Annotated in this window: 46 protein-coding genes and 1 pseudogene; 24 read left to right on the top strand and 23 right to left on the bottom strand. The window is 64.3% G+C overall.

Annotated features, from left to right (window positions below; all coding sequences use genetic code 11):
• A pseudogene (locus tag ATE71_RS18215) lies at positions 1 to 231 on the bottom strand (phosphotransferase family protein); the annotation flags it as partial.
• A gap of 96 nt (positions 232 to 327) precedes the next feature.
• Here ATE71_RS18215 and ATE71_RS18210 point away from each other — a divergent pair.
• Positions 328 to 1,149 (top strand): energy transducer TonB, encoded by an 822-nt coding sequence (locus ATE71_RS18210; protein ID WP_152998839.1) that lies wholly within the window; start codon positions 328 to 330, stop codon positions 1,147 to 1,149.
• 48 nt (positions 1,150 to 1,197) lie between these two features.
• Here the strand turns inward: ATE71_RS18210 and ATE71_RS18205 are convergent, their stop codons facing one another.
• From ATE71_RS18205 to ATE71_RS18145, 14 genes are all read right to left on the bottom strand, one after another.
• Entirely contained in the window at positions 1,198 to 2,190 is a 993-nt protein-coding gene (locus ATE71_RS18205) for a cupin-like domain-containing protein (protein WP_160328063.1), read from the bottom strand.
• A gap of 85 nt (positions 2,191 to 2,275) precedes the next feature.
• Entirely contained in the window at positions 2,276 to 3,091 is an 816-nt protein-coding gene (locus tag ATE71_RS18200) for an energy transducer TonB (RefSeq protein WP_082665295.1), read from the bottom strand.
• The gene (locus ATE71_RS23110; protein WP_201022983.1) at positions 3,088 to 3,360 is read right to left on the bottom strand and encodes a hypothetical protein; all 273 of its coding nucleotides are present in this window, start codon (positions 3,358 to 3,360) and stop codon (positions 3,088 to 3,090) included. The genes ATE71_RS18200 and ATE71_RS23110 overlap by 4 nt, the downstream gene beginning before the upstream one ends.
• A 42-nt stretch (positions 3,361 to 3,402) precedes the next feature.
• Positions 3,403 to 4,428: a serine hydrolase domain-containing protein gene (locus ATE71_RS18195; protein WP_201022982.1), complete on the bottom strand. Its 1,026-nt coding sequence runs from the start codon at positions 4,426 to 4,428 to the stop codon at positions 3,403 to 3,405.
• 91 nt (positions 4,429 to 4,519) lie between these two features.
• Positions 4,520 to 5,875, bottom strand: a complete 1,356-nt coding sequence (locus tag ATE71_RS18190) for a DUF389 domain-containing protein (RefSeq protein WP_058804759.1) — start codon at positions 5,873 to 5,875, stop codon at positions 4,520 to 4,522.
• A 12-nt stretch (positions 5,876 to 5,887) separates the two neighbouring features.
• Entirely contained in the window at positions 5,888 to 6,817 is a 930-nt protein-coding gene (locus tag ATE71_RS18185; RefSeq protein ID WP_058804758.1) for an electron transfer flavoprotein subunit alpha/FixB family protein, read from the bottom strand.
• A complete protein-coding gene (locus tag ATE71_RS18180; RefSeq protein WP_058804757.1) occupies positions 6,814 to 7,563 on the bottom strand; it encodes an electron transfer flavoprotein subunit beta/FixA family protein in 750 nt (249 codons plus the stop codon). Before ATE71_RS18180 ends, ATE71_RS18185 begins: the two co-directional genes overlap by 4 nt.
• A 272-nt stretch (positions 7,564 to 7,835) precedes the next feature.
• Positions 7,836 to 9,044, bottom strand: coding sequence for an ADP-forming succinate--CoA ligase subunit beta (gene sucC, locus ATE71_RS18175; protein WP_058804756.1), 1,209 nt, complete (start codon positions 9,042 to 9,044; stop codon positions 7,836 to 7,838).
• 127 nt (positions 9,045 to 9,171) lie between these two features.
• Positions 9,172 to 9,477, bottom strand: a complete 306-nt coding sequence (locus ATE71_RS18170) for a hypothetical protein (protein WP_058804755.1) — start codon at positions 9,475 to 9,477, stop codon at positions 9,172 to 9,174.
• A 4-nt stretch (positions 9,478 to 9,481) separates the two neighbouring features.
• Positions 9,482 to 10,627, bottom strand: coding sequence for a class A beta-lactamase (gene bla / locus ATE71_RS18165; protein ID WP_058804754.1), 1,146 nt, complete (start codon positions 10,625 to 10,627; stop codon positions 9,482 to 9,484).
• Between the two features lie 120 nt (positions 10,628 to 10,747).
• Complete coding sequence (gene msrA, locus ATE71_RS18160) at positions 10,748 to 11,440, bottom strand: peptide-methionine (S)-S-oxide reductase MsrA (protein ID WP_058804753.1); 693 nt, start codon at positions 11,438 to 11,440, stop codon at positions 10,748 to 10,750.
• Positions 11,441 to 11,769: 329 nt separating this feature from the next.
• Complete coding sequence (locus ATE71_RS18155; RefSeq protein WP_058804752.1) at positions 11,770 to 12,981, bottom strand: pyridoxal phosphate-dependent aminotransferase; 1,212 nt, start codon at positions 12,979 to 12,981, stop codon at positions 11,770 to 11,772.
• Positions 12,982 to 13,108: 127 nt separating this feature from the next.
• On the bottom strand, positions 13,109 to 14,941 hold the full coding sequence (gene pabB, locus ATE71_RS18150; protein WP_235588067.1) for an aminodeoxychorismate synthase component I: 1,833 nt from the start codon (positions 14,939 to 14,941) through the stop codon (positions 13,109 to 13,111).
• 51 nt (positions 14,942 to 14,992) lie between these two features.
• The gene (locus ATE71_RS18145) at positions 14,993 to 15,526 is read right to left on the bottom strand and encodes a hypothetical protein (RefSeq protein WP_058804750.1); all 534 of its coding nucleotides are present in this window, start codon (positions 15,524 to 15,526) and stop codon (positions 14,993 to 14,995) included.
• Positions 15,527 to 15,663: 137 nt separating this feature from the next.
• Between ATE71_RS18145 and ATE71_RS18140 the strand changes: the two genes are divergently transcribed.
• From ATE71_RS18140 to ATE71_RS18100, 9 genes are all read left to right on the top strand, one after another.
• Positions 15,664 to 17,331, top strand: a complete 1,668-nt coding sequence (locus ATE71_RS18140) for a long-chain-fatty-acid--CoA ligase (RefSeq protein ID WP_058804749.1) — start codon at positions 15,664 to 15,666, stop codon at positions 17,329 to 17,331.
• Between the two features lie 250 nt (positions 17,332 to 17,581).
• The gene (locus tag ATE71_RS18135) at positions 17,582 to 18,016 is read left to right on the top strand and encodes a MerC domain-containing protein (RefSeq protein WP_082665294.1); all 435 of its coding nucleotides are present in this window, start codon (positions 17,582 to 17,584) and stop codon (positions 18,014 to 18,016) included.
• 103 nt (positions 18,017 to 18,119) lie between these two features.
• Complete coding sequence (locus tag ATE71_RS18130; protein WP_037557254.1) at positions 18,120 to 18,584, top strand: Fur family transcriptional regulator; 465 nt, start codon at positions 18,120 to 18,122, stop codon at positions 18,582 to 18,584.
• A gap of 34 nt (positions 18,585 to 18,618) precedes the next feature.
• A complete protein-coding gene (locus ATE71_RS18125) occupies positions 18,619 to 19,455 on the top strand; it encodes a hypothetical protein (protein WP_082665293.1) in 837 nt (278 codons plus the stop codon).
• Between the two features lie 71 nt (positions 19,456 to 19,526).
• Positions 19,527 to 21,050, top strand: coding sequence for a fumarate hydratase (locus tag ATE71_RS18120; protein ID WP_058804747.1), 1,524 nt, complete (start codon positions 19,527 to 19,529; stop codon positions 21,048 to 21,050).
• A 91-nt stretch (positions 21,051 to 21,141) separates the two neighbouring features.
• The gene (locus ATE71_RS18115; protein ID WP_058804746.1) at positions 21,142 to 21,393 is read left to right on the top strand and encodes a type II toxin-antitoxin system HicA family toxin; all 252 of its coding nucleotides are present in this window, start codon (positions 21,142 to 21,144) and stop codon (positions 21,391 to 21,393) included.
• Entirely contained in the window at positions 21,390 to 21,620 is a 231-nt protein-coding gene (locus tag ATE71_RS18110) for a type II toxin-antitoxin system HicB family antitoxin (RefSeq protein ID WP_058804745.1), read from the top strand. The genes ATE71_RS18115 and ATE71_RS18110 overlap by 4 nt, the downstream gene beginning before the upstream one ends.
• 83 nt (positions 21,621 to 21,703) lie before the next feature.
• The gene (locus ATE71_RS18105) at positions 21,704 to 23,239 is read left to right on the top strand and encodes a M20/M25/M40 family metallo-hydrolase (protein ID WP_058804744.1); all 1,536 of its coding nucleotides are present in this window, start codon (positions 21,704 to 21,706) and stop codon (positions 23,237 to 23,239) included.
• Positions 23,236 to 23,691 carry a VOC family protein gene (locus ATE71_RS18100; protein ID WP_058804743.1) on the top strand — a complete coding sequence of 152 codons (456 nt, stop codon included), beginning with the start codon at positions 23,236 to 23,238 and terminating at the stop codon, positions 23,689 to 23,691. Before ATE71_RS18105 ends, ATE71_RS18100 begins: the two co-directional genes overlap by 4 nt.
• Here ATE71_RS18100 and ATE71_RS18095 read toward each other — a convergent pair.
• Positions 23,688 to 24,884 (bottom strand): YdiY family protein, encoded by a 1,197-nt coding sequence (locus ATE71_RS18095; protein ID WP_235588066.1) that lies wholly within the window; start codon positions 24,882 to 24,884, stop codon positions 23,688 to 23,690. The two genes, ATE71_RS18100 and ATE71_RS18095, sit on opposite strands and share 4 nt — an antisense overlap.
• Positions 24,885 to 25,016: 132 nt before the next feature.
• On the opposite strand from ATE71_RS18095, the gene ATE71_RS18090 reads away from it, so the two are divergent.
• Positions 25,017 to 25,292, top strand: a complete 276-nt coding sequence (locus tag ATE71_RS18090) for a hypothetical protein (RefSeq protein WP_058804742.1) — start codon at positions 25,017 to 25,019, stop codon at positions 25,290 to 25,292.
• 57 nt (positions 25,293 to 25,349) lie between these two features.
• Here ATE71_RS18090 and ATE71_RS18085 read toward each other — a convergent pair whose 3' ends face one another.
• From ATE71_RS18085 to crtY, 6 genes are read right to left on the bottom strand one after another with little or no spacing between them, the layout of a single operon-like run.
• Positions 25,350 to 25,868 carry an AAA family ATPase gene (locus ATE71_RS18085; protein ID WP_058804765.1) on the bottom strand — a complete coding sequence of 173 codons (519 nt, stop codon included), beginning with the start codon at positions 25,866 to 25,868 and terminating at the stop codon, positions 25,350 to 25,352.
• Positions 25,865 to 26,434, bottom strand: coding sequence for a nicotinamide riboside transporter PnuC (gene pnuC, locus ATE71_RS18080; RefSeq protein WP_058804741.1), 570 nt, complete (start codon positions 26,432 to 26,434; stop codon positions 25,865 to 25,867). Before pnuC ends, ATE71_RS18085 begins: the two co-directional genes overlap by 4 nt.
• Complete coding sequence (locus tag ATE71_RS18075; RefSeq protein ID WP_058804740.1) at positions 26,431 to 27,405, bottom strand: phytoene/squalene synthase family protein; 975 nt, start codon at positions 27,403 to 27,405, stop codon at positions 26,431 to 26,433. Before ATE71_RS18075 ends, pnuC begins: the two co-directional genes overlap by 4 nt.
• Positions 27,405 to 27,986, bottom strand: coding sequence for a TIGR00730 family Rossman fold protein (locus ATE71_RS18070; protein ID WP_058804739.1), 582 nt, complete (start codon positions 27,984 to 27,986; stop codon positions 27,405 to 27,407). Before ATE71_RS18070 ends, ATE71_RS18075 begins: the two co-directional genes overlap by 1 nt.
• Positions 27,986 to 29,461 carry a phytoene desaturase gene (locus tag ATE71_RS18065; protein ID WP_058804738.1) on the bottom strand — a complete coding sequence of 492 codons (1,476 nt, stop codon included), beginning with the start codon at positions 29,459 to 29,461 and terminating at the stop codon, positions 27,986 to 27,988. Before ATE71_RS18065 ends, ATE71_RS18070 begins: the two co-directional genes overlap by 1 nt.
• Positions 29,458 to 30,615 carry a lycopene beta-cyclase CrtY gene (gene crtY, locus ATE71_RS18060; protein ID WP_058804737.1) on the bottom strand — a complete coding sequence of 386 codons (1,158 nt, stop codon included), beginning with the start codon at positions 30,613 to 30,615 and terminating at the stop codon, positions 29,458 to 29,460. The genes ATE71_RS18065 and crtY overlap by 4 nt, the downstream gene beginning before the upstream one ends.
• A gap of 74 nt (positions 30,616 to 30,689) precedes the next feature.
• On the opposite strand from crtY, the gene ATE71_RS18055 reads away from it, so the two are divergent.
• The 3 genes from ATE71_RS18055 to ATE71_RS18045 all read left to right on the top strand — a co-directional run bounded on the left by ATE71_RS18055 (position 30,690) and on the right by ATE71_RS18045 (position 32,489).
• Positions 30,690 to 31,442 carry a sterol desaturase family protein gene (locus ATE71_RS18055; protein WP_058804736.1) on the top strand — a complete coding sequence of 251 codons (753 nt, stop codon included), beginning with the start codon at positions 30,690 to 30,692 and terminating at the stop codon, positions 31,440 to 31,442.
• Complete coding sequence (locus ATE71_RS18050) at positions 31,411 to 31,821, top strand: DUF2141 domain-containing protein (protein WP_058804735.1); 411 nt, start codon at positions 31,411 to 31,413, stop codon at positions 31,819 to 31,821. The genes ATE71_RS18055 and ATE71_RS18050 overlap by 32 nt, the downstream gene beginning before the upstream one ends.
• Positions 31,822 to 32,090: 269 nt before the next feature.
• A complete protein-coding gene (locus tag ATE71_RS18045) occupies positions 32,091 to 32,489 on the top strand; it encodes an Ohr family peroxiredoxin (RefSeq protein ID WP_058804734.1) in 399 nt (132 codons plus the stop codon).
• Positions 32,490 to 32,537: 48 nt separating this feature from the next.
• On the opposite strand, the gene ATE71_RS18040 is transcribed toward ATE71_RS18045, so the two are convergent.
• Positions 32,538 to 33,233, bottom strand: a complete 696-nt coding sequence (locus ATE71_RS18040; RefSeq protein ID WP_152998840.1) for a 2OG-Fe(II) oxygenase — start codon at positions 33,231 to 33,233, stop codon at positions 32,538 to 32,540.
• Positions 33,234 to 33,398: 165 nt separating this feature from the next.
• Here ATE71_RS18040 and ATE71_RS18035 point away from each other — a divergent pair, with 165 nt between their 5' ends.
• The 10 genes from ATE71_RS18035 to ATE71_RS17990 all read left to right on the top strand — a co-directional run bounded on the left by ATE71_RS18035 (position 33,399) and on the right by ATE71_RS17990 (position 48,406).
• Complete coding sequence (locus tag ATE71_RS18035; RefSeq protein ID WP_058804733.1) at positions 33,399 to 35,054, top strand: M20/M25/M40 family metallo-hydrolase; 1,656 nt, start codon at positions 33,399 to 33,401, stop codon at positions 35,052 to 35,054.
• A gap of 421 nt (positions 35,055 to 35,475) precedes the next feature.
• On the top strand, positions 35,476 to 37,818 hold the full coding sequence (gene clpA, locus ATE71_RS18030) for an ATP-dependent Clp protease ATP-binding subunit ClpA (protein ID WP_058804732.1): 2,343 nt from the start codon (positions 35,476 to 35,478) through the stop codon (positions 37,816 to 37,818).
• A gap of 63 nt (positions 37,819 to 37,881) precedes the next feature.
• Positions 37,882 to 38,721, top strand: a complete 840-nt coding sequence (map, locus tag ATE71_RS18025) for a type I methionyl aminopeptidase (RefSeq protein ID WP_058804731.1) — start codon at positions 37,882 to 37,884, stop codon at positions 38,719 to 38,721.
• A gap of 209 nt (positions 38,722 to 38,930) precedes the next feature.
• Positions 38,931 to 41,117, top strand: coding sequence for a PQQ-dependent dehydrogenase, methanol/ethanol family (locus tag ATE71_RS18020; protein WP_058804730.1), 2,187 nt, complete (start codon positions 38,931 to 38,933; stop codon positions 41,115 to 41,117).
• Positions 41,118 to 41,409: 292 nt separating this feature from the next.
• On the top strand, positions 41,410 to 41,748 hold the full coding sequence (locus tag ATE71_RS18015; RefSeq protein WP_011540464.1) for a P-II family nitrogen regulator: 339 nt from the start codon (positions 41,410 to 41,412) through the stop codon (positions 41,746 to 41,748).
• 71 nt (positions 41,749 to 41,819) lie between these two features.
• Positions 41,820 to 43,232 carry a type I glutamate--ammonia ligase gene (glnA, locus tag ATE71_RS18010; protein WP_058804729.1) on the top strand — a complete coding sequence of 471 codons (1,413 nt, stop codon included), beginning with the start codon at positions 41,820 to 41,822 and terminating at the stop codon, positions 43,230 to 43,232.
• A 153-nt stretch (positions 43,233 to 43,385) separates the two neighbouring features.
• Positions 43,386 to 43,904, top strand: coding sequence for a hypothetical protein (locus tag ATE71_RS18005; protein WP_152998838.1), 519 nt, complete (start codon positions 43,386 to 43,388; stop codon positions 43,902 to 43,904).
• A 94-nt stretch (positions 43,905 to 43,998) separates the two neighbouring features.
• Entirely contained in the window at positions 43,999 to 45,483 is a 1,485-nt protein-coding gene (locus ATE71_RS18000; RefSeq protein ID WP_058804727.1) for a PQQ-dependent sugar dehydrogenase, read from the top strand.
• 84 nt (positions 45,484 to 45,567) lie between these two features.
• Positions 45,568 to 46,878 carry a M20/M25/M40 family metallo-hydrolase gene (locus ATE71_RS17995; RefSeq protein WP_058804726.1) on the top strand — a complete coding sequence of 437 codons (1,311 nt, stop codon included), beginning with the start codon at positions 45,568 to 45,570 and terminating at the stop codon, positions 46,876 to 46,878.
• A 94-nt stretch (positions 46,879 to 46,972) separates the two neighbouring features.
• Positions 46,973 to 48,406, top strand: coding sequence for an aldehyde dehydrogenase family protein (locus tag ATE71_RS17990; RefSeq protein WP_058804725.1), 1,434 nt, complete (start codon positions 46,973 to 46,975; stop codon positions 48,404 to 48,406).
• Positions 48,407 to 48,584 lie beyond the last annotated feature (178 nt).

Raw genomic sequence — 48,584 nt, 5'->3', positions numbered from 1 at the left:
CGCCGCCTCGTCGCCATGGCCGAACGGTCGATCCGCCATATAAGCCGCCGACGGCGCGCGCCGCAGAACATAACCCGCAACCGCACCACCAGCACCCTCACCCCCCAGGCCCCAGTCGAACGACCAGCTCTCCATGTTCGCACCGCCAGACAAACGAACCAGGTTCGACAAAGAACCGGGGCCGGCAACGCGGGTCATGAAGGCGGACAGCGTTTCAGAAAGATCGGTCATTACTTAATGATGTAAGTATTTTTACGCCCTGCAAGGAGGATTTGATAAGAAAGGGTATTTCTTGCTCCTTCCCCAAGGGATTGGTAGCGTTGGTTGATGATGCGCATTCCCTGCAATTGCCTTGCGATCAGCGCCATCGTTCTACCCGCCGAAGGTCTGGCTGCGCCAGCGACGTGGGAACCCCATGGATCGTGGCAACTTAACCAGCAGCGCGAGCAATGCACCTTGCTTCGCCGATTCCAGTCAGGCGACCGATACATGGTCCTACAGATCAAGCCTGATATCTTTTCCGTACATTTCGACATGATTCTCGCGGGACCCGCCGTGCCCGCGCAGCTTACAGAAGGCGCCGCCAACCTGCTGCTGCCCGGTCACACCCTGCCGCTGAAAATTGATGTGAATACCGGAACTGCAGCCGGATCACAGGACCATCTGCTACGCTGGAATCTCGACGATCGCCTCGAAGGACCGATGCCAAGCGATCAGCCGCTTCGCCTCGATGCCGCCGATGGCTTCACCGTCACATTGCCGATACCTGGCGCCGAAAAAGCACTGAACGCGCTTCGAAACTGTCAGGACGAGGTTGCTTCTATCCAAGGCATCGAGGCCGGAGCTTATCGCGAGCAGACACGGCCACCCGTACCCGCCAATAATCCTGGCTATTGGGCGACCGACGCTGACTATCCTCCGACGGCAAGGCGAGAGCGCATGGAAGGTATCGTCGGATTTCGCATGACGGTGGCGCCGGACGGATCGGTCAGCGACTGCCAGATTACCTCATCGTCGGGCTTCGACATGCTCGACAAACGAACCTGCCTGCTCTTGAAGCAGCGGGCCCAGTTCAAGCCCGCGCTCGGCGCGAATGGGCAGCCGACCGTCAGCTATTACTCCAACCGGGTTCGCTGGGCTATTCCCTGATACGAGATCTGAGACGATGTCGGTCTGGCCGCTCTCGGATTAGGGCCATTATATCACCCCATAAGACACATAATCCTCGACATGCGCATTGGGCCGGCGAAAGCTGGTGAAACTCACGCTGGCCGACAGGTCGAGCGCTTCGACCTGATGCCACCAGCCGACAGGCAAGAAAATCGCCTCGCCGGGGCCGATGACCGTTTCGAGGACCGGCGGCATCGCGGCGTCGCCCTCGCCGGCGGGCAGCGCTTCATTGCCCCAATCGGAGAAACAATGGCGACTGTTCTTCATCCGCGCGAACGCCCATGGCGGCGCCATCCGCACCCGCTTTCGCCCGACCACCTGCACGAGCAGGTTGTTGGTGAGATCATGATGCCAGGGCGTGAGCGTGCCTCTGGGGCCCAGCCAGAAAAAGCCGTCGTGCGTCCGCGTCCCGTCAAGGAGGTCGATCGGCACCATATCGTCCCACAAGGGGGCGAGCGCCGCGGCGTTGGTGCCGCTGTTATAGGCGGTGAGGTAAATGTCGTTGCTTGCCTCGTCCTTGCGAAGCCAGTCGATCAGTTCAGCGAAGCGCACGAGACGGCGATGGTCGTCCTTTGCAAGCTCATAATCGGGATCGCGTTCCCGCTCGACCTGCGCCTCGACAATCGAGTCGCCTGCAACTCGTGCGAAATGGTCGAGCGACCAGCGCGCCAGCGCGGGCCAATGGTCGATGAGTCCGGCGATCTTTGCCGGCCGGTTTGCCTCATAATAATGGCGATAGAAATGATCGGGATCGGGTTGGTTGAGCATATCGAGGGCGAAGCCGCCATCGGCTTCGAGCGCGAGCCGCCGCTGGTTGGCGAACAGCCAATCCTGCTTGGCCATGCGCGCCGCCTGCCGCCGCAGCATCGCCACCATCGGATCCTTCGCGAGCCGGTCGACCTCATATTTCGCCGCCGCCGCCGAAACGCCCGCACCGGTCAGCCGCGCGTGGAGCGCGGCATCCTCTTCGCCGAGCGCCAGCCCCTCGGCGAGCAGCGCGCGCTTGTCGGGTTGGGACATCGACAATCTCCTGAACGGCTTCGCGCAGACTAGCGCACCAAAGTCCCGAGCCTCAAGCGCAAGTCGATGACAGGACGATGACGCGTCAGCGCGGCAGCTGCCACATGGTCCGGTTGATATAGAAACTCGGCACGTTCTGCCCCGCCGCATCGCGCGCGGGTTTAAACGACGCGCGCTTCAACAGGAGTACACACGTCCGGGTGTCGAGTATGGCATGACCAGAACTCTCGATGGGGCGGCAACCGGTCACCTTACCCGTCGCATCAACCCTCAACAGGAAGGTGACATTGCCTTCCCGGCGATTGGCAACGTCGTCGCGAGTGATGTCATCGTTGGTCACCCACCGACCGAACTGCCCAACAGGTTGCGGCGTCGTGAGAAGAGCGCGAAACTGACTGGCGTCGACGCCCCAATTCTTCATCAGATCGTCTTCGCACGCCTCCAGTGCTCGGACGGCTTCTACCGTTTTCGGAAGGCTGGCTGTGATCTCGAATCGCTTCGGACTGGTTAAGCCAATGCGATCGCTCTTCTGCAGCGCAGCGAATAGGCGTCCCTCTTCGTCATGCCATCGGATCTCATTCTCCCCCCAGGCCTTGAAACGCCGAGGAGGCTCCGCCCCAAGCGCCACATCGACCGAGCGGGCGGCGCCCAAAGTGTGGACAGTCGGTCCCAAAAGCGCCCAGCGATAGCCGTCGAAGGCCCAATTGCGCTCAATCTCGATGCGGTGGCCGGGTGCGGCGGCACCCAGATGGCGGATCAACCGGCAGCTCGCCTTGCCATAGTCGACTTCCCAGCCGCCTTGCGGGTCTGCTTCGACAGCCAGTGCATCGTCGGGAACGACCGAGGCCGACAGCATCGCCGCGAGCAGGCTCGCCTTCACCCGAATGGAATTTCGCTTCATCGCTCAATTGTTAAAGGAGAAACCCCTGTGCGCAAGGGCATCAGCGTACGAATTGAATCTCCGGGCGGCCCCTTGTACCCCGGGCCATACACCGCCGCACGGAAATCGCGGTGGAGCGTGCCGTCATAAGGCATCGTCTGGACGAAAAAGACTGCGGTCAGCCGATTGGCGGGATCGACCCAGAACAGGGTCGAGGCGGCACCGTCCCAGAAAAATTCGCCAACCGCGCCGCGATTTTCTTGCGGGGTCTGCGGCGGCGATTTGCGCACGGCGAAGTCGAAACCGAAGCCGACAGCCCCCTTGCCAGGCAGTCAGGCGCGGTCCTGTATCGCGGGATCGAGCTGGTCGGTCGCCATCAGCCGCACGGTCGAGGGTTTCAGGATGCGCGCACCGCCCAATTCCCCCTCGTTCAGCAACATGCGCGCGAAGCGCTGATAATCATCAAGGGTCGACGCGAGACCGAAACCGCCCGGGGTCAACGCATGGTCCTCGAAATTGAGCTTGCGCGCGGTGGCGGTGTCCTGCTGGACAAGCTTGCCGTCGGTTTTGATATTCATCGCCGCAAAGCGGGGCAATTTTGCATCGGGCTGGCGCCACGCAGTGTCGGCCATCCCCAGCGGTTCGAAAATATGCGTGCGAACATAGTCGGCGAAGCGCTCGCCCGACAATGTCTCGACCAGCGCCGCCTGCACATCGACGGCGATGCTATATTCCCACTGCGCCCCCGGTTGATAGAGAAGGGGCACGCCGGCAAGCCGCTTGCTCGCCTCGGCGAGCGGGATCGTCAGCGCGAGCGGGTTGGCCGCGACATAGGCGTCGTGCGCCGGCGTCGGCCCGGCGCCATAGGCGAATCCGGCGGTGTGCCGCAGGATATCGCGCACGCTGATTGGGCGCTCGGCAGCCACATAATGCGGCTGCCCCTCCGCATCCTTGCCCGCATAGACACGCATATTCGCATATTCGGGTAGATATTTCGCCAGCGGATCGTCGAGCCCGAACTTGCCCCGCTCCCAAAGCTGCATCAGCGCGACGCCGGTGACGGGCTTGGTCATGGAATAGATCTGGACGATCGTGTCGCGCGCCATCGGCCGCCCGCCGACGCGGTCCGCCATGCCTGCCGCGCCGTAATAGACCTCGCGTCCATCCTGCCAAATCAACGCCGACGTACCCGCGGCGCGACCATCGGCGATCATCGCCTTCAGCGCCGCGTCGATCCGTGCCTTGTCGATTTTTACCACTTCGGGGGTCGCCGTCTGCGCGGATAGCCTTAGCGGCGCCACCGCCACCGATCCCGCGCACGCCATCATCACCGCCAGTGCCAGTCGTTTGCCGCGCATATCGCCTCCCCCTGCCCGCCGTTTCTCGCCGATCGCCACCCATCCCATGCGATCGGGCGCCGCAGGTCAACCCGAATAGGTCTGCGGAAGGCTATTCGGCCGGGGAGGCTTCTGCAGCCGGCGCTTCCGCAACGGTCAGCGCGCCGTTCTGGATCAGCCATTGCGGATAGTTCGCCTGCACCGACGCCATGATGCGGTCGATCGCCGCGGCGACCTGTTCGCCTTCGGCCTCGCGGTCGCGCTGGACAACGACGCGGCGCGCTTGCGCGTCGACCAGCACCTGCTCGCGCGGCACCAATTCGCCAACAGTCAGCCCCGCGATGATATCGCGGCTGTCGCCTTCGCGCTGTTCGAGCGTCGTAAGGCGGCGATTGAGCTGCTCCTCGACCTGCGCCGCAGCGTTGGTTTGTTGTCGGAGCTGGACGATGTTGACCCGCACCGACCGCTTGAGCTTGCGTTGCACCTGCCGCGCCAGATCGGGATTGAGCTGCGCGGCATATTGGTCAACCAGCACGACGCCGTCGACCGAAACATCCTCGCCGTCCATCCGCACGTTAAGGCTGTCGACGCGGTCGCTGGGGTCGAGCAACCGGTCGAGTTCGGTTTGCACGGCGTTGCGCGCACCGATCTCGCGGACGATGCCGTTGAGCGAGAGCGCGAGCGGGATCGACAATATGCCCAGCGTCACAACGATCCCCGCGACCTGCATCATCGTATGCTGCGCGGTCAGCGACGGCCCGAAGCGATTGACGCGCGCGACGATCGTCGCGGCGAAAGCGATGGCGAGCGTATTGGTGAGGAAGAGCAGCGCCGAACCGAGCGCAAAATCGAAGCGACCGGTCGCGAGGCCAAAACCGATCGTCGAGAGTGGGGGAACGAGAGCAGTCGCGATCGCGACGCCGACCATCACCCCTGACAGCTTGCGCATGATCGCATAGACGCCGGCAATCCCGCCGACGACCGCGACGCCGAGGTCGAGCAATGTCGGCTGGGTCCGTGCGCGAAGTTCGGGCGTGACGTCGTTGATTGGCGACAGCCAGATGATCAGCATCGCGACGATCACCGCGACCGCCATGCCCGCCGCCATCGTGATCAGCGAGCGTTTGATGAGATTGCTTTCGAGCGTGGCGAGGCCGAAGCCGACACCCATGATCGGGCCGAGAAGCGGCGACACGAGCATCGCGCCGATGACGACCGCCGCCGAACCCTGCAGCAGGCCCAGCGTGGCGATCGCCGCCGACAGCGTGATCAGCAGCAGGAATTTCTGGTTGAGCCGCGCATCGCGCGCAACGCTAGCTAGGACGAGGGCGCGGCCGTGGACATCGTCGTCGCCAATGCCGTTGTCGTCGTCAACCTCGCGCCCGGCACCCGGGCGCGCGGACCGGCGACCACCGGCGTTGAACGGTGCGTCGCCCAATCCGGGCACCCCGGGATGATTGCCGGCCATATGGACGGACGTTTAGATCTTGCCCGTCAGTTCGGGCACGGCGCTGAACAAGTCGGCGACGAGACCGAAGTCGGCGACCTGGAAGATCGGGGCGTCCTCGTCCTTGTTGATCGCAACGATCGTCTTCGAATCCTTCATGCCCGCGAGATGCTGGATCGCGCCCGAGATGCCGATTGCGAAATAGACTTCGGGAGCGACGATCTTACCGGTCTGGCCGACCTGATAGTCGTTGGGGACATAGCCCGCATCGACTGCGGCGCGCGATGCACCCAGCGCCGCGCCAAGCTTGTCGGCCAAGGGCACGATGACCTCTTCGTACTTCTCGCTCGAACCCAACGCACGGCCGCCCGAGACGATGATCTTTGCCGAGGTCAGTTCGGGACGATCCTGCTTGGCGATTTCGGCGCCCACGAAGCTCGATATACCGGCGTCGCCGCCGGCCGAGACGGCTTCCACAGTGCCCGAACCACCTGAAGTGGCAGCCTTTTCAAAGGCGGTGCCGCGGACCGTAAGAACGAGCTTGGCGTCCGACGATTCGACGGTCGCGATCGCGTTGCCGGCGTAGATCGGACGCGTGAAGGTCTTCGGACCTTCGACCGACAGGATTTCCGAAATCTGCATCACGTCGAGCAGCGCGGCAACGCGCGGCGCGATATTCTTGCCGGTTGTCGTGGCGGGCGCGACAAACGCGTCGTGCGACTCCATCAGCTCGGCAACGAGCGGCGCGACATTTTCGGGCAGGTTATGACCGAAAGCAACGTTGTCGGCGACATGCACCTTGCCGACACCGGCGATTTCCGACGCCGCCTTGGCAACGCCCTCGACGCCTTCACCGGCGACGAGCAGATGGACTTCGCCGAGCTTCGACGCGGCGGTCACCGCGGCGAGCGTGGCATCCTTGACGGCGCTGCCGTCATGTTCGACCCAAACGAGCGTTTTCATGAATGCACTCCCATCGCCTTCAGCTTGGCAACCAGTTCATCGACATCGGCGACCTTGATTCCGGCCGAGCGGACGGGCGGTTCGGACACCTTCACCGTCTTGACGCGCGGCGCGGTGTCGACGCCATAGTCGGCGGGCGTCTTGGTATCGAGTGGCTTCGACTTCGCCTTCATGATGTTCGGCAACGAGGCGTAGCGCGGCTCGTTGAGGCGAAGGTCGGTGGTGACGATCGCCGGAAGCTTCAGCTTTACCGTTTCGAGACCGCCGTCGACTTCGCGCGTGACGTTCACGCTGTCGCCCTCGACGTTCACCGCGCTGGCGAAGGTGCCCTGCGCCCAGCCGGTCAGCGCGGCAAGCATCTGGCCGGTCTGGTTGTTGTCGTCGTCGATCGCCTGCTTGCCGAGGATGACAAGGCCGGGCTGTTCACCGTCGGCAATCGCCTTCAGGATCTTTGCGACCGCGAGCGGCTCGACGGCATCGTCGGTCTGCACGAGGATCGCGCGGTCGGCGCCCATCGCGAGCGCGGTGCGCAGCGTTTCCTGCGCCTTTGCCGGGCCGACGCTGACGGCGACGATCTCGGTCGCGACGCCTTTTTCCTTGAGGCGGATCGCTTCTTCGACCGCGATCTCGTCGAACGGGTTCATCGACATTTTCACATTGGCGAGGTCAACGCCGGTGCCGTCGGCCTTCACCCGCGGCTTGACGTTGTAATCGAGCACCCGCTTCACGGGGACGAGGATTTTCATGGGCTCAAAGCTCCTCTCAGCAAATTGTGCACTGCGCCATAATTGGCGTTTACGTAAACGTCAACCAGCAGTCCCCGATTACCTTCTCCCTTGAAGGGCGAAGGATAGGGAGCCTTATCGCCGCAGGCGATTAGGCGGACTTGGATGAGGGGGAGCGAAGCGAAGCTTCGCGCTAGCCTTAGGCTCGCATACCCCGCACCCAGCTTCGACTGGCGAGCAAGCTCGCAAGTCTCCGCAACCCTCTCCCTTAGGGAAGAGGGTCTAATCTGTTATCACGCCGCCTTGGCGACCTCCGCGACGATTTTCTTTGCCGCGTCGCCAAGATCGTTCGCCGCCACGATCGGCAGGCCCGAATTGGCGAGGATGTCCTTGCCCTGCTGGACGTTGGTGCCTTCGAGGCGAACGACGAGCGGGACCGAGAGATTCACTTCCTTCGCCGCCGCAACGATACCGTCGGCGATGATGTCGCACTTCATGATGCCGCCGAAGATGTTGACGAGGATGCCCTCGACCGCCGGGTCCTTGAGGATGATCTTGAACGCCGCGGTGACCTTTTCCTTCGAAGCGCCGCCGCCGACATCGAGGAAGTTCGCCGGGAAGGCGCCGTTCAGCTTGATGATGTCCATCGTCGCCATCGCGAGGCCCGCGCCGTTGACCATGCAGCCGATATTGCCGTCGAGCTTGATATAGGCGAGATCATATTCCGACGCTTCTACCTCGGCCGGGTCTTCCTCGGTCAGGTCGCGAAGTTCGGCGATATCCTTGTGGCGGAACATCGCATTGCCGTCGAAGCCGAGCTTCGCGTCGAGCACCAGCAGTTCGTCCCCATTCGCGCCCTCGCAGACCGCAAGCGGATTGATCTCGATCTGCTCGGCATCGGTGGCGAGGAACGCGTTGTAGAGGCCGGAAAGAACCTTCGCCGCCTGCTTGGCAAGATCGCCTTCGAGTTCGAGCGCCGCGGCAACGCTGCGGCCGTGGTGCGGCATCAACCCGGTGGCGGGATCGATGACGATCGTGTGGATCTTCTCGGGCGTGTTGTGCGCGACGGTCTCGATGTCCATCCCGCCTTCGGTCGAGGCGACCACCGCGATGCGGCTGGTGGCGCGGTCGACGAGAAGTGCGAGATAATATTCCTTTTTGATGTCGGCGCCGTCGGTGATGTAAAGGCGGTTGACCTGCTTGCCGGCTTCGCCCGTCTGGATCGTCACCAGCGTGTTGCCGAGCATGTCCTTGGCGTGCGCCTCGACTTCTTCGAGGCTCTTGGCAAGGCGGACGCCGCCCTTCGCATCGGGGCCGAGTTCCTTGAACTTGCCCTTGCCGCGGCCGCCAGCGTGGATCTGCGACTTCACGACATATAACGGCCCGGGAAGCTGCTTCGCCGCGGCGACGGCTTCCTCGACGCTCATCGCGGCGATGCCCTTGGGCACCGCGACGCCAAATTTCGCGAGCAGTTCTTTCGCCTGATATTCGTGGATGTTCATGAGGTCTGCCGGGCCTTTCGACTCTGGAGCGGGGAGATATCGGCGCCGCCTAAGCACAAGTTGAGCGGCAAGGCTACCCCTGCCGCACCCAGAAATAGTTGGACCGTCGAAAGCGGAAGCCCCGCCGTCAGCGCAACGCGCAGAGCGCCGCCGAGCTTGTCGAGACGGTCAGGATTTCAGGATCCTTGAGCGCGCGGACCTTGCGCAGGAACTGCGCGAGCGACAGGTCGGCGATCTGCCCGTCCTTCAGGCTGCCGAGCGCCGACAGTCGGCGAAGCTGGAGCAGCGACAGCCGATCGACCATCCGTTCGGCCATGCAGGCAGACATTGCTTTCGACAGGCCTGCATTGTTGAGCCCGGTGCGCAGCCGTGTCTCGGGCGTCGCGCAGCCGGCGAGCGACAGCAGCAGCAACAGCAGGACCAAAGGCTTCATAGCGCTATTTCCCGTGAAATTCGGCGACCGCGCCCGACACCGCCTGCATCAGAGCCATGCGCGACGGGATGCTCGACGTCGTAGTACCCAGCATAACAACAATCGCATAGCGCGTGCCGTCGGGTGCGGTCGCGATGCCGATGTCGTTGTAGCCCGCGGTCATCCCATTGAGGTCCTGCCCGGTCCCGGTCTTGTGCACGAATTTCCAGCCGGCGGGCAGGCCCGCCTTCAGCCGTTTCGGCCCGCTCCGCGTCCGGCTCATGACACCGAGCAGATAGTCGGTCGATTCGGGCGACAACAGGGTGCCGCGCGCGAGACGCGTCAACGCGCTCGCGATGGCCGCAGGGCTGGCGCCGTCGACAGGATTGGCGAGATAATTGTCCATGGCGGCGCGGCGCGTCGCCGGGGCGAGCGTTGAACGCGCAGCTTGGAAATTCCGCCCGATCGAATAGCTTTGCTGCCAGGTCAGCCCCGCAGTGCCGCTCTGCAACAGCCGCTCGCCCGGGCCGAAGCGGATCGCCCCCAAATCCATCTTCGAAATGAACGCGCGAACGGCGCCGGGACCGCCCACGGTGCGCAGCAGGCTGTCGTTCGCGGTATTGTCGCTGTGGGTGATCGCGGTTTCGATCAGTTCGCGTACGGTCATCGTCACTGACCCTTCCGAACGCACGCGGGCGGCGATCGGCTGGTGGAATAGCGTCAAATCTTCAGGGCCAATCCGCACCGGCTGGTCCATGCGCAGCCGACCCTGATCGACCGCGTCCAGCACCGCCAGCGCGACCCAAAGCTTCGACACGCTCTGCTGGGGGAATAATTCGTCGCCGCGCTGCGACAGGGTCCATTCGCCATCGATGCGTTGCACCGCAATGCCCGTCTTGCCCGGAAAGGCCCGCCAGAGGCTGTAAAGACGGTCGTTGAGGCCGTCCGGCGCGCGGCGAAAGCCGGGGTCGATGGTGCCGCGCGGCGCAGGCATGGCCGAGCGCACGGGTTGGCCGATCGGCACCGTTACCGAACCAGCCGGGCCGCGCGCCGCCGCGGGTTGCTGTGCACGCGGTTGCGGCACGATCGCGGCGCTGCTGACGCAGCCGGCAAGCACCGCCGCACTCATCGTCACGGCGAGAAGCGCCCTGCCCGAATACTCAAACTTCATTCAAACCCCGCACTCACGACTTTTATATTACCCCACCCCGTCCGTCTCGCAGGCACCCGCGAGCGACCAGCGATTTGCGACGAATGATTCTTCTGCCGCGACCAGTGGCGGATCATCGTGTCAGGGAGCGGGGGTCGCGCGTACCATGGTGGGAAAAAGCCGCTTCAGCGCCGCAAGCTTCGGCGCATCCCAGCGCAAGATATAGCCGTTACGCGGATGGCGGAGCATGAAATCCTGATGATTCGCCTCGGCGCGATAGAAACGCTTGTAGCTTTCGATCGGCACGACGACGGGTTTGGCGAAATATTGACCCCGGCCGATCTGCGCCACATAGGCAGCGGCGACGCGCCGCTGGTTCGCGTCCATCGGTACGATCGCAGCGCGATATTGCGAGCCAACATCGGGGCCTTGACGGTTCTTAAGCGTGGGATCGGCCACCACCGAAAAAAGAATGCGAAGCAAGCTGCCGTAGCTGACCTGACTCGGGTCGTAGACGATACGCACCGCCTCGGCATGGCCCGAGGTCCCGTCGTGGGTCAGATCGTAGCGTGCAGTCGCCGCACTGCCGCCATGATAGCCCGATTCGACCGAGATGACGCCTTTGACGTTCGAAAACACCCCTTCGACGCCCCAGAAACAGCCGCCGGCCAGCACCGCCGTCGCACGCTTGGCCTTGACGGCGGGATCGACCGCCGCAGCGGGCAGTTTGACCACGCTTTCGGCCTGCGCGGGCACGCATTGCGCAACAATTGCGCCCACCGCCAGCGCTGCGACGATGCGGAGGGGAAGCAGACGTCGCGGCGGCAGGGTCATGCCGGGATCGGCAACACCGGCTGGTTGAGCACGATGTAGGTCGCGCCAATCGCGAAGCCGGCGAGCATGGTCAAAAACCAGTCGGAGCGGAGCATGGAGAGCATAGGGGCCTCGTATCATATTATCTTGTTCGCGGCCGGAGCCGCCCTGGTTACACCGGCAATATGACGCGCCCCTTGCCATTCGTCGGTGATGGCGGTCACTCTAGACTGGATGACTTACCATCGTGTGAACCGGGCGCTTAACCGGCGTTCAGGTTCAGATAGGCCGCTCCGCCGGCATTACAAGACCGATCGGTATAAAATTCCTATGCAGCAGAAAAGGCGTGCTTAACTCAGCGCGGCGCAGGCCTGCTGGATCCGAACGCACGCTTCCTTGAGCACCGCTTCAGACGTGGCATAGGAAACGCGGAACGCCGGCGACAGGCCGAAGGCGCCGCCATGCACCGCGGCAACGCGCGCCGAATCGAGGAAATAGTCGATGAGCGCCTCGTCGCTGTCGATCAGCTTGCCGTCGGGCGTCTTCTTGCCGATGCAGCCCGACGCGTCGGGATAGACGTAGAAGGCCCCGTCGGGGACCGGGCAATTGAGGCCCGGTGCGTCGTTGAGCATCGCGACGACCATGTCGCGGCGCTTCCTGAACGCCGCGTTGCGGTCGTCGAGGAACTGCTGCGGCCCGCCGAGCGCTGCCGCCGCGGCGGCCTGCGCGATCGAGCAGGGGTTCGAAGTCGACTGTGACTGCAGTTTGCCCATCGCCTTGATGATCCACGCGGGTCCGCCGGCATAACCGATGCGCCAGCCGGTCATCGCATAGGCCTTTGAGCAGCCATTCACCGTCAAGATACGGTCAGCGAGGTCGGGACAGCGCTGCGCAAAGGTAGTAAAGGCGAAATCGGCGTACCAGACATGCTCGTACATATCGTCGGTCATCACCATGACATGGCCGTGGCGGCGAATGACTTCGCCGAGCGCGTCGAGTTCCTCACCCGAATAGGCGGCGCCCGACGGGTTCGACGGCGAGTTGAGCATCACCCAGCGCGTCTTCTTCGTGATCGCCGCCTCGAGCTGCTCCGGCGTGATCTTGTAATTCTGCGCCGCGGTGCCCTGGACGATCACCGGCATGCCGCCCGCGAAGGCGACGATGTCGGGATAGCTGACCCAATAGGGCGCGGGGATGATCACCTCGTCGCCCGGGTCGACGGTCGCGACCAGCGCGTTGAATAAGGTGTGCTTGCCGCCAACGTTGACCGAAATCTGGTCGAGCCCGAAATCCAGCCCGTTGTCGCGGCGGAACTTGCCGCGGATCGCGTCCTTCAACGCCACCGTGCCGTCGACCAGCGTATATTTGGTCTGCCCATTCCGGATCGCCTCGATCGCCGCTTCCTTGACAAAATCTGGGGTGTCGAAATCGGGCTCGCCGGCGCTGAGGCCGATCACGTCGACACCCGACGCTTTCAACGCCGACACGCGTGCGGTCATCGCGAGCGTCGCCGAGGGCTGGATGCGGTTGAGGGCGGCGGACACATGGGGCTTCAGCGACATGACGATATCTTCCGTGGCTTGCGCGGTCGGGCTGCAAAGGGACAGGAAATTGCGCGGGGCCGCGCCTAAAGCCTCCGTCCCCAATTCGCAAGCACGCTGCTTGATAATTTACCTATGCGGCGGCAGATCAGCCTATCGAGGATGCCATTTCGCCTGCAAGGCGCGCTGGCACGAGGCCGCGCAAACTGTTGCCGATAAAAAAGCCATTTTCGAGGTCGGCGAGGCGCAGATGCGATTCGACCGCCCGACCCTTTTCGATCAGTTCGGCGCGCAGCACGCCAGGAAGCAATCCCACCACAAGCGGCGGCGTCAGCAACTGTCCGTCGCGCTCGACGAAGATATTGCTCCAGCTACCCTCGGTCACAAACCCACGCTCATCGACGAAAACGACTTCGGCCGCACCGCTCGCGCGACGCGCCGCGTCATAGGCGTCGCGCAGGCTGGTCTTGTGTGCCAGGCGAAAATCGCCCGCCGCCATCGGCGCGGGGCATATCGCGACCGGCACCGGCAGTTCGGCGAGACGCGGCAGCGGTGACACTTCGACCGCGAGCGCGCCCGACCGCGCCAGCCGCATCCGCACCCGCGCCGCGCTGCGCAACCGGAAGGTCGCCGATTGCAGACTGTTGCGCGCGCCATGCCGGTCGAAGGAGAAGCCGAGTGCTTCGGCGCTCGCCTTCATCCGCGCCAGATGCCCCTCGAGCCGCTGGACGCCTTCGACGGGATCGAAGAACATCGTTTCGATCAGATCGAAACTCGCCCCCGCTGCTGCCACAAATTCCCCCTTTGCCAGACATTCCCGCCATTCCTCAACCGGTTCGCTGTCGGCGACGATCCCGGAGCCCAATCCGAGCGTGGCGCACATCGCGCCGTTCCGCAAGTCACCGAAGGGCGGAAATAGCAAAGTCCGGATCGCAACATTGAAGGCCGCATTGCCCCCGGGCTCGATAAAACCGATCGAGCCAGTGTACAGGCCGCGCGGTCCGTCTTCGAGTTCGTCGATGATCTCCATCGCACGGACTTTGGGGGCGCCGGTGATCGATCCGCACGGAAAAGCGGCGCGCAGCACGTCGATCGCGCCTCTGCCTTCCGGCAGGCGCACGGTGACATCGGACACGAGCTGATGGATCGTCGGAAAACTCTCGACACGAAACAGGTCTGGCACCGCGACCGAGCCCGGCACGGCAACGCGCGACAGGTCGTTGCGGATCAGATCGACGATCATCAGATTTTCGGCGCGCTGCTTCGGCTCTTCGGCCAGCTCGCGCGCCGCGCGCCGGTCGGCCTCCGGGTCGGCGCGCCGCTTTGCCGTGCCCTTCATCGGGCGCGCCATCACCTCACCCCCGCGCAGCGCGAAGAACAGCTCGGGCGAATGCGAAACGATCGCCTGGCGGCCCGTCCATATCACCCCGCCATAGCCCGCACGCGCGGTCTGCCGCAGCCGCGCATGGATGGCGAGCGGGTTGCCGAGCACGGGCACGTCGGCACGGAAGGTCAAATTGGCCTGATAGATGTCGCCGGCGCGAATATAGTCGAGCACGGCCTCGACCGCCGCCAGATAATCGGCGCGCCGCACGCGCGGCGTCACCGCGCCGATCCACGCCGCCGCGGGGTCTGGCAGCAGCGCCGGAACCAGGCCGGGATCGATCCGCTCGACCGCGTCGAACAGCCCGAACCAGCCGAGCGGCCTATCGTCCACCGCGTCATCGGCGACCGCATTATCGGCGGGCCCACGCCAGGCTGGCGCCAGCCCCTTGCCTGCTTCATAGGCGAGGTAACCCGCAGCATGGAGCCCGCGCGCGCCTGCCGCCTCCAGCGACTCGAACAACGCGGGTATGTCGCCCGCCGTTTTCGCGACGAGTGTTCCGACGGGGTCGCGGAACAAGCGCGCAGGCGCCGCACCGTCCGCGCGCGCGTCGTCGAGAAACACGAAGGGCGCCGCGCCTTCGCCGATCGGCGGCATGCTTAACATCCGCGCCCGTCCGCGCGACCAGCCAGACCGCCGTGCTGCCGCTTAGCGCTCGCGGCGAACACGAATGGAGGGACGCCCCTCTAGGCTGAGGAAATAGGTTCCGAGCGACGCCGTCTTGATCAATATCTTCTGCCCAGGACGCGGCGCGAGCGGCATGCGGTTGTTGTCGATCTGGACCCAGACCGACCCATCGGCCATTTCGATGCGATAGCCGCCGTTGGGCGTATTCGACGCCGAGGCGACCGTCGTCTCGACGCTCTTGACCTTATCTTCGTCATCCCCGCCAAAAATGCCTAGGTCGGGCAGGTCGAACCCGAACAGGCCGCGCCGCGTCTTCTTGACCGTTTCCTTGTCGGCAAAGGTAATTTCGCGCTGGGTATCAGCCGCCTGCAATTCGCCGACTTCGCGATCGAAACAGGCGAGGCGCGCGGCGGCATCGCTTATCTCGCGGCAATCGTATAGCTGTTGGATTTGCGCCGGACGCGGCATCGGCGCCTTTTCTTTTGCGGCCACCGGCACGGCGGCGCCTGCAAGAAGAACGAGCGCCACAGCGAAGCGCGATGACAATTGCAACATGGCAGAACCCCTTGGGCGATGACGATGGCCCTGACTAGCGGCGGCGGCGACGCGCCGCAAGCGAGCGCGGTTGCAAATCACCGCTTACTGACCCTAGTGTAAGGAACCCCCTCTGTGCACAAGGACATCCGCCCGCAATGGATAGCCGCTTTTCCTGGTCGACCGACTATCGCCACCCCACCGCTTGGGATCAGCGCTTTCCTCCGCTCTCGCTTCCCGACATGCTTGCCGCCAGTGTCGCGCGGCGCGGCGATGCGCCGATGCTCGATTTCATGGGCCGCCAGTTCGGTTACGCCGAAGTCGCGCGCGGCGTCGCACGCGTCGCCCGCGGGCTCCAGCAGCGCGGGATCGGCAAGGGCAGCCGCGTCGGTCTGTTCCTGCCCAATGTACCGCATTATGTCGCCGCATATTATGGTGCGCTCGCCATCGGCGCGACGGTGGTCAATTTCTCGCCGCTCTATACGGTCGCCGAGCTCGAGGCGCAGGTCGAGGATTCGGGCACCGACATCCTGTTCACAATCAGCGCTGCGGCGCTGCTGCCCACTGCGCTGAAAGTGCTCGACGGGTCGAGCCTCGGTCGGCTCGTCGTTGGCTCGGTCGCCGGCGGCCTGCCGGCGGCGAAATCGGTCCTCTATCGCCTGTTCAAACGCGACGAAGTCGCAGCCTTGCCGGATGACGAGCGCGTGATCCGCTTCTCGGCACTCACCGACAACGACGGCCGGCCCAATCCGGCCACGATCGACGCTGAAAGGGATATCGCGCTGATCCAATATACCGGCGGCACCACCGGGACGCCGAAAGGCGCCAAGCTGACCCACCAGAACCTCACGGCCAATGCGCGGCAGGTGAATGCGATCGATCCAGACCATGATGCCGAGGATCGAATCCTTGGCGTGCTGCCCTTCTTCCACGTTTTCGCGAACACCTGTGTGCTCAACCGCACGATCCTTAACGGCGGTACGATCACGATGCTGCCGCGCTTCGACGCCAAGCAGGCGCTCGAGGCGATCACGCGCACGAAGACCACCGCACTCCCCGGCGTGCCGACCATGTATCAGGCGTTGCTCGACCATCCCGATCTTGCGAAGACCGACTTCTCCAGCCTGCGCGTCTGCATCTCGGGCGGCGCCCCCATGCCCGCTGAACTGCGCGAGAAATTCGTCACCGCAACCGGCGCGTCGCTCGTCGAAGGCTATGGCCTCACCGAAAGTTCAGGCGTCGTCGCGACCAATCCCTATGAAGGCCCGGTGCGCCCCGGCACGATCGGCCAGCCGATCCCCGCGACGCATATCCGGCTGCTCGACAAGGAAGACCCGTCGAAGGATGCGTCCGACGGCGAGCCGGGCGAACTCGCGGTCAAGGGGCCGCAGATCATGCAAGGTTACTGGAACCGCCCCGATGCCGACAAGGACAGCTTCACCGACGATGGCTGGCTGCGCACCGGCGACGTCGCGGTGGTCGAGGAGGGGGGCTATATCCGCATCGTCGACCGGCTGAAGGACATGATCGCGGTCGGCGGGTTCAAGGTCTATCCGAGCGTTATCGAAGCGCATCTCTACGAACATCCCGCAGTCAAGGAAGCGATCGTCCTCGGCGTTCCCGACGCCTATCGCGGCGAAACGCCCAAGGCCTTCGTGACGCTCGAGGAGGGCTTCGACGTCAGCGGCGAGACGCTCGCCGCGTGGCTCAACCCCCAGCTCGGCAAACATGAGCGGGTGAATGCGGTCGAGGTGCGGCTGAGCCTCCCCAAGACGATGATCGGCAAGCTCGACCGGAAAGCGTTGCGGGCGGAAGAGGGAGCATAAACGGCTTCCCCCTTGATCGGAAACGATACGAAGCCTTGCTCCTTTGGCGCTAGGTGTAGGGGGTGGGACGCGGCCCACCATTATCGTCGCGGGGCGAAAACGCACCGCTGCGACTAACGAACAAGTTCGTAAGTCTCACCGCCTCACCCATCGAGGGAAGGGAAATTCTTGCCGTCCCCACGATGAGACATTGTAACCTCTGTCATGTTATGCCATATCAATTCCCGCAATTGCTTCAACGGAGAATCGGGTGACCCATGTCGCCAGCCAAGCCCCTGCCCTGACGCGCTTAGGCGCGCTGGTTCGGGCTGCGCGCGATTCGCGTCCGCTGACTTCATTGAGTGGCGACCAACTGGCGATGGGCCTGTCGGGCCTCTGCCTCGTCCACTGCCTTGCCACGACGGTTTTCTTCGCGTCGATCGCGTCGGTCGGCGGTGTCTTCCTCGACAACCACCTGTTCCATGAGATCGGGCTGATCATCGCGATCGGCTTCGCGCTGATCACGCTCGTCTCGGGGGTACTCAGCCACGGCTATATGATGCCCTTCGCGGTCGGCAGCTTTGGGCTCGGCATGATGGCGGGCGCCCTGTCGCGGCCGCACGACGGCAGCGAAGTGATCGCGACAATGATTGGCGTCGCGGTCGTCGCATTGGGCCACGATCTCAACCGCCGCGCGCGCCACTGATCCTCAAGTCGAAACGGATCGGTCTGCAGCTTGCGGGCACCCCATAAAGAGCCTACATTGGGCTTTAGTTAGCGCGGCATTACCCGCGGCCGAGGAAACGCCAATGGGCAAGCATGACCATCCGCACGTTGAGGCCAGCGGCGCCTCGCTCGCCAAGGCAGCGCAAACCGCGCTCGAAGGCGCAGGCGAAGCTTGGACCGACATGCGCGCCGAGATTTTCGACGCGGTCGCCGAAATCGGCAAGCCCGCGAGCGCCTATGAAATCGCCGACATCGTGTCGCAGAAGCGCGGCAAGCGCGTCGCACCGAACAGCGTCTACCGCATCCTCGACCTGTTCGTCGCGAACAACCTCGTCCGCCGCGTCGAGAGCGCGAATGCCTTTGTTGCAAACAGCCATCCCGGCTGCCTCCACGACTGCATCTTCCTGATCTGCGACAGTTGCGGCACCGCGGTGCATGTCGACGACGATAAATTGTCGACCGGCGTGCGCGCCGCGGCGAACGCCACCGGCTTCGCCGCCGAACGCCCGGTGATCGAGGTGCGCGGCAAATGCGCCGAGTGCCAATAAGGTGAGTCGCCGCGCTCCACCGGACGGCTAGAGTATGTTCGGGGGGCTTCAGCATTGGATCGAGACGCAGCACGCGCGCCCGGCCGCACCGACGCGCGCGTGGATCTGGACGCTCGCGCTCGGGATCGCGACCCTGCTCTTCGGCTTTCATTTGACGCAGGTCTTCCCGCAAACGGGGTATGACATCGTGCCGGGCTATGGTGCGCCGGTGCTCGCGTTCGAATTCGCGGGTAGCCAGGCCGATCTCGAAGCGATCTTCGGTTTCTTCACCGACCCCGAACAGGTAAAGCGTCTCGCCGCGATGCGCACCGGCAACGAGCGCGACTATCTCTATATGCTCCTTTACGCTGGCTTTCTGTCAAGCGGTTGTGTCGCGCTGTGGCGCGAGCTTCGCCTGCGCGCGATCCTCGCCGCAACGGTGTTGCCGATCGCAGCTGCGCTGTGCGACGCATGGGAAAACTGGCTGCTCTTCGACATCCAGGCCGCCTTCACGCTCGGCAACTATTCGCCGGCGATGGCGAGCCTGCCCTATCCAGTGGCCGCGAAGTTCCTACTGCTCGCAGCGACCAACGTCATGATCGGCGGGGCGGCGACGCGGCTCGGCCGCTGGTGGGCTTTGTTCGGGATCATCGCCATCCTTGCCGCGATCCCAACGGTGATGGCGATCATCACCCCCGCCGCCTTCGCTTGGGCGCTGATTCCGTCGGCCGCGGGCGGCTGGCTCCTTCTCCTTGCGCTGGCGGCGGCCGGCAGCTGGCAAGCCGCGGCGCGCAAAAGCCCCCTCGTCGATTTCGGCGATATAGCGACCACACCCCCCATCCCCGATACCGCGCCGCCCGCTCGCCGCGTCTTCGGGCGCCGCCGTACCTGACCCCCTTTCCACTCCGGCAATGCAGGTCTAGGGAAGCCCGCGAATCCTTAAAAAAGGGCGAAAGGCTGCACATGAACACCGTGATCATCCGTGAAGACGACCTCATCGAAACGATCGCCGACGCGCTCCAGTACATCAGCTATTTCCATCCGATGGATTATATCCGCGCCTTGGGCGCCGCGTACGAACGCGAAGTGTCACCCGCCGCGAAGGACGCGATGGCGCAGATCCTGTCGAACAGCCGCATGTGCGCCGAAGGACATCGCCCGATCTGCCAGGATACGGGCATCGTCACCATCTTCATCAAATGGGGCATGGACTGCCGCCTCGACAGTCCGCGCAGCCTGCAGCAGGTCGTCGACGAAGGCGTGCGCAAGGCGTATCTCCACCCCGAAAACAAGCTTCGCGCCTCGATCCTTGCCGACCCCGCGTTCAGCCGCGTCAACACCAAGGACAACACGCCGTCGGTGCTCAACGTGGAGATGGTTCCGGGCGCGAAGGTCGTGATCGACGTCGCAGCAAAGGGCGGCGGCAGCGAGAACAAGTCGAAGTTCAAGATGATGAACCCGTCGGATTCGATCGTCGACTGGGTGCTCGAAATGGTGCCGCAGATGGGCGCGGGCTGGTGCCCGCCGGGGATGCTCGGCATCGGGATCGGCGGCACCGCCGAAAAGGCGATGCTGCTCGCCAAACAGTCGCTGATGGACCCGATCGACATGACCGAGCTGCTCGCGCGCGGACCAAGCAATCCGACCGAGGAACTGCGCATCGAGCTCTATGAAAAGGTCAACGCGCTCGGCATCGGCGCGCAGGGGCTGGGCGGGCTCGCCACCGTGCTCGACGTCAAGATCGCCGACTGGCCGACGCATGCCGCATCGAAGCCCGTCGCGATGATCCCCAATTGCGCCGCGACGCGCCACGCCCACGTCACGCTCGACGGCAGCGGCCCCGCGTTTCTCGAACCGCCGGTGCTCGCCGACTATCCCCAGATCGACTGGGCGCCCGACCAGGCCGCGATCCGCGTCGACCTCGACAATCTCACGCCAGAAGTCGTTGCGAGCTGGAAGCAGGGCGACCGCCTGCTGCTCAACGGAAAGATGCTCACCGGCCGCGACGCCGCGCACAAGCGCATCGCCGACATGCTCGCGAAGGGCGAAGAACTGCCCGTCGAGTTCAAGGGCCGCGTGATTTACTACGTCGGCCCGGTCGATCCGGTCGGCGAGGAAATCGTCGGCCCCGCCGGCCCCACGACCGCGACGCGCATGGACAAGTTCATGGACATGATGCTGGGCCAGGGCCTGCTCGCCTGCGTCGGCAAGGCCGAACGCGGCCCCGCCGCGACAGAGGCGATCGCGAAGCACAAGAGCGCCTATCTGATGGCCGTGGGCGGTGCCGCCTATCTCGTCGCGCGCGCGATCAAGGGCAGCCAGGTGGTGGGCTTCGCCGACCTCGGCATGGAAGCGATCTACGAGTTCGAGGTCAGCGATTTCCCGGTGACGGTGGCAGTCGACAGCGAAGGCCAGAACGTCCACGTCAACGCGCCGAAACTGTGGCAGCAGCGGATCAAGGAAGAGGGGTTGCTGGCGGGGGTGTGAAAGCAGCGGCCGCGGACGATTGCAGAAATTTAATTTCGAGCGCCGTAGCCGCGTCATTTACGAGTGATGCTCTTCAAATGGAGCATCGCTCGTGACCAGCATTGCCAAACTCTACACCCGCATCCGCTTGAGCGGCCGCGCCAGTTTCAAGGACTTGTGCCGCATCGCCGAAGCATTCGGCTTCGTCCTGAAGCGCACCAGCGGCAGCCATCACATCTTTCAGCACCCCGATGTGCCGGGCAATCTGAATCTCCAGCCGAGCGGCAAGAACGCCAAGCCCTATCAAATCCGGCAACTGCTTGATATGATCGACAGCAACGGACTGGATATGATCAAGCCATGAACATCCACTATCACATCAACCTGTTCTGGTCGGCCGAAGACAATTGCTGGATCGCCGACGTGCCCGACCTCAAATATTGCAGCGCGCATGGCGCCACGGCCGAAGAGGCCGCGCGCGAGATCGAAATCGCGATGCGGCTTTGGCTGGAAGTCTCCGCCGAACGCGGCGAGACGCCGCCCGAACCGCGCTACCGACCGGCCATATACGCGGTTCGCGACGCCGCCTGACCGGCACGTCGTTCGCGCGACGCTTGCCTTCGCTCCATAATCCGCCAACACTCCCCGCCAACATCACCGCAGGGGGACGAACCATGGACTTCAGGCAAACCGACCGACCGAACCGCCGCGACCTGATTCGCGGCGCTGCCATGCTCGGTGCCGGCGCCGCGGTCATGGCGCCCTTCCCCGCCCTCGCCGCGAGCAGCCAGTCTGCCGCGATCCGCAAGGCCGCCGAAGCCGGCAAGGACGCCTCGATCAAGCGTATCCGCGACTGGATCGCCCTCCCCTCGATCGCCGCCGAAAATCTGAACATGGCCGAGGGCGCGGCCTACATGGCCGAACTCGCGCGCGACGCGGGGTTCAGCAATGTCGAGATCGTCCCCACCGACGGTCATCCCGGCGTCTTCGGCACGATCGACGTCGGCGCGCCGCGCACGCTCGGCATCTATTTCATGTATGACGTCAAACAATTCGACCCCGCCGAATGGTCGTCCCCGCCGCTCGAGGGTAAGATGGTCGACCGCCCGGGGTTCGGGCAGGCGATCATGGGCCGCGGCGCGGTGAACCAGAAGGGGCCCGAGGCCGCCTTCCTCGCCGCGCTCCACGCGATCCGCGCCGCGAAGGCAAAGCTGCCGGTGAACATCGTCCTCGTCTGCGAAGGCGAGGAGGAAATCGGCTCGCCGCATTTCCGACAGATCGCGACCAAACCCAACATCCTTGCCGCGCTCCGGAAATGCGAGGGCATCTTCATCCCCTTCGCTTCGCAGGGCAAGACCGGCAATGTCACGGTCAACCTGGGGTCGAAAGGCATCATCGAGCTCGAACTGGTCGCGAGCGGCGAAAAATGGGGCCGCGGGCCGAAAAAGGACGTGCATTCCAGCCTCAAGGCAATGGTCGATTCGCCCGCGTGGCGGCTGGTGCAGGCGCTGCAAACGCTGGTGACCAAAGATGGCAACACCCCGGCGATCGAAGGCTGGTTCGAAAATGTCCGCCCATTGACCGAGCGCGAAAAGACGCTGATCCGTGAAGCCGCAAAAGCAGGCGACGAAGCTGCGCAAAAACAGGCGCTCGGCATCACGCACTGGATCGACAACCTGTCCTATGACGACGCGCTGATACGCCTCGCGCAGGAACCGACGGTCAATATCGAGGGGCTGGTCGCGGGCTATACCGGCCCCGGCGGCAAGACGATCCTGCCCGGCCGCGCGGTCGCCAAGCTCGACCTGCGCCTCGTCCCCAACCAGACGCGCGCCGAGGCCGAAAAGAAACTCCGCGCACACCTCGACAAGCACGGATTTACCGATGTCGAGGTCAATGTCTCGGGCGGCTATGACCCCACCGAGGTCGCCGAGGACAGCCGCTTCGTCCGCAGCGAACTCGCGACCTATAAACGGCTCGGTATCGCCACCAGCCTCAATCCGCGCATGGCGGGCAGCTGGCCCGGCGCGACCTTCACCGCGCCGCCGGTGTCGATCCCCGCGGCGCATTTCGGCATCGGCCACGGGTCGGGCGCGCACGCCCCCGACGAATATTTCCTGATCGATTCGACCAATCCCAAGGTCGCAGGACTGGTCGACGCGACGATGGGCTTTGCCGAATTTCTCTATGTGCTGGCCGCCATAAAATGAGCGATCTCAACGGCGTCGCCCACGTTATTCTGACCGCGGGCGATTTTGCGCGCTCGACCGCCTTTTGGCGCGACGTCATTGGCTATCTCGACCTCAAGATCGTGCTCGACAGCGACGCGATGCTCTATGGCGTCGGCGGGCGCACCGCGATCGGCATCCGCACGCCGAGCGCGGAAAACGCGGGCAAGCGTTTCGACCAGGGCGCGCCGGGGCTGCACCACGCCTGTTTCCGGATGCGCGACCGCGCCGCGGTCGACCGCCTTTACGCCTTTCTGAAGGATCGCAGCGATATCCGCTTCGTCCACGCGCCGCAGGAGGAGCCCTGGGCGCCCGGCTATTATTCGACCCTGTTCGAAGACCCCGACGGCATCCGTATCGAGTTCAACCACGTTCCCGGGACAGGCCTACTCGCCGAAGGCGAGCAGATCGGCGGCTCGAACGCGTTCGATTAAAAGCCATAGACCAAGGTAAAGCGCGTCTGCGTGTCGACGCTTTCGATCCCCGGCGGCGGGCTCGTATCGATCTGCGCCGAATAGGCGATGCGTGCCGACAGCGCGCCGGTCAGCTTGGCGTTGAGCGCGGTCTGCGAGCTGGTCGAGCCGTTGGCTTCGCCGATGATCGTCGAGGCGACCTGCGTCAGCCGCAACGTCGGCGACAACTGCCAGCCGAAATCGATGCCTGCAAGCGCGGTCAGTTCGGTGTCGTTGCCGCCATCGACGAAATCGGTCTGGCGGAACGCGGGACCGCCTTTCAGGCTCAACGTCATCTTCTTGCTGTCGATGACCTTGTAACCGAGCCCGCCCGACAGGTTCCAGCGCGTGTTATATCCCAGAATCCGGTCATGTTCCCAGCGGGTCAGGCCATAGGCAAAGCTGCGGTCGTCGATCCGGAACTGCGGTTCCAGCTCGGCCAGATAGCGTTCGACCGACGTCTTGCCATTGGTGCGCTGATAATCCGCCTGCGCGCGAAACTTGTGCGTCCAGTCGATCCCGCTGCGCGCGAGCGCGATGCCGGCGCTGAGCCCCACCGATTCGGTATTGCCGCTACTCTGCGACGCGCCGATCTGTCCCTCGCCCTTCCAATTCTGCCAGAATTTCGCTGCCGCCAGCTTCGCGCGCGCCGCCGCCGCCGCTTCCTCCTTCAGCCGTTTCCGCTCGGCGCGATAGGCGACGACCCGGGCGTCGATCTCCTCTGCATTTTCAGGGTTCGCGGCCTTTGCCAGCTTTGCCACCGCTTCGACATCGGCGTCCTTGCCGCTCGCGATCGCGGCGACCAGCATGTCGCGGACCGGGTCGGGCGGAACCACCGGCGCGTGCCTGTTCCGATAATCGGCGAGCAACGCGTCGATCTCCCGGGCGCTGTATGGATTGGCGAGCTTGGCGACCTTGACCACCGCTTCGACATCGGCATCCTCACCACTTGCCATCGCCGCGTCGATCATGTCGCGCACGTCATCGGGCAGCATGGGATGCAGCGGCACGATCTCCATCGGATAGGGATTTGCGAGGACCGGGTCGGCGAGCACGGGATTGGGCTGCGGCGGGTTCGCGGGTTCCTGCGACGCATATGCCGGCGGAACAGCCACCCCAAGGACAAGGGGCGCGAGCGGCAGGCAAAGCGCAGCCGGACGAGGGAGAGATGCCATCGAAGACGTCCTTCTTTGGGGGGCCGTATCCGGGGTTCGATTGTGGAGCGAGCCGGGACCCGCCGCTTCCTGTGTCGCCTATAGGCCGAAAGATGCTGGCATTTCCACCCCACTGCCTCCATCTGCAAACCTATGTATATCGCAATCATCGCCATTTTCTGCGCCGGCATTGGCAATTTCGCGATGCACCGCGCCTTCATGGAAAGCGACGACCCGCTGGTCCAGCAGATGGTCAAACCGCTTGCCGACAAGGTCGGGCCGCATATCACCTATATTTTCGAATTTCTTCTGCTCGTCGGCGCGATGGCGATCGCGACGCGCAACTGGTTCACCGCGCTGATGCTCTATGGCCTTTATACCATCTTCAACGCGATGGCATTCAGCTGGATCATGCAGCGGCCGCGCTGAACGGCGGCGAGCGAGTGTGGGTATCTCCTTCGTCGTCATCCCGGCCCTTAGACAAGCTCACACCAGATCCGCCGCCGCGATCGCCGCGAGCGCGCTTTGAAGGCGCGCATCGCCTGCGCCCTCGACCCATGCCCAATTGAGTCTGCGGCGTTCGAGTTCGGCGATCGCAACCTCCATGAACTGCTCGCGCGCGAGTTCGCTGCCGAACAGGCGCGTTCCGTCCTCCTGCCAGGGCAGATCCATCGCGGGGACGAGATAGAGGTCGGCGACATCGTCCCACTGGTCGATTTCGGGCAGGCGGCGGCCGAGCAGCATGATTGCCCACGCCTGCGTCATCAGCGGGTCGGTGTCCGACACAAGCCATTGGGGGCGCTGCGCAAGCGCTGCGCGCGTCGCGCCAAGATGGCCGTCGAAGATCGCGAGCAGGTCGATTTCGTCGAGATCGGTGCCGTTGGCTTCGGCATAGGTGCGGCCATATTCGGGAACGACGAGCCCGCCGAGCTGGAGCGCGACGCGCGGTGCGAGCGTCGATTTGCCGGTGCTTTCGGCGCCGTGAAGGCAGATGTGGCGCGTCATAGCGCGAGCCTGCCCGTCGCGGCGGCGCGGCGCCACTGTATCAGGCCGTCGATCGACAGGCCGAGCAGCACGACATAGACCGCGCTGGTCGCGTAGAGTCCACGCGATGCGAAAAGCGGCACGGCGATCAGGTCGACGAGAATCCACAGGAACCAGCTTTCGACGCGGCGCCGCGCGAGGAGCCATTGCGCGGTGATGCTGAGCATCGCGATTGCCCCATCGAGCCACGGCGCGACCGCATCGGTATGGCGGTCCATGGCGAAGCTCCATCCGAACCAGGCAGCGATGGTCGCAATCCCCCAACCGACGCGCGCGCGATGACTCATCCAGCCGACCGGCACGCCGCTATCATCGCGCGCGCGCATCCAAGCGGCCCAGCCATAAAGGTTGAGCGCGAAGAAAAAGCCCTGGAGCAGCATGTCGCTGTACAGCTTCGCCTCAAAGAATACGAAAGCATAGAGTGTCACTGCGACGAGCGCGAAGGGGTAATTCCAAACGCTGCGCAGCGCAACGAGCGCAACGTTGACGAGGACGAAGACCGCTGCCGCCCATTCGATATAGCTCATGTCGCGGCCTCTTGCTCCGGTTCCATGTGCTTCGACCGCGTCCACAGTCCGTCGCGGCTGATCCGCCGCTGCGGAGGGCGGCGGAGCACCGACCAGCCAGCCCGCGCGACCCAGCCGAGCTTCGCACCGAGCGAACTCGACGCGCGATGATCCCAGGCATGGTCGCCGCGGGCGCGGACTTCGCGCGCGATATCGCCATAGATGCCGGCGGCTGCAAGCACTGCCCAGCGGCTGCGCGGGCCGAGCTTGCGTGCCCCCCAGCGCGCCGACGCCTCATATTCTTCGGCCATTTCGGCCAGCCATCTCGCCATCACCGTCAGCCGCGACCGAAAGGCGGGGTGCATATGCTGCCCAGGCGGGATGTCGAGCTCGACCAACCATTCGACGGGCAGGTAACAGCGGTCGGCAGCCGCATCCTCGGCGACGTCGCGCGCGATATTGGCGAGCTGGAATGCGATACCAAGGTCCGAGGCCCGGTCGAGCGTTGTCTCGTCGGCCGGGTCGATCCCCATCACGAGCGCCATCGCGACACCGACCGCCCCGGCGACATGGTAGCTATATCGGAGCAGGTCCTGTTCGCTGCGCGGACGCCAGTCCTTTGCGTCGAGTTCGAACCCCGCGACGATGTCGTCGATCACCCGACGCGGGATCGCTACCTCGGTGAGCAGGAAGCCCAGCGCATCGAACGCCATGTCGCCCGTCGGCTCGCCCGCAAAGGCCCTGTCGGTCTGGGCGCGGATATAGGCGAGGACGGCCGCCGGATCATGGTTCGGCGTCATCACGCCGCCATGGTCCTGCCCGTCGATCAGGTCGTCGGCGGCGCGGCACCACGCATAGAGCAGCCAGACCCGCTCGCGCGTTTCGCGGTCGAAGAGCTGGCTGGCGAGCGCGAAGCTTTTCGATCCGCGCGCGATACTGTCGTGCGCGAAACCGTGGAGGGCATGTCCGTCATAGGCCCCCTCCGGCGTCATTACAGATTTTCGGCCTTCATCGCGAAAATCGTCTTGTGCGGGATATAGGACGCCATTTTTTCCAGCAATTCGTCGAGCCCGGCATCGACGATCATGATCCCCGCATGCGCGGGCCGGATAAAGCCGACGTCGACCATCTTGCGGTTGAAGGCGATCAGCTCGTTATAGAAGCCGGCGGCGTTGAGCAGCCCGACGGGCTTGGCGTGATAGCCGAGTTGCGCCCAACTGATCGCCTCCCAAAATTCGTCCATCGTTCCGACGCCGCCGGGGATAGTGAGGAAGCCGTCGGAGAGGTCAGTGAACATCTTCTTGCGTTCGTGCATGCCGCCGACGACATGCAGTTCGGTGCAGCCGCGGTGCGCAACCTCGGCCCCGACGAGCGCGTCGGGGATGATACCGATGACTTCGCCGCCGGCTTCGAGCGCGCTATCCGCGACCGCGCCCATCAATCCCAATCGGCCGCCGCCGTAGACGACGCCAATACCCCGGGTCGCCAGCGTGCGGCCGACATGGCGCGCGGTTTCGATATAGATCGGATCTTCCGGAGTCGCGGACCCGCAATAGACGGCAAGGCGTTTCATCATTCTTCCAACATCAATCGGGCGGTCGCCTTGGCGCTGCCGACCACCCCGGGGATTCCCGCGCCCGGATGCGTCCCCGCGCCGACGAAGTAAAGATTGGAAATCACATCGTCGCGGTTGTGAGCGCGAAACCATGCGCTTTGCCACAGCACGGGTTCAAGGCTGAACGCGCTGCCGAGATGCGCCGACAGGTCACGGCCGAAATCGGACGGCGTGTAATGGAAGCGCGTGACGAGGTTGGCGCGCAGGCCGGGTGCGACGCGGCGCTCCACTTCATCCAAAATCGCGTCGGCGAATTGCGCGCCGAAAGCGCCGTCCCAATCGGCCTGGGCCTTGCCAAGATGCGCGACGGGGGCGAGCGCGTAGAAGGTCGAATGGCCGGGCGGCGCCATGCCGGGATCGGTGATGCTGGGATGGTGGAGGTAGAGCGAGAAGTCGGCGGGGACGACGCCCCCGTAAATATCGTCGAGCAGCCCCTTGTAGCGTGGGCCGAACAATATGCTGTGATGCGCGATATCGGGATAAGCGCCCCTCACGCCGAAATGAACGACGAAAAGCGAGGGCGACCAGCGTTTGCGGTTCAGGCTTTTCGCGACCTTTGCGCCGCGCGGGTGATCGGCAAGCAGCGCCCGATAGCTGTGCATCAGGTCGGCGTTGGTCGTGACCATGTCTGCAGCGGCGCGCCAGCCGCTTTGCGTCGTCACGCCGCTAGCGCGGTCGCCCGCCGTTTCGATCTTCGCGACCGGATCGCCAAGGCGCAGCGTCCCGCCGAGCCGTTCGAACAGTCGCACCATGCCGGACACCAGCGCGTTGGTGCCGCCGCGCGCGAACCAGACGCCGCCGTCCTTCTCGATCGTGTGGATCAGCGCATAGATCGCGCTCGTCGTCATCGGATTGCCGCCTACCAGCAGCGTGTGGAACGACAGCGCCTGCCGCAGCCGTTCGTCCTCGACGTAAGACGATACGATCGAATAGACGCTGCGCCACGCCTGATATTTCATCAGCGCGGGCGCGGCGCGGATCATCGAGGCGAAGTCGAGAAAGGCGACTGCGCCGAGCTTCACATAGCCCTGTTCGTACACGCCCTTCGAATATTCGAGAAAGCGGTCGTAGCCTGCGGCGTCGGCGGGATGGAGCTTTGCGATCTCCGCCCGCAGCGCCGCCTCGTCGTTCGAATAGTCGAAGTTGGTGCCGTCGGGCCAGTTCAGGCGGTAGAAGGGCATCACCGGCATCAGGTCGACGTCGGCGGCCATGTCCTGCCCGCTCAGCGCCCAAAGCTCCTCCAGACACGGCGGATCGGTGATCACGGTCGGTCCGGCGTCGAAGGTGAAGCCGTCTTTTTGCCAATGATAGGCGCGCCCGCCGGGCTTGTCGCGCGCCTCGACGATCGTCGTCGCCACACCCGCCGATTGCAGGCGGACTGCGAGCGCGAGCCCGCCGAATCCGGCGCCGATGACGATTGCGCTGCGCGTCATTTCCAGTCCAGTCTCGAAAGCGCCGCGATCGCACGGCGTACGGATACGGGCGGCTTGCCCGAAAGGATGCGCAGCTTGTCTGCGCCGGTCGACTGCCCGGCATAGAAACGCGCGATCAGCCCGGGCGCAAGGCGGTAGAAACGCTGGAAAATGCGGAACCGCTCTTTCTGATCGGCGGCGCGGAACAACATCGCGCCGAGCATGCGGTAAAAGCGTTGCCGGCGCCACGACGCAGCGGCGCGATCGCGGAGCCGTTCGGCCAGGTCGGAGCCGGCGGCAAGGGCGGGCAGCGCCGCAGCGGTGCGCACCGCATCGGGCAGGGAATAGCCGGTCATCGCGTGAAAGGCGCCCGCACGCGCGCCGATTCGCGCCGTCCGGTCGGACGCGGGCCACAGCCGGTCGAAATCGCCCGCGACCACCACCGCGAGCGCCCCCGTCTCTTCGCGGCCCGTCGCGGTGACGTCCCAGCCCTGTGCCGCGGCATAGGCGGCGATCCGTTCGCGGACGAGCGGCACGTCGAGGTCGGCATCGTCGCTGTAGTAGGTGTCCTCGACGAAGATCGTCTCGGCATCGAGGGGGAGGAGGTAGACGAAGCGATAGCCGTCCAACTGGTCGACGGTCGCGTCCATCACGACCGGATGCGCGATGCCATGCCCGTCCTTGACCGTCAGCGCCTGTCCGACGAATTTCTGCCACCCGCTCGTCAGCGTCGGAAATCGGCCCGCGCCGCGCGCGTCGATGACATGTTTCGCCGACAGTCGCCCGCCGCGCGACAACAGCACATGGTCGGGCGCGACATGTTTTGCCTTGTCGGCGATGACATGCCCCGCCGGCAGCGCCGCCGCGACTGCTTCGGCAAGCGCTTCGCCGGTGATGCTCTTATACCCCATGCGCAAGCCGCGCGTGTGCGAGGGGAAGCGGACATCGTAGCTCGGCCAGTGATGGCGGACGAGTGGCGCGACCAGCCATCGATCGTCTTTCGCGATATCGCTGTCGAAAAAGGACCAGATATGATTGCCGCCGACCGGCCCCGGCTCGATCAGCCGGACGTCGAGGTCGGGCCGTTTCGCCGCGAGGGCGAGCGCCGCGAGTCCGCCGGCGAGCCCGCCGCCGACGATCGCAATGTCGCATTTGTCGTTGCTCTGCCCCACCATGTTTCCGCCTTAGCCATGCGCGCGCGCTGGCGCAAAGCCATTGCAACGTCGCCGCGAGCGGCTAGCCTTGCGCGATGACCGGCTGGGCGATCCTTTTCTCCGCACTCGCGATGACCGTGATCGTCGGCGTGCGCTACCTCGTGACCAGCGGCGCCTTTGCGCTTGCGACGCGGATCCGGCATCCGGGCCTTTATCGCGGGCTCGAACCGCAGATGCGCCGCGAGATCGGATGGAGCCTCGCGAGCGCTGCCATCTATGGCATTCCGGCGGGGGTCGTCGCATGGGGCTGGCAAGCGCATGGCTGGACGCGCATCTACAGCGACTGGGACGCCTTTCCCCTCTGGTACCTGCCGGTCAGCCTGTTCGCTTACCTGCTGGTCCACGACAGCTGGTTCTACTGGACGCATCGCTGGATGCACCGGCCGCGCTGGTTCCGGATCGCGCACAGCGTCCATCACGACAGCCGCCCGCCCACGGCCTGGGCCGCGATGAGTTTCCATCCGGTCGAGGCGATCACCGGCGCTGTCGTCATTCCGGCGCTCGTCTTTCTGGTCCCGATCCATGTCGCAATGCTGGGAACCGTGCTCGCAATCATGACGCTTATGGGCGTCGGCAATCATATGGGGTGGGAGATGTTCCCGCGCGCGCTTGTTCATGGACCAGCAGGGCGCTGGCTGATAACCGCCACGCATCATCAGGCGCATCACGCGTCCTACCGGGGGAATTATGGGCTTTATTTCCGCTTCTGGGACAAAGCATGCGGCACCGATATCGGTTTGGGCCGCTTTGACAGCGATGCTACCGCTGCTCACCGCGGCCGCGAGTGAGCCGACAATCGCGCCGACGGTCGACCTCAGCATCACCGGGCTGCGCAGCGAAAAGGGCCAGATACTCGTCTGTCTGACGACCAACCCAAAGGCTTTTCCCGATTGCAGCAAGGACAAGGCATCGGTGCGCATGGCGGTGAAAGCCGTCGATGCAAGGAATTTTGCTGTTCACGCCCCTACCGCCGGTACCTATGCCATAGCGGTCGTCCATGACGAGAACAGCAACAACAAGATGGATGTCGCGATTTTCCTGCCCAAGGAAGGTTTCGGATTTTCCCGCAATCCCACCGTCACCGTCGGGCCGCCAAGCTTCAAATCGGCGAGCTTTGCCGTCACAGACGACGTACACCAGTCGATCAAGATGAAATATATGCTGTAGCGCGACCGACGCGATGACAGGTTAGGGCGGGAACGGTCATAGCCGTCTTGGTCGGCTTGGGGTCGAATGCGACCTATCGCGCCGCTTGATGATCTCCAACCCCACAACGCGCATCGTCAGGCGAATTTATATCCACGCTAAATCAAAGAGTTGCTATTTAATCGTACGCGATTTAATCGTAACCGCTTGAATATGAACCTTGCTCGCATAATTATGTCGCATCCGATTAACGCGGATACGAACACAAAACTTTCGAAAGGACCCTGAACATGGCTGACAAAATCCTCTTTTCCGGCACCACTCATGTCAAAGGCGGCAAGAACGGCTATGCGCGCAGCACCAACGGCGTGCTCGATATCGCGTTGCCCCAACCGCATCCGGCCGCCGAAAATCTCTTCGCCGCGGCTTGGTCGACCTGCTTCATCGGCGCGCTCGAACTCGCCGCGTCGCAGAAGAAGGTGACGCTGCCCGCCAGCCCCGAAGCCGACACGACGATCGACCTTTTGAACCGGGGTGCCGACGGCTTTGTCCTGCGCGCACGCCTCGACATTTCGGTTCCCGGCGTCGACCGCGACACGGCGCGCGACCTTGTCGACCTCGCGCACAAGATCTGCCCGTATTCGAAAGCGGTCGAAGGCAATATCGACATCGAGCTCAACCTCGCCTGACCCCGGCTCGACCCGGCGCCGCGCCAGCGCCGGGTCGAGCCGCGCCGCTCAGGCCGCGTCGTGGAATATCACCCCCAGGGTGTGGCGCCGCCCGCATCGCACTTCGCTGACCCCGTGCCGCATCGTCACCCGGTAATCGCCGCGGCTGCCGCGCACCGGACGGACATTTACCGCGAACAACAGCAGATCGCCCTTCGCCAGCGGCACGACCGCCGCTCTCGATTGCATGCGCGGCCGCTGCTCGGTCAGCACAAACTCGCCGCCCGTAAAATCCGCACCCGGCGCGGACAGCAACACCGCCGCCTGTATCGGAAAGACTTGGTCGCCATACAGGTCCTGGTGCAGGCAATTATAATCGCCCGGACCATATTGCAGCAGCAGCGGGGTGGGCCGCTGCTGTCCCGCACCATGGCAGCGCGCCAGAAATTCGGCATGGCTCGCCGGAAAGCGCACCGCCATCCCCATCCGCTCGTGCCAGCGGTTCGCGACCGGCGCGAGCCGTGGATAAAGCGTGCCGCGCAGCGCGGCGACGAGCGGCGGCAACGGATAGGCGAAATAACGATATTCGCCGCGTCCGAATCCGTGCCGCGCCATATGAACGTGGCTGCGAAACCCCGCCTCTTCGGCGTAAAGCGCGGCGAGCGCATTGCATTCACCGTCGTCTAGCAGGTGCGGCAGCACCGCCCAGCCCTCGCGGTCGAGCGCCGCCGCGACCGCCTCCCAGTCCAGCGCCGCAAGGCGCATGTGGATCGTCTGTTCCATCGGGGTCATGCGCCGACCGTGCCATCCCGCCTCGCCCGACGCGCCCCGTTTCTTGCGATCAAACCCCCGCACCGTTATGCTTTTCCTCTCCGCGGCGCCCGCGCCTGCCCCGAACGCGGCCCCGCCGCCAATCACGGAAAGTCCCCCATGCCCCGCACTCTCGCCGCCGCCCTCCTGCTCGCCGCCACCGCCGCCGAGCCCGCGGCGGCCCAATCGGACATCGACGCCGCCAACCTCGAACAAACCGTCCGCACCCTTGCATCGGACCAGTTTCAAGGCCGCGCGCCGGGGACGGCGGGTGAGGATCGCACGATCGGCTATCTGATCGGCCGGCTTCAGGCGCTCGGGCTCGAACCCGCGGGCGTCAACGGGGGCTGGACCCAGCCCGTTCCGCTCCTTCACACGCGCGTCGGCAAACCGGCGACGCTCACCTTTGATCGCAACGGCACCAGGGCACCGCTGACCTTCAGCACCGATATCTATCTCTCGACGCTCCAGCCAAAGGACCGCGCGGTGATCGACAAGGCGCCGCTCGTCTTCGTCGGCTATGGCGTCACCGCGCCCGAACGCGGCTGGGACGATTTCAAGGGACAGGATTTGAAGGGCAAGGTCGCGGTATTCCTGATCAACGATCCCGATTTTCTCGCAGCACGCGGCGAGGACGCGTTCGGGAAGTTCGGCGGCCGGACGATGACCTATTATGGCCGCTGGACCTACAAGTTCGAGGAAGCCTCGCGTCGCGGCGCGGTGGGCGCGCTCATCGTCCATGACGCCGACGGGGTCGGCTATGGCTGGAACGTCATCAACAGCCCCGCCGGCGAAAACTACGGCCTCGTCGTCCCGCCCGAACAGGTAACGAGCCTGGCGCTGCAGGGCTGGATTTCAGGCGAAACCGCCACCCGCCTGTTCGCGAACGCCAGACAGGATCTGGCGAAGCTGCGTGTCGCCGCGCGGCGCAGGGATTTCCGGCCCGTCGAACTCGGGACCAGCTTCAGCGCCGCAATTCCGGTGACGCACGACGTCGTGCAAAGCCAGAATGTGCTGGCCAAAATCCCCGGCGCCAAACGCCCAGACGAGGTCGTGATGTACGGCGCGCACTGGGATGCCTATGGTGAAGGCGCGCCCGACGAAAAGGGCCGCGTCTACCGCGCCGGAGCCAACGACGATGCGCTGGGCGTCGCCGGATTGTTCGAGATCGCCCGGCTGTTCAAGGCCGCGCCTGCGCCCGACCGCACGATCGCCTTCGCCTTCTGGACCGCCGAGGAACGGGGGCTATTGGGTTCCGAAGCCTATGCCGCGAACCCGATCTTCCCTGCCGAAAAGACCGTCGCCAACTTCGGCCTCGACATCCTCCAGACCGCCGGGCGCGCGAAGGACGTTGTCCTCGTCGGCAAGGGGCAGGGCAGTCTCGAAGACGACCTCGCCCGCGTTGCAAAGGCGCAGGGCCGCGCGGTCAGCGTCGAAAGCCTCCCCGAACGGGGTCTCTTCTACCGCGCCGACCATTTCAGCCTCGCCAAGCGTGGCGTCCCCGTGCTCCTGATGATGGGCATCGCGGGCGCATCCGATCTCGTCGAGGGCGGCAAGCCCGCCGGACAGGCGTGGGTCGATGCCTATACCGGCAAATGCTATCATCAGGCGTGCGACGCGTGGGACGAAAGCTGGAACTTGGGCGGCGCGGTGCAGGACATCGACCTCTTCTATCAGCTCGGCGACGAACTCGCGCGCTCGGCACGCTGGCCCGAATGGAAAGCGGGCAGCGAGTTCAAGGCAATCCGCGATGCCAGCGCCGCGGCGCGGAAATAGAGGGTGATGGACCAATGGCAAGTTTCGGCCGAGAGCAGACCCTTACGTCTCTCTAACCCGTTCGCATCGAGCGAAGTCGAGATGCCCCTCGGGCTCGGCGTCGCGTCGATGGGTGTCTCGACGTCGCTCGACACGAACGAAAAAGATGAGACGAGGCTAGAACGACCGAAGGCGGTGGCTAGAGATTGTGCGCCCCGGCGAAAGGGGCAGCTCCCACCCCACCGCGGCTAGTCCCTGTCCCGACGCGGATGGCAGAACCTCCGCCAAAATCTCAATATCTCGTTAACCATAACGCAACCCCCGTCATCGTAATTTCACAGAGTCGACCGCTTTTCCCTTGCGGTGGGGCGGCGGCATCGCCACGTTGGCTTTCTAAGGGGGCCGCTCTCCCCGGCCTGGTCCCCGCAAGGAGATGAAGACCATGCCGTCCTTTTCGGAAAGCCTCGAAAAGACATTACATAACGCGCTGAAGGCCGCTTCGGAGCGCCACCACGAATATGCGACGCTCGAGCATCTGCTCTTCGCGCTGATCGACGACGATCATGCCGCCGAAGTGATGCGCGCCTGCGGCGTGGCGACCGACGACCTGCAATCGGCGGTCGTTCACTATCTCGACACCGAACTCGACAGCCTGAAGGTCGAGGGGCATAGCGACCCGTCGCCGACGTCGGGCTTCCAGCGCGTCGTCCAGCGCGCGATCCTGCACGTCCAGTCGTCGGGCAAGGATGAAGTGACGGGCGCTAACGTCCTCGTCGCGCTCTTCTCCGAACGCGAAAGCTACGCCGTCTATTTCCTCCAGCAGCAGGACCTGACGCGGCTCGACGCGGTATCTTACCTCAGCCACGGCGTCGGCAAGGGCGGCAAGCCCTCGCCGCAGGCCGAGCCCGAGGAAAAGGAAGAGACGAAGGACAAGGACAGCAGCGGCAAGAACAAGAAGGAAACCGCGCTCGACCAGTTCACCGTCAACCTCAACGAAAAGGCAAAGACCGGCAAGGTCGACCCGCTGATCGGCCGCAACGCCGAGGTCGATCGCACGATCCAGATCCTCTGCCGCCGCAGCAAGAACAACCCGCTTTATGTGGGCGATCCCGGCGTCGGCAAGACCGCGATTGCCGAGGGCTTGGCGCGCAAGATCATCGAGGGCGACGTGCCCGAGGTGCTGCTGCCCGCGGTCATCTATTCGCTCGACATGGGCGCGCTGCTCGCGGGCACGCGCTATCGCGGCGATTTCGAGGAGCGGCTGAAACAGGTCGTCACCGAGCTGGAAGGCCTTCCGCACGCGATCCTGTTCATCGACGAGATCCACACGGTCATCGGAGCGGGCGCGACCAGCGGCGGTGCGATGGATGCATCAAACCTCCTGAAACCCGCGCTGTCGGGCGGCGTCATCCGCTGCATCGGCTCGACGACCTACAAGGAGTTCCGCAACCATTTCGAAAAGGACCGCGCGCTGCTGCGCCGGTTCCAGAAGATCGACGTGGTCGAACCGACGCTGGAAGATACCAAGAAGATCCTAGCCGGGCTGCGCAGCGCGTTCGAGAGCCACCACCAGGTGCGCTACACCCCCGACGCGATCAACGCCGCGGTCGAACTGTCGGCGCGCTATATCAACGACCGCAAATTGCCCGACAAGGCGATCGACGTGATCGACGAGGTCGGGGCGATGCAGATGCTCGTCGCCCCGTCGAAGCGCAAGAAGACGATCACCGCGAAGGAAATCGAGGCAGTGATCGCGACAATGGCGCGCATCCCGCCCAAGTCGGTGTCGACCGACGACAAGGCGACGCTTGCCAGCCTCGAAACCGACCTCAAGCGCGTTGTCTTCGGCCAGAACACCGCGATCGAAGTGCTGTCGTCGGCGATCAAGCTGTCGCGCGCGGGTCTCCGCGATCCCGAAAAGCCGATCGGCAATTATCTGTTCAGCGGCCCCACCGGCGTCGGCAAGACCGAGGTCGCCAAACAGCTCGCGTCGATCATGGGCATCCCCCTCCAGCGCTTCGATATGAGCGAATATATGGAACGGCACAGCGTGTCGCGCCTGATCGGCGCACCGCCGGGCTATGTCGGTTACGATCAGGGCGGGCTGCTCACCGATGCGATCGACCAGAACCCGCATTGCGTGCTGCTGCTCGACGAGATCGAAAAGGCGCATCCCGACCTGTTCAACATCCTGCTTCAGGTGATGGACAATGGCCGCCTGACCGACCACCACGGCAAGACGGTCGATTTCCGCAACGTCATCCTGATCATGACGACCAATGCGGGCGCCAGCGACATGGCGCGCGAGTCGATCGGTTTCGGCCAGTCGACGCGCGAGGATGTGCAGGAAGAGGCGGTGAAGCGCATGTTCACCCCCGAATTCCGCAACCGCCTCGATGCGATCGTGCCCTTCGGCTATCTGCCGCCCGAGGTCGTCGCGCGCGTCGTCGACAAGTTCATCCTCGAGCTTGAGCTGCAGCTGGCCGACCGCAACGTCCACATCCAGCTCGACGATGCGGCGCGCGAATGGCTGACCGGCAAGGGCTATGACAAGCTCTATGGCGCGCGTCCGATGGGCCGCCTGATCCAGGAAAAGATCAAGCAGCCGCTCGCCGAAGAACTTTTGTTCGGCAAGCTGGTCCATGGCGGCGAGGTCAAGGTGAAGATGAAGACCGGCGAGGATGCCCATGTCGGCAATCCGCTCGCCTTCGAAATCACCCCCGCCGCGCCGAAGGCCGGCAAGGGCAAGCCAAAAGCCGACAAGGCGAAGAAGACTGCGGAATAAGGGCGAAGGGCGGCCATCGTGCCGCCCCTCGCTTTTTGAGGTCTCAGCGACTATATCACTTCCATGTACGACTATGTCTCCGTAACCACCGCCGACCGTGGCGCACCCACCCCGGTGCGCGATGGCACGATCAAGCTGCACGACGAGGCGGGCTTTGCCGGCATGCGCAAGGCCGGGCGGCTGTCGGCCGAAATCCTCGACGCGCTCGTCCCCTTCGTTCAGCCGGGCGTGACCACTGCAGCTATCGACGACCTGGTCCGCACGATGATGCTTGACGGCGGCGGCATTCCCGCGACGCTTGGCTACCGCGGGTTCACGCACAGCTGCTGCACCAGCATCAACCATGTCGTTTGTCACGGGATCCCCGACGGCAAGCCGCTGCGCGACGGCGACATCGTCAACATCGACGTAACCAGCATCGTCGACGGCTGGCACGGCGACACCAGCCGCATGTATCTGGTCGGCGACGTGCCGATCAAGGCGAAGCGCCTCGTCGAGGTCACGTACGAATGCCTGATGCTCGGCATCGAGCAGGCGAAGCCCGGCAACCGCATGGGCGACGTCGCGCACGCGATCCAGACGCACGCCGAACGCCATCGCTATTCGGTCGTCCGCGATTTCTGCGGTCATGGCCTCGGCCAGATGTTCCACGACGCGCCCGAAGTCGTCCACGCGGGGCGTCCCGGCACAGGCCCCGAACTTAAACCCGGCATGTTCTTCACGATCGAGCCGATGATCAACACGGGCAAATATGCGGTCAAGATGCTCGCCGACGGCTGGACCGCGGTGACCCGCGACCGGTCGCTCTCGGCACAGTTCGAGCACAGCATCGGCATCACCGAGACGGGCTGCGAGATTTTCACTGCAAGTCCCAAGGGCCTCAACGCGCCGCCCTGGCAGTAAGCGACGCCTGTTAATTCCCTCATCCCGGACTTGATCCGGGATCCATAGCGTCGGACGCCGCGCTGGCTTTTATAGACCCCGGATCAAGCCAGGGGTGGCGAAGGATATGCCCCCTCGCCTCACCCCCCATTTTCCCGCTTGCACCCTCGCGCCTTCGCGCGCAGACTTGACGTTAACGTCAAGATAGGCGTCGAACGGGAGAGCATGGGATGGCGAAACGGGTCTTTACGGCCGCGCTGCTGGGCTGCGCGGCTTTGGCATTGGCGGCGTGCAACGCGTCGAAGAATGACAGCATCTCGGGCGGCGGATCACTCGACGAGACCGAGAAGGCGAGCGAGACCCTGCTCAAGACCGGCGGCAATGGCGATGATTGGGGCGGCATCGGCTACAGCTACGACGAACAGCGTTTCAGCCCGCTCACCGACATCGACGACAAGAATGTGGGCGAACTCGGTATCGCGTGGACCGCCGACCTTGACGACACGCGCGGGCAGGAAGCAACGCCGGTCGTCGTCGACGGCGTGATGTATGTCACCCACGCTTGGTCGAAGGTCAGCGCATGGGACGCCGCGACGGGCAAGTCGCTATGGAAGTTCGACCCCAAGGTTCCGGGTGAGCGCGCGGTCAGCGCCTGCTGCGACGTCGTCAACCGCGGCGTCGCCGTGTGGGGCAACAAAGTCTTCGTCGGCGCGCTCGACGGTCGCCTGATCGCGCTCGACAAAAAGACCGGCAAGGAGCTCTGGTCGACCCAGACCTTCGACACCTCGAAACCCTACACCATCACCGGCGCGCCGCGCGTCGTGAAGGACATGGTACTGATCGGCAACGGCGGCGCCGAATTCGGCGTGCGAGGCTATGTCACCGCTTATGACGCCGACACGGGCAAGGAACGCTGGCGCTTCTACACCGCGCCCAATCCGACCAAGGCGAAGGACGGCGCCGCGTCGGACGACATTTTCGCGTCGAAGGGCAATGCCACCTGGTCCGACAAAGGCGAGTGGCAGACGTCGGGAGGCGGCGGCACCGTGTGGGACGCGATCGTCTATGACAAGGATCTCGACCAGATCTACCTTGGGGTCGGCAATGGCAACCCGTGGAACCATGGCACGCGCTCGAACGGCGAGGGCGACAACTGGTTCCTCTCGTCGATCGTCGCGCTCGACCCGTCGACCGGCAAATATAAGTGGCACTATCAGGAAACCCCGGCCGAAACCTGGGACTATACCGCGACCCAGCCGATCATCCTCGCCGAGCAGGCGGTGGACGGCCGGCCGATCAAGGTGCTGTACCACGCGCCGAAGAACGGCTTCTTCTTCACCATCGACCGCACCAACGGCAAGCTGATCGATGCCAAGCCGTTCGTCGACGGGATCAACTGGGCCACCGGATACGACCTCGCCACCGGGCGCCCGATCGAAAATCCCGAGGCGCGCTTCTACAAGACCGGCAAGCCGTTTATCGCGATCCCCGGTGCGCTCGGGGCGCATAACTGGCACCCGATGAGCTACAATCCCGCCACGGGCCTCGTTTATATCCCAGCGCAGCAGATCCCGCAGGGCTATCTCGCCGACATGAACGAGCTCGACAAGCGCAAGGTGCTCGGGTTCAACGTCGGCACCTCGCTGACCGGCACCTTGCTCCCCGACGACCAGGCGGCGTTCCGCGCCGCGGTCGCCGCGACGACCGGACGGCTCGTCGCCTTTGACCCGCGCACCGGCAAGGTCGCGTGGGCGGTCGATCATCCCGCGGCATGGAACGGCGGCACGATGACCACCGCGGGCAATCTGGTGTTCCAGGGGACCAGCCTTGGCCGTTTCCGCGCCTATGCTGCCGATACCGGCAAGCAGTTGCTCGACCTCGACATGCAGTCGGGGATCGTCAGCGCGCCGTCGACCTTCCGCGTGAACGGCGTGCAATATGTCGCGTTCCAGACGAGCAAGGGGGGTGCCTTCCCGCTCGTCGCCGGGGTGGCGGGCGGCGCGACGCGCAAGATCCCCAACATCCCGCGCCTCGTCGTGCTCAAGCTCGGCGGCACCTCCAAGCTGCCGGCCCCGCCGGCCACGACGACGCTGGCGTGGAACCCGCCGCCGCAATTCGGGACGCCGCAACAAGTCGCCACGGGCAAGGCGCTGTTCGGGCGCTATTGCATCGTCTGCCACGGCGACAGCGCGATCGGCAACGGCTTCACGCCCGACCTGCGGGTCTCGGGCACGCTCGCGAATGCCGATGCGTGGAAGTCCGTGACGCTCGACGGCGCGCTGAAGGACCGCGGCATGGTGAGCTTTGCCAAGGTGCTATCGCCCGCCGACGCCGAAGCGCTGCGCGCCTATGTCATCGACCGGTCGATCTGGACCAAGGCCAACCTGCCGAACGCATCGGCGCCGATGGGGCGGTGACCTCCAGCCACCCGTCATGGCGAGGAACGTAGCGACGACGCTCGCCATGACGGCCGAGGTGCATCTGCCGCTTTTTTAGGCAACGCATCGCGCCCGTTGCTCACCCCTTGAGCAACCGCGCAACATCCTGTCACAAATCTTACCGAAAGCTTGCGATTCGCCAATTGGCACGGCTCTTGATTGGTGCAAGATGATGGGGCCTCGCAGCGACTCACGGGTGCGAACCGGACAGGCAGGCCTGATCCGGCTCTGACTGCGAGCGATGCGAAATGCCCAAAGGGGGACTGTAAGCGTGAAGAAGATTGAGGCGATCATCAAGCCGTTCAAGCTCGACGAGGTCAAGGAAGCGCTGCACGAAGTCGGTGTCAGCGGGATCACCGTTACCGAGGCCAAGGGGTTCGGACGGCAAAAGGGTCACACCGAACTCTATCGAGGCGCCGAATATGTCGTCGATTTCCTGCCCAAGGTGAAGCTGGAGGTCATCGTCGAGGATGGCATGGCCGAACGCGTCGTCGAAGCGATCGCCGCCGCCGCGCAGACCGGCCGCATCGGCGACGGCAAGATTTTCGTGATCCCGGTCGAAACCGCGCTGCGCATCCGCACCGGCGAACGCAACGAGGACGCGCTCTAAAATACCCGCTCCCCAACCTGTTCCACTAAGCCGGTGCAACCGGTCATCATCGCGAGAAGGAAGTTCAGACCATGGCTACGAAGCCCAAGGATATCATCGCCCGGATTAAGGAAAACGACATCGAGTGGGTCGATCTGCGCTTCACCGATCCAAAGGGCAAGTGGCAGCACCTGACGATGTGCGCTGGGGTAATCGACGAGGACGCGCTCGAGGACGGCCTGATGTTTGACGGTTCGTCGATCGAGGGCTGGAAGGCGATCAACGAGTCGGACATGATCCTGAAACCCGACCTCGACGCCGTCTATGACGATCCCTTCTCCGCCACCCCGATGCTCGTGATGTTCTGCGACATCGTCGAGCCGTCGACCGGTGAAGGCTATGCCCGCGACCCGCGCACTACTGCTAAAAGGGCTGAGGCCTATGTCGCCTCCACCGGAATCGGCGACACCGTCTATGTCGGCCCCGAAGCTGAATTCTTCATGTTCGACGACGTTCGTTTCGAAACCGGCTACAATAAGTCGGGTTTCGAGATCGACGACATCGAACTGCCGACCAATACCGGCCGCAGCTACGAAGGCGGCAACCTTGCGCACCGTCCGCGCGCCAAGGGCGGCTATTTTCCCGTCGCGCCGGTCGACAGCGCGGTGGACATCCGCGCCGAGATGGTTTCGACCATGCTCGAAATGGGCCTGCCCTGCGACAAGCATCACCATGAAGTCGCCGCCGCGCAGCACGAACTCGGCCTGACCTTCGGCACGCTCACCCAGACCGCCGACCGCATGCAGATCTACAAATATGTCGTGCACCAGGTCGCGCACGCCTATGGCAAAACCGCAACCTTCATGCCGAAACCGATCCGCCAAGACAATGGATCGGGCATGCACACCCACATCTCGATCTGGGAAAAGGGCAAGCCGCTCTTTGCCGGCAACGGCTATGCCGGCCTCAGCGACATGTGCCTTTATTTCATCGGCGGCGTGATCAAGCACGCCAAGGCGCTCAATGCCTTCACCAACCCGACGACGAACAGCTACAAACGCCTCGTCCCCGGGTTCGAAGCCCCGGTGCTGCTTGCTTATTCGAGCCGCAACCGCTCGGCCTCGTGCCGCATCCCTTATGGTGCGGGCGCCAAGGCGAAGCGCGTCGAATTCCGATTCCCCGACGCGATGGCGAACCCCTATCTCTGCTATTCGGCGCTACTGATGGCAGGGCTCGACGGCATCCAGAACAAGATCCACCCCGGCGACGCGATGGACAAGAATCTGTACGACCTGCCGCCCGAAGAGCTGGCCGAAGTCCCGACCGTATGCGGCTCGCTTCGTGAAGCGCTCGACAGCCTCGCCGCCGACCACGACTTCCTGCTTAAGGGCGACGTGTTCTCGAAGGACCAGATCGAAGCCTATATCGAGCTGAAATGGGCCGAGGTTTATAACTTCGAACAGACGCCGAGCCCGGTCGAGTTTGACATGTACTACAGCGCCTGATCGCACACGATCAGCGACGCCAAGGGGGGCGTCCGGTTCGGGGGAACCGGGCGCCCCTTTCTATTGGCCCGCGCGATCGCGCTCCCTCCCGCTTACGCTTTGGTAAGCCCGCGCGGCTAAAAGCGGCCGCGTCTACAAGCGGGGGTATGTCCGATGTTCCGAATGATGATCCCGGTCGCGGCGCTGTTGCTTGCCACCGGCTGCGGCAAGATGGTCGAACTGGCGAACCAGACACGCACCGTTGCCTCGCCACGCGAAGAGGTGTTCGCCCGGATGTTCGGCGACGACAGCATGTTCGCGGGCCTGCCGCTCGTCACCAACGGTGGATCGACGCGGCTCTACGAACTCGTCACCAAAAAGGGCGAACCGGGGTTCGAGAAGATGGTGCCGGAGGAACGGCCCGAGGCCTATAACATCAAGATCGCGGTCGCCATGGAAATCCCGCACGAGGCGCATCTGATCTACAGCGTCGACGATGGCGCGCTCAAAACAGGGCTGAAGTTTACGTTCGAGGAAGTGGCCCCGGATCGGACTCGCGTGGCGTTCGCCATCGACGAACTGAGCGGCGACGGCGCGAAGGGCCTGCAGGTCAACAGATCCGCGCTGAGGCGGATCGCGCGCGATGCGCTGAATAAGCTCGACGATTTCGAACAGGTCGACGAAGCGGTCTGACGGAAGTTCCCGATCGTCCCGAACGGCATGGTTGCGCCGGGCGTCCGCAAATGCCACCTTGCCGCGATCAAGGTCGCAAAAGGGGTTCTGGATCATGCGGATACGCGCCTTTTTTCTTGCTCCCCTGCTTCTGACCGGCTGCGGCGGGGGCGATGGCGGAACGCCGCCCGAAGCGAACGCCCCGCCGGCATTCACCTCGCCCCAGACCGCGAGCGTCGCCGAAAACGGCGTTGCGGCCTATCAGGCAACGGCCACCGATCCCAACGGCGACGCGCTGACTTTTGCCATCGACGGCGGTGCCGACGCGGCGCGCTTTTCGATCACCGCCGCAGGCGCGCTGCGCTTCAATGCGTCGCCCGACTATGACCTGCCGGGCGACGCCGACGGCGACAATGTCTATTCGGTGCGGCTGAACGTCAGCGACGGCAGAGCGGCCGTCAGCCAGACGGTCAATGTCACGGTGACCAATTCGAAGGAAGGCATATCGGTCCAGCGCGTCGGCAGCGGGTTCAACCAACCAACCTTCCTGCTCGGCATACCGGGCAGCGGCGACGTCTATGTGCTCGAGAAGGCCGGGAGGGTCTATCGCCTGACCCCCTCGACCGGAGCGAAAACGCTGCTCTTCACGATCGGCGACCTTTCCACCGATGGCGAACGCGGATTGCTCGGCATGGCACTACTGCCCAAGCCGGCGAACGCGGACCGCTTCATGATCTATTGCACCAATGCCGCCGGCGACATCGAAATTCGCGAATATGGCAGCCTCTCCGGATCGCCGCATATATTGGCGAGGCTGACGATTCCACACCCCGGGGCGAACAACCATAATGGCGGCGCGATGGCCTTTGGCCCTGACGGTTTCCTCTATGTCGGGGTGGGCGATGGCGGCGGCGTGGGCGATCCCGGCAACAATGCCCAGAACCCCAATTCGCGGCTCGGCAAGATATTGCGGATCCGGGTGGTCGAGGACCCCTATGCTGGCGCCTCGGTTCCCAACGATGAGGGCTTCCTGGCTCCCGCGCCCGGCAATCCCTATATAGCTGGCGGCGGCGACCGCTACGTCTACGCGCTCGGCCTGCGCAATCCGTTCCGCTTTTCCTTCTCGGGATCGACGCTGGTCATCGGCGACGTCGGCCAAGGCGCCGTCGAGGAAATCGATATGGTGACGACCGCCCAGCCAGGCCTCAATTTCGGCTGGCGCTTCAAGGAAGGCACCCAACCCTATACCGGCGCTGCGCCGGGCGGGCTGACCGATCCGGTCGCGGAATATGGCCACGGCGATGGCCCGCGACAGGGCAATTCGGTTACCGGCGGCTATGTCTATCGCGGCCCGGTAACCTCGCTTCAGGGACAATATGTCTTTGCGGACTTCGTCTCGGACAATATCTGGACGGTTCCCTTTGCCAGCCTTGTCCCCGGCCAGACGCTGGCGTCTTCGCGTTTCGCGCGGCGCAACGAGGATTTCGCGCCCGACGCGGGGACGCTGAACTCGATCGCGTCCTTTGGCGAGGACAGCGCCGGCAATCTGTTCTTGGTCAGCCTTGGCGGCGATATTTTCATGGTGCGGCAAGGAAGCTGATCGCTTCCCCGATCCTGTCCAGGCGGGAGAGGTTGCCGAGGCACACGCGAGACGGCAGAAGGGAGGCGTTCAGAGGAGCTTCCCATGAAATCATTGCCCTTCGCCGCGCTCGTCGTCCTCCAGCTTGCCCTTGCGCCCGCCGCCGCGGCCAAGCTCAGCAAGGCCGAAAGCGCCATGGCGCAGACAGTCGAGGCCGAACGCGAGCGCAGCGTCGCGTTGCTCGAAAAGCTGGTCAACCAGAACAGCGGCTCGCTCAATCTCGAAGGGGTTGAGAAGGTCGGTGCGATGATGCGCGCCGAGCTCGAACCCTTGGGTTTCAGGGTCGAATGGAAGCCGATGCGCGACACCGGCCGCGCCGGCCATCTGATCGCGACGCACGCCGGCAGGCCCGATACAAAGCGCCTGCTCCTCATCGCGCACCTCGACACGGTATTCGAGCTCGACTCGCCGTTCCAGCGTTTCGAGCGCATGGGCGACAAGGCGAAGGGACCGGGCGCCGGCGATGACAAGGGGGGAATGGTCGTCGTCGTCGCGGCGCTGCGTGCAATGTACAAGGCGGGGACGCTCAAGGGCGCGAACATCGAATTCCACATGACCGGCGACGAGGAGGATGCCGGAGACCCTGTCGAAAAAGCGCGCGCCGACCTGATCGCGGCAGGCAAACGCGTCGATGTTGCACTGGGCTTCGAAGGCTTGGTCCGCGATAGCGGCGCCGACATGAGCTCGATCGCGCGGCGTTCGTCGGAAAGCTGGCAGGTCACCGCCACCGGCAAAACGGGGCACAGTTCGGGCATTTTCAGCGCCAATGCCGGCGACGGCGCGATCTACGAACTCGCGCGGATCATCCACCGCTTTCGCACCGAACTGCCCGAACCCAATCTGACCTTCAACGTCGGCCTGATCGCAGGCGGCGAGCAGGTGTCGCTCGACGAGGGCAAGATCCGCGCGAGCGCGAATGGCAAGACCAACATCATCGCCGCCACCGCGATCGCGCGCGGCGATTTACGCACGCTTTCGACCGAACAGGCGGCGCGCGTAAAGGACAAGATGGCGGCGATCGTCGCCGATCATGCGCCCGGCACCGGCGCGACGCTTGCCTTTGACCCCGGCGGCTATCCGGCGATGGCGCCCACCGATGGCAACCGCGCGTTGCTGACCCGTCTCAACGCCGTCAACCGCGACCTCGGACTCGCTGAAATGGCGGCGCTCGATCCGCTGAAGCGCGGCGCCGCCGACATCAGCTTCGTCGCGCCGCACGTTGACAGCCTCGCCGGACTTGGCGCCTATTCGACGGGCGATCACGGCCCCGAGGAAACGGTCGATATCCCCAGCATCACGCGCCAGGCGATGCGCGCCGCCATATTGATGTCACGCCTTGCTGCTGAAAAGCGCTAAACTGCCGCCTTTGGCAGTTGGCCTCGCTTGATTCATCCGCCACAGTGATTAGGTAGCAATCCGAGACGGATTCACCGCCGATGGGAGACAGGACATGAGCACCGAAACGCACCTCAAACAACATTATATCGGCGGCCGCTGGGTCGACTCGAAGGGCGGCAAGCTCCACGACGTCATCAACCCGGCGACCGAGGAAGCGGCCTCGACCGTCGTGCTCGGCACCGCCGCCGACGTCGATGATGCCGTCGCCGCGGCGAAGGAAGCGTTCAAAAGCTTCTCGCAGACGACGCGCGAGGAACGTCTCGAGCTGCTGAACCGCATCGTCGAGGAATATAAGAAGCGTGCGCCCGATCTCGCCAAATCGATGGCATCGGAAATGGGCGCGCCGGTCAGCTTCGCGGGCACCGCGCAGGTCGGCGCCGGCATCGGCGGCTTCCTTGGTACGATTGCCGCGCTCAAGGATTTCAGCTTCACCGAAAAATATGCTGCGGGTATGATTGCTTATGAGCCGATCGGCGTCGTCGGCATGATCACGCCGTGGAACTGGCCGCTGAATCAGATCGCGCTCAAGGTCGCGCCGGCGCTCGCCGCGGGCAACACGATGGTCCTGAAGCCCTCGGAAGAATGCCCCGGCAATGCGGTGATCTTCGCCGAGGTTCTCGAAGCCGCGGGTGTCCCCGCCGGCGTCTTCAACTTGGTGCAGGGTGACGGCCCGACCGTCGGCAACGCGATCAGCGCGCACCCCGGCATCGAGATGGTCAGCTTCACTGGATCGACCCGCGCGGGCATCCTCGTCGCCAAGGCGGCGGCCGACACGGTCAAGCGCGTCCATCAGGAACTGGGCGGCAAGTCGCCGAACATCGTCCTGCCCGATGCAGATTTCGCCGCGGTGCTGCCGCCGACGGTGCAGGGCGTGCTCGTCAATACCGGACAGAGCTGCATCGCGCCGACGCGCATTCTCGTCCAGAAAGAGCGCGAGGCCGAAGCCGTCGGCGTCATCAAGGCGATGTTCGACGGCACCCAGGTCGGCGACCCGATGAGCGAGGGCGGCCACATCGGCCCCGTCGTCAACAAGGCGCAGTTCGACAAGATCCAGGGCCTGATCCAGTCGGCGATCGACGAGGGCGCGACGCTGGAAACCGGCGGCACCGGCCTGCCAAGCAACGTCAACCGCGGCTACTATATCAAGCCGACGGTCTTCTCGGGCGTCACCCCCGACATGCGCATCGCAAAGGAAGAGGTGTTCGGCCCGGTCGCGACGATCATGGCCTATGACACGCTCGACGAAGCGGTCGAGATCGCCAATGACACCGAATATGGCCTGTCGGCCGTCGTCTCGGGCGACCCCGCCAAGGCGGCGGAAGTCGCGCCGAAACTGCGCGCGGGCATGGTCGCGGTCAACGCCTGGGGTCCCGGCCCGGGCGCGGCGTTCGGCGGCTACAAGGCGTCGGGCAACGGCCGCGAGGGCGGCGTGTTCGGCCTCAAGGATTTCATGGAAGTGAAGTCGATCAGCGGCATTCCGGCGTAACAGAAACTACCCCCTCCCCTTCAGGGGAGGGCAGCGAGACTTGCCAGCTTGCTGGCTTAGTCGCAGCGGGTGGGGGCCATCGACCTTGCGCAAGGTTTCGGGCCCCCCACCCCAACCCCTCCCCTGAAGGGGAGGGGCTTTTGATTCCCGCTACCACCCGCTAAACGCCCCCCATGAC

Origin of the sequence: Sphingopyxis sp. H115 (assembly GCF_001468465.1) — a bacterium.
In the GTDB taxonomy this organism is placed as follows: Bacteria; Pseudomonadota; Alphaproteobacteria; order Sphingomonadales; family Sphingomonadaceae; genus Sphingopyxis.
This window is presented reverse-complemented; position numbering and strand designations above follow the sequence as displayed.

Bases quoted from the DNA above. Each gene is read 5' to 3' on its own strand.
- ATE71_RS18210 (WP_152998839.1), top strand. From the start codon at position 328: ATGATGCGCATTCCCTGCAATTGCCTTGCGATCAGCGCCATCGTTCTA.
- ATE71_RS18205 (WP_160328063.1), bottom strand. From the start codon at position 2,190: ATGTCCCAACCCGACAAGCGCGCGCTGCTCGCCGAGGGGCTGGCGCTC.
- ATE71_RS18200 (WP_082665295.1), bottom strand. From the start codon at position 3,091: ATGAAGCGAAATTCCATTCGGGTGAAGGCGAGCCTGCTCGCGGCGATG.
- ATE71_RS18195 (WP_201022982.1), bottom strand. From the start codon at position 4,428: ATGCGCGGCAAACGACTGGCACTGGCGGTGATGATGGCGTGCGCGGGA.
- ATE71_RS18190 (WP_058804759.1), bottom strand. From the start codon at position 5,875: ATGGCCGGCAATCATCCCGGGGTGCCCGGATTGGGCGACGCACCGTTC.
- ATE71_RS18185 (WP_058804758.1), bottom strand. From the start codon at position 6,817: ATGAAAACGCTCGTTTGGGTCGAACATGACGGCAGCGCCGTCAAGGAT.
- ATE71_RS18180 (WP_058804757.1), bottom strand. From the start codon at position 7,563: ATGAAAATCCTCGTCCCCGTGAAGCGGGTGCTCGATTACAACGTCAAG.
- sucC (WP_058804756.1), bottom strand. From the start codon at position 9,044: ATGAACATCCACGAATATCAGGCGAAAGAACTGCTCGCGAAATTTGGC.
- ATE71_RS18170 (WP_058804755.1), bottom strand. From the start codon at position 9,477: ATGAAGCCTTTGGTCCTGCTGTTGCTGCTGCTGTCGCTCGCCGGCTGC.
- bla (WP_058804754.1), bottom strand. From the start codon at position 10,627: ATGAAGTTTGAGTATTCGGGCAGGGCGCTTCTCGCCGTGACGATGAGT.
- msrA (WP_058804753.1), bottom strand. From the start codon at position 11,440: ATGACCCTGCCGCCGCGACGTCTGCTTCCCCTCCGCATCGTCGCAGCG.
- ATE71_RS18155 (WP_058804752.1), bottom strand. From the start codon at position 12,981: ATGTCGCTGAAGCCCCATGTGTCCGCCGCCCTCAACCGCATCCAGCCC.
- pabB (WP_235588067.1), bottom strand. From the start codon at position 14,941: ATGCCGCCGATCGGCGAAGGCGCGGCGCCCTTCGTGTTTCTCGACGAC.
- ATE71_RS18145 (WP_058804750.1), bottom strand. From the start codon at position 15,526: ATGTTGCAATTGTCATCGCGCTTCGCTGTGGCGCTCGTTCTTCTTGCA.
- ATE71_RS18140 (WP_058804749.1), top strand. From the start codon at position 15,664: ATGGATAGCCGCTTTTCCTGGTCGACCGACTATCGCCACCCCACCGCT.
- ATE71_RS18130 (WP_037557254.1), top strand. From the start codon at position 18,120: ATGGGCAAGCATGACCATCCGCACGTTGAGGCCAGCGGCGCCTCGCTC.
- ATE71_RS18125 (WP_082665293.1), top strand. From the start codon at position 18,619: ATGTTCGGGGGGCTTCAGCATTGGATCGAGACGCAGCACGCGCGCCCG.
- ATE71_RS18120 (WP_058804747.1), top strand. From the start codon at position 19,527: ATGAACACCGTGATCATCCGTGAAGACGACCTCATCGAAACGATCGCC.
- ATE71_RS18110 (WP_058804745.1), top strand. From the start codon at position 21,390: ATGAACATCCACTATCACATCAACCTGTTCTGGTCGGCCGAAGACAAT.
- ATE71_RS18105 (WP_058804744.1), top strand. From the start codon at position 21,704: ATGGACTTCAGGCAAACCGACCGACCGAACCGCCGCGACCTGATTCGC.
- ATE71_RS18100 (WP_058804743.1), top strand. From the start codon at position 23,236: ATGAGCGATCTCAACGGCGTCGCCCACGTTATTCTGACCGCGGGCGAT.
- ATE71_RS18095 (WP_235588066.1), bottom strand. From the start codon at position 24,884: ATGGCATCTCTCCCTCGTCCGGCTGCGCTTTGCCTGCCGCTCGCGCCC.
- ATE71_RS18090 (WP_058804742.1), top strand. From the start codon at position 25,017: ATGTATATCGCAATCATCGCCATTTTCTGCGCCGGCATTGGCAATTTC.
- ATE71_RS18085 (WP_058804765.1), bottom strand. From the start codon at position 25,868: ATGACGCGCCACATCTGCCTTCACGGCGCCGAAAGCACCGGCAAATCG.
- pnuC (WP_058804741.1), bottom strand. From the start codon at position 26,434: ATGAGCTATATCGAATGGGCGGCAGCGGTCTTCGTCCTCGTCAACGTT.
- ATE71_RS18075 (WP_058804740.1), bottom strand. From the start codon at position 27,405: ATGACGCCGGAGGGGGCCTATGACGGACATGCCCTCCACGGTTTCGCG.
- ATE71_RS18070 (WP_058804739.1), bottom strand. From the start codon at position 27,986: ATGAAACGCCTTGCCGTCTATTGCGGGTCCGCGACTCCGGAAGATCCG.
- ATE71_RS18065 (WP_058804738.1), bottom strand. From the start codon at position 29,461: ATGACGCGCAGCGCAATCGTCATCGGCGCCGGATTCGGCGGGCTCGCG.
- crtY (WP_058804737.1), bottom strand. From the start codon at position 30,615: ATGGTGGGGCAGAGCAACGACAAATGCGACATTGCGATCGTCGGCGGC.
- ATE71_RS18055 (WP_058804736.1), top strand. From the start codon at position 30,690: ATGACCGGCTGGGCGATCCTTTTCTCCGCACTCGCGATGACCGTGATC.
- ATE71_RS18050 (WP_058804735.1), top strand. From the start codon at position 31,411: ATGCTACCGCTGCTCACCGCGGCCGCGAGTGAGCCGACAATCGCGCCG.
- ATE71_RS18045 (WP_058804734.1), top strand. From the start codon at position 32,091: ATGGCTGACAAAATCCTCTTTTCCGGCACCACTCATGTCAAAGGCGGC.
- ATE71_RS18040 (WP_152998840.1), bottom strand. From the start codon at position 33,233: ATGCGCCTTGCGGCGCTGGACTGGGAGGCGGTCGCGGCGGCGCTCGAC.
- ATE71_RS18035 (WP_058804733.1), top strand. From the start codon at position 33,399: ATGCCCCGCACTCTCGCCGCCGCCCTCCTGCTCGCCGCCACCGCCGCC.
- clpA (WP_058804732.1), top strand. From the start codon at position 35,476: ATGCCGTCCTTTTCGGAAAGCCTCGAAAAGACATTACATAACGCGCTG.
- map (WP_058804731.1), top strand. From the start codon at position 37,882: ATGTACGACTATGTCTCCGTAACCACCGCCGACCGTGGCGCACCCACC.
- ATE71_RS18020 (WP_058804730.1), top strand. From the start codon at position 38,931: ATGGCGAAACGGGTCTTTACGGCCGCGCTGCTGGGCTGCGCGGCTTTG.
- glnA (WP_058804729.1), top strand. From the start codon at position 41,820: ATGGCTACGAAGCCCAAGGATATCATCGCCCGGATTAAGGAAAACGAC.
- ATE71_RS18005 (WP_152998838.1), top strand. From the start codon at position 43,386: ATGTTCCGAATGATGATCCCGGTCGCGGCGCTGTTGCTTGCCACCGGC.
- ATE71_RS18000 (WP_058804727.1), top strand. From the start codon at position 43,999: ATGCGGATACGCGCCTTTTTTCTTGCTCCCCTGCTTCTGACCGGCTGC.
- ATE71_RS17995 (WP_058804726.1), top strand. From the start codon at position 45,568: ATGAAATCATTGCCCTTCGCCGCGCTCGTCGTCCTCCAGCTTGCCCTT.
- ATE71_RS17990 (WP_058804725.1), top strand. From the start codon at position 46,973: ATGAGCACCGAAACGCACCTCAAACAACATTATATCGGCGGCCGCTGG.